Below are 53,646 nucleotides of genomic sequence, written 5' to 3' on the forward strand. Positions count from 1 at the left end.
AGGATGCCGAGGCGCTCGTCCGCCGCTTTCCGTGGCTGTCGGTCGAGGGCATTTCCGCCGGCGCCTATGGCCGCAGCGGCGAAGGCTGGTTCGACGCGCATGCTATGCTGATGCTGTTCCGCAAGGCACTGCGAAGCAAGAACATCGATTTCATCACTGCGTCGGTGACCGGTATCGAGCGGCAGGGGAAGCGCGTCGCCGGTGTGACCCTCGACAATGGCGAGCGGCTCGAGGCCGGCACCGTCGTTAACGCCGCCGGGCCGAATGCCGGCAAGGTGGCAGCAATGGCCGGGCTGGCGCTGCCGGTGGAGCCGCGCAAGCGCAATGTCTTCGTCTTCGAGGCGCGCGAAAAATATGACGACATGCCGCTGCTGGTCGACCCGAGCGGCATCTATGTCCGGCCGGAGGGCTCGGTCTACATCACCGGCGGCGCCGAGCCGGAAGAGGGCGAAGGACCGGCCGACCCCGCCGACTTCGACCCCGACTGGCCGCTGTTCGAAGAGGTGATCTGGCCGGTGCTGGCGACCCGCATTCCGGCCTTCGAGGCGATCAAGCCGACGCGCGCCTGGGTCGGCCATTACGACTACAACACGCTCGACCAGAACGCGGTGATCGGCCCGCATCCCGAGGTCGGCAATTTCCTCTTCGCCAACGGTTTTTCCGGCCACGGCTTGCAGCAGGCTCCGGCGGTCGGCAAGGCGCTGGCCGAACTGATCGTGCATGGCGGCTATCGCACGGTGGATTGCTCGGCGTTCGGGTACAGCCGGATCGCCGACGGGCGGCCGTTCCGGGAATTGAATGTAATTTAACGCTTGCGCGAAGGGATGCTACCGTTGGGTTAGGCCGCCACCAAGCCGCCTGCACCAAGATACGCCTGAAGCCAGCCCAGCACCCTACCCCAGCCTTCCGCGTGCTCTGTTGCAGCGTCAGCGAGGCCGGCAAAGCCGCCATGGCAGATGGTGACGCGCGTGCCGCCGGCGATCGGCTCCAGCAGCCAGGCGACTTTGGTTTCGCGGCGGCCAAGCGTCGGATGATCCCAGTCGTATCTGCGCGTCTGCACGATCCGGCGCGGCTCTTCGATCTCCAGGAATTCGCCACTGGCGGGCAGGTGTCTGCCGGCCGCCGTCTCGACGGTGATGCTCCAGCGGCCGCCGACGCGGAGGTCGGCCGCCCATCCGGTCATCCGGTAGGTCTTGGCGGACCCACCAGCGCTCGACCTCGCGTGTAACGAGCGCGTCAAAGATCCGCTCGGGCGGCGCGCAAACATCGGCGCTCGCCATGACGGTCTCGCCATTGGTCATGCTGTGCACCGCGGAACCGTGCATCACCTGTCCTCCAGAAACGTTTCGCTATCGAAACGACCTCAAGCCTTCGACGCCGGGCGCGACAGGCCTTTGCCGGTTTCGAGCAAGCTCTTCAGGCTGGACAGGATGAGCGGCCAGCCGTTCGCCACATGGCCAAGCAGCTTGTGCGGTCCATCGGCTTCGTGTGTGATGGCGAGCTTCATCATCTCGCCCTCCTGCTCGATGGCGAAGGTGCAGCGTGTGTAGCCGTCCGCCTTGACCTCGGGCATGAACTCGTTGCGCCATTTGAGCACGATGCGCTTGGGTGGATCGATCTCGAGGACCTCGCCGCTGTCGGTGACGCGGCCGTCGGTGTAAACCATCTTCCACGCCGAACCTTGTTTCCAGTCGCTTAGCATCTGGGCGCCGAGGAAATATTGCCGCTGGAACTCCGGCTCGGTCAGTGCTTGCCAGAGTTTTTCGGGCGAGGTGCGGATGTAGGTGACATAAACGAAAATGTTGCTCATCAGTCTTCCCTTTCGAGGCGTTTCTTCAAATCGCTGAGGGCGCCCAGTCGCCCCCGCTCGAATTTGCCGATCCAGCGTTCGGCGATCTCGTTGATGGGAACGGAATTCAGATAATGTTGCTTCTCGCGTCCCTTGCGGATGGTGGTGACGAGGTTTGCTTCTTCCAGGATCGCCAGATGCTTGGTCACCGCCTGGCGCGTCATGTCCATCTCACCGCACAGCGCGTTCAGCGTCTGCCCGTTCCTGGCATGAAGGCTGTCCAGCAATTGCCGGCGTGTCGGGTCGGCCAAGGCGCGAAAGACGGCATCCATGCTCATGACTCTAATATGCAACCATTTGGTTGCATGTCAAGAGGCAGAACCCTAGCCAAGAATGCGCGGGTTGAGGTCGCTGGGAGTGGATTTCAGCGCTTGCGGCCGAACCAGAATGCGTTGGGCATGCGCTCCATGCCGATACGCTCATAGAAGCCGACGGCGTCGGGCATGGAGATCAGGCTGATGGCAACGGAAGGTCCGAGTTGCCGGCGTGCCTCATCCATCAGGCCCTTGCCGATACCCAGCCCTTGCGCCGATGCAGAAACAGCGAGCTCGGAGATATAGCAGACCCAGGAAAAGTCGGTGATGCCGCGAGCGACACCAACCAGCGGCTTGCCCGGTGCATCGATGCGCGCGGTGAGCACCAGGTCGGCACTCGTGAGCATCGCCTTCAAACGGGCATGATCATCGACGGGCCGTGTCTCGCCGAGGCCGGATTCCACCAGAACGCGGCGGAACTCGGCGATGCCGAGGCCCGGTTCGCTGGCGTAAAGGATCGTGGATCGCGTTGTCATGTCGACAAAAGTGCACCATGGGCTGGTGGTTTTGAAGCTGTTTTGTACCGATTTTGTGTTTCGATCGACGACGGAAGTCCAAAATCAGCCGTCTTTTATTTGCCCGCGGCATTGTGTAAACCGAGCGCCAGCAATTCCCCGCAACGAGAAGAAGACGGGCAAGAACCATGGAAAAATTCACCAAGCTCACCGGTGTCGCCGCGCCGATGCCGATCGTCAATGTCGACACCGACATGATCATCCCCAAGGATTATCTCAAGACGATCAAGCGCACGGGGCTCGGCACCGGCCTGTTCGCCGAAATGCGTTACAAGGACGACGGCTCGGAAAACCCGGACTTCGTGCTCAACAAGCCGGCCTACCGCAAGGCGCAGATCCTGGTCGCCGGCGACAATTTCGGCTGCGGCTCGAGCCGGGAACATGCGCCGTGGGCGCTGCTCGATTTCGGCATCCGCTGCGTCATCTCGACCTCGTTCGCCGACATTTTCTACAATAACTGCTTCAAGAACGGCATCTTGCCGATCACCGTCAGCCCGGAAAACCTGGAGAAGCTGATAGACGATGCCTCGCGCGGTTCCAACGCGACGCTGTCGGTTGATCTCGAAGCCAAGGAAATCCGCGGGCCGGACGGCGGCGTGGTCAAGTTCGACCTCGACGAATTCAAGCGCCACTGCCTCTTGAACGGCCTCGACGATATCGGCCTGACCATGGAGAAGGCCGGCGCCATCGCTTCGTTCGAGAAGAAGAACGCTGCTGAGCGCCCCTGGGCCTGAGCGGTACGATGACCTGGCCGCGACAGGCCGGGTTCGTGGCGGCTGAACGGAGGGGACAGTCATGACACGTTCGCTTCTTGCCGGGGCCTGCGCGCTGGCGTGGATTCTGATGCCGGTCGCAGGCGCGCATGCACAGACCGACATGGTGCTCGTGCCGGCTGACGATGCGTCCGGCGGGGCCGCCGACCAGGGCGCGTTGAGCAATGCGGCCCTAGCCGACAATGACAAACAGGCGCCGATCCCGTTCGAGGGCGGCCAACTGACTGTCACCCAGGAGGAAGAGTACGGGGAACGGGTGCTCGCCTTCGACGGCAAGGAACTGGCGCGCAATTACGACGTCTTCTTCGACAAGATCGTCGAGGTCGGCGGCGTTAAGGTGGCGCTGGTCGATGTCGGCGACGGCGGCAATCAATGCGGCCCGGCCAAGGTGATCGTGTGGAAGCCGGAAGGCGGCACGATCCAGACGACCACGGTCGAGCAGGATGAATGCGGCGCGCCGCCGGCCGCGATCTCCGACAGGGCCATCTATTTCGTGCCCTATCTGCTGCCGGGTGATTCCAAGCCGGCGCTGCAATGGTCGCCGACGGACGGACTGACGACGTCCGGTAATCTGACCTACATGCCGGAGCCGGGCACCGACTGGAAAGACGTCGATCCGTCGAAATACGACAATATCATTGATGCCTTTCACAACGAGGCCGTCTACAGGCTAGCCGAGACGCTGCTCGGCAAGGACATGCCCGACATGGCGACCAGCCTGCTGGTCGGCGGCGGTACTGAGGAGACCGCTTCGGGCGCCTTTTTTGCCAGCGGCTGCGTGCCGCATGATTGCGGCGGCAATGACGGCTTCATGGCCGTTGACCCGGTCAACCAGAAGCTCTATTTCGCCCGCCGCGGCGACAAGCCCGAGCCGGACGCGTGGCCAGCGGTGAGTACATGGCCGGCCGACGTCAAGGAAGCGCTGGACAAGGCGCTGGGGTCGGCGAATTAGATCGTTCTGCCGCGATCCTTCGCGCGCCCCGGACATCTCCCCACTTGGGGGGAGATCGGCCGCCACCGCCGCTTTCGCCAAACCGCCTACGCTGCAAAAAAGGAGGACCTATGCGAAAACTGATCTCCACCGGTTCGCCCTTCGAGAAGACCGCCGGCTATTCGCGCGCCGTGGTGCAGGGCGACTGGTGTTTCGTGTCCGGAACGACCGGCTACGATTATGCGACCATGTCGATGCCGGAGACCGTAGAGGCACAAACGCGCAATTGCCTGGCGACGATCGCCAAGGCGCTCGGGGACGGCGGCTTCGAGATGGCCGATGTGGTGCGGGCACATTACTATATCACCGATGCGGCTTTCGTGGATGTGGTGTTCCCGATCCTCGGCGAGGCCTTTGGCGAGATCAGGCCGGCGGCAACGATGATCGTGTGCCAGCTCAACAAGCCGGAGATGAAGATCGAGATCGAGGTGACGGCGCTGCGGCGCACAGCCTGATGCCTGTCACGGTTGCGACAACGACACGGTTAGCACGAGGATCGGCCCATGGTGAAGGTCAGGCGCATCGTTGCAAACATAGACACGCAGGATATCGCGGCGGCAAAACCCTTCTATCAGGATGTGCTCGGCCTCGATCTCAAGATGAATATGGGCTGGATCGCTACCTACGGCTCGCAAGAGACGATGTCCGTGCAGGTCAGTTTCATGGCCGAAGGGGGATCAGGAACGCCGGTGCCGGACATCTCTATCGAAGTCGACGACGTCGATGCCGCGCTTGAAAGCATGAGGACGGCCGGCTTTGCCATCGAATACGGTCCGGCGGACGAACCCTGGGGCGTGCGGCGCTTCTTCGTACGCGACCCGTTCGGCAGGCTGGTCAATATCCTTTCGCATCTGTAGGCGTTTTGTCTTGAGCATCGGATTCTCCCAAAACCGGTTTCCACTTTTTGGGTCCGATGCTCTGAACCGCGGGCTTGCGCGCCGGCTGCTTGGCGTTTAGCAAGGCCGCGGCTCACGACACAATCGGGACGGTTCTCATGGCTTCGAAAAATCTTCTCCTGCTTGCCGGCGACGGCATCGGCCCCGAGGCGATGGCCGAGGTGAAGAAATTGATCGCCGCCATGAACGACAGGCTCGGCAGCGATTTCGTCACCGATGAGGGCCTTGTCGGCGGTTGCGCTTACGACGCACATGGCGCGGCGATCTCCGATGCCGACATGGCCAAGGCAATGGCGGCGGACGCGGTGCTGTTCGGCGCCGTCGGCGGGCCGAAATGGGATGCCGTGCCTTACGAGGTGCGCCCGGAGGCGGGTCTGCTGCGGCTGCGCAAGGACATGGAGCTGTTTGCCAATCTCAGGCCGGCAATCTGCTATCCGGCGCTGGCGGCGTCCTCCTCGCTGAAGCAGGAGGTGGTCGAGGGGCTCGATATCCTGATCGTGCGCGAGCTCACCGGCGGCGTCTATTTCGGCGAGCCTAAGCAGATCATCGACCTCGGCAACGGCCAGAAGCGCGGCATCGACACCCAAATATACGATACGTTCGAGATCGAGCGCATTTCGGGCGTTGCCTTCGAATTGGCGCGCACGCGCAAGAACCAAGTCACCTCGATGGAAAAGCGCAATGTGATGAAGTCGGGCGTGCTGTGGAACGAGGTCGTCACCCAGACGCACAAGGCCAGGTATGCCGACGTCAAGCTCGATCACATGTTGGCCGATGCTGGCGGCATGCAGCTGGTGCGCTGGCCGAAGCAGTTCGACATCATCGTCACCGACAATCTGTTCGGCGACATGCTGTCCGACATCGCCGCCATGCTGACCGGCTCGATCGGCATGCTGCCGTCGGCCTCGCTCGGCGCGCCGGATGCGAAGACAAAAAAGCGCAAGGCGCTCTACGAGCCGGTGCACGGCTCGGCGCCCGACATCGCCGGCAAGGGCATCGCCAATCCGATCGCCATGATCGCCTCCTTCGCCATGTGCATGCGCTATTCCTTCGGCATGGTTGAAGAGGCCGACCGGCTGGAAGGCGCGATCGCCGCCGTGCTCGATCAGGGCTTGCGCACCAGGGATATTCATTCGCCGGGGATGACCGAGGTCGGCACCGCTGAGATGGGCGACGCGATCATCGCCAAGTTCCTGGGCTGATCCTATGGCGGTCGGCGTCCGCTGGGCGACGACTGGGGATGCGGCGGCACTCGCCACCGTGCTTTGCGAAATGGCGGTGCATTACCGGTAACCGCCACTCGACGCCAGCCAGGTTTTGTCGGCGGCGCAGAAATGGCTTGGCGACGAAAGCCCATCCTATCCGCATTTTGCGCTCGCCTTCGTCGATGGCGAAGTTTGCGGGCTGGCCTCGGTTGCGATCGCGCATCCCGGCATCGATCTCGAGCGGCTGCTGTTCCTCAAGGACCTGTTCGTGCGCGATACCGCCCGCGATGACGGTGTCGGTCGAGCGCTGATGGCATTCCTCGCCGGCAATTGCATGCGCGAAGGCATCGGCCGTATCGATCTGACCACGGAGGACTGGAACGAAGGCGCGCTGCGCTTCTACGTCGGACTCGGCGCGGAGCGCCAGGGCCAGAAGGTCTTCCTCAGGCTTTCGAGCGAGGCGCTGAAGGCGATCGCTAAACCCCGACGCCCGCCGGCACCGGACCCCACTTGTTCTCGCGCGGCTGGGTCGGGATCAGCGCAAAGATCAGGATGATCACGGTGCCGAAGGTCGGGATCAGGAAGAGCAGGAAGAGCCAGCCGGTCAGGCCGGTATCGTGCAGGCGACGCACGTTCAGCCCGAACCACGGCAGGGCTGTCGCCAGCAGGAAGAGACCGGAAAGGCCGACCGTCACTGCCGGCAATTCACTGTTGTCGAGATTGCCCATGGCGTGGTCGATAAAGACGCCGAGTCCTATGACCACGATCAGCGCGATCGTCCAGAACAGACAATAGCCCCAATACTCTTTGCGGCGGGCACGGCCGGCGAAGTTGAAGTAATTCTCGGTCAGACCCCGCCAGAAGTAGCTCCACAGGCCGGCCGATTCGGCCGGACTTTGTTCAGCGGAACGGCCGAAATGTTGCGGCTGACGTGCCGCTGGCGCATTGCCGGCCTGAGACGGCGCGGCGGTTACAGTGGAGGCGTCGGTGGGCGCGCTGGCAGGTTGGGCGCGGATCGCAAAAACATCGCGTGCCCGTCCGCCAGCCGGCTGGAATTCGACGGTCGTACCTCCGGCAACCGATGCTTCGCGGCGCAAATCTTCGCGCGCCAAAGTGTAGCGGTTGCCGTCGGCTCCGGTGATGAAGCCGAAACCCTGGTCTTCGTCGTAATGAAGAACTTCGCCGCGCATGTCCTGCCCACCCCCATTTCCCCGCCCCAGACTGTGCAAAGTTCCGGCAGACCGCAAGGGGCGTGCGGAAATGGAGAGTGCTGGCTATTTACCCCGGCCGTTCTTCGATTTCTTGTGTTTCGCAGGTCCGCCTTCGAACTTCGCCTTGGCCGGTTTCCCGGCCCAGGGCTTCGCCTCGAATGCCGGGCGCTGGTCGGCCGGTGCGCGCTTCTCGAATTTGGGCGTGTTCTGATCGAAGGTGCGCTTGCCGCGGTGCGGCTTCTTGTCGGGCCGTGGTTCCTGATAGCCGGCCCGCGACAAATCCGGCGTGCCGTCCAGCCGCTTGACCGCAATGTTGCCCTGCAGCTTCCGGTCGGGGCCGATCGCAGCGAGGAAACGCTCGGCCCAGTCCGCCGCGATCTGCACGAAGGTTTCCTCCGGCTGCATCTTGATGGCGCCGATCTCGCGCTTGGAAATGCCGCCTGTCCGGCACAGCATCGGGATCAGCCAGCGCGGCTCGGCATTCTGCCGGCGTCCGACCGACAGCGAGAACCAGACGCTGTCGCCGAAATCGTCGCGGCGGCTCGGTGTCTCGTCCCGCCGCGCAAATTTTTCGCCCGACGGCGTGAACGCTGCCACGTCGAGAAGATCCTCCGGCGCCGAGTGGCTGGAGCGGCACATCCGCACGAAGGCGGCAGCAACCTGTTCGGGCCCGTGCTGATCGAGAAGCGCCTCGACGAAGCCGCGCTCCTCATCCTTCATAGGCTCGCTGAAGACCGGATCAGCGAGAATGCGCTCGTCGTCGCGCCGTATCACGTCGTCGGCCGACGGCGGGCTCGCCCAGGTTGCCGCAAGGCCGGCACTTTGCAGCAGCCGCTCGGTGCGCCTGCGGGCACTATTGGGCACGATCAGCGCGCTGACGCCCTTGCGTCCCGCACGACCCGTGCGTCCGCTTCGGTGCAGGAGCGTTTCCGGGTTGGTCGGCAGGTCGGCATGGATCACCAGCTCGAGATTGGGCAGGTCGATGCCGCGTGCCGCGACGTCGGTGGCGATGCAGACCTTGGCGCGGCCGTCGCGCATCGCCTGTAGCGCGTGGCTGCGCTCGTTCTGGCTAAGCTCGCCGGACAGCGCCACGACGGAAAAGTTGCGATTGTTGAAGCGCGCCGTCAAATGGTTGACGGCGGCGCGCGTGTTGCAGAACACCAGCGCGTTCTTGGCCTCGTAAAAGCGCAGCACGTTGATGATGGCGTTTTCGCGATCCGCCTGGGCGACGCTCAGCGCCCGGTATTCGATGTCGAGATGCTGCTTTTCCTCACCGGAGGCCGAGATGCGTACCGCATCGCGCTGGTAGCCTTTGGCCAGCGTGGCGATGGAGCGCGGCACGGTCGCGGAAAACATCAGCGTGCGGCGATCGGCGGGTGCGGCATCGAGGATGAATTCCAGATCCTCGCGAAAGCCGAGATCGAGCATCTCGTCGGCCTCGTCGAGCACCACTGCCTTGAGCGCCGACATGTCGAGCGAATTGCGGGTGATGTGATCGCGCAGGCGGCCGGGCGTGCCCACGACGATATGGGCGCCGCGCTCCAGCGCGCGCCGTTCGGTGCGCATGTCCATGCCGCCGACACAGGACGCCACCGTGGCGCCGGTCAGTTCGTAGAGCCATTCCAGCTCGCGCGTTACCTGCAGGGCCAACTCCCGCGTCGGCGCCACGGCCAGCGCCAGGGGTGCCGCCGCGTGGGAAAAGCGCTCCGCGCCATCGAGAAGGGTCGGCGCCAAAGCCAGACCGAAGGCGACGGTCTTGCCGGAGCCGGTCTGGGCCGAAACCAGCGCATCGGCCTGGCCAAGCTCGAGAACGGCCTTCTGCACCGGCGTCAGCTCGACATAGCCGCGTTTTTCCAGCGCCTTTGCCAGCGCGGGAACAATAGCTTCGAAATTGGACATCTTGCTCTTTCGAAATTCGGATTCTGAATACCCGGCGACGGGTCAAATGTCGGCAAGCGCCACAGACGGGCGCCACGAGCCAGACGATGCTCGTTCGTACTTGGTGCCGCCGTCATTGTACAGGGCGGGCGGGTCGGCCTGGTTGCGATTGACTCTAGACGTAAACCGCGTAAAAGCCGGCACCGAACGGGATAGTTTTCGATGCGCGGCCTTTTGATGGCGCTTTCTGCCTTCGACATCCCCGGCCCCAATGCGAACCATTGGGCCGGGCGCGTCGCTGCGTCTCCTCGTTCCAGCAAAATCACGTTCTTGCTCAAAAAAACCGGCAAAACGACCACCAAAACGGTCTGATTCCCTTGGCCTAACCACCCTCTCCCGGGTCCGGCCCGGGGGTTGAAACCCGCATCGGCCGGCGGGTTTTCTCCAGAACCGAGCGGAGAGGGACAGGAGATTTCGATGAGTTTCAAGGTTGCGATCGTCGGCGCCACGGGCAATGTGGGCCGGGAAATGCTCAACATACTGGAGGAACGCGGCTTTCCGGTGAGCGAGGTGGTGGCGCTGGCCTCGCGGCGCAGCCAGGGCACGGAAGTGTCGTTCGGCGACCGCACGCTGAAGGTCAGGGCGCTCGACCAATATGATTTTTCAGACACCGACATCTGCATCATGTCGGCCGGCGGCAACGTCTCCAAGGAATGGTCGCCGAAGATCGGCAAGCAGGGCTGCGTCGTCATCGACAATTCGTCGGCCTTCCGTTACGACCAGGACGTGCCGCTGATCGTTCCGGAAGTGAACCCGGATGCGATCTCGCTGTTCACGCGCAAGAACATCATCGCCAACCCGAACTGCTCGACGGCGCAGCTGGTCGTGGCGCTGAAGCCGCTGCATGACGCGGCCACCATCAAGCGCGTCGTCGTCGCCACCTACCAGTCGGTCTCCGGCGCCGGCAAGGAAGGCATGGACGAATTGTTCACGCAGACGCGCGCGGTGTTTGTCGCCGACCAGGTCGACGTCAAGAAGTTCACCAAGCGTATCGCCTTCAACGTCATCCCGCATATCGACGTCTTCCTCGACGACGGCTTCACCAAGGAAGAGTGGAAGATGGTGGCCGAGACCAAGAAGATGCTCGACCCGAAGATCAAGCTGACGGCGACCTGCGTGCGCGTACCGGTGTTCATCGGCCATTCGGAAGCGGTCAACATCGAGTTCGAGAAGCCGATCACCGCAGATGAGGCGCGCGAGATCCTGCGCGAGGCGCCGGGCTGCCAGGTCATCGACAAGCGCGAGGACGGCGGCTACATCACGCCGCTGGAATCGGCCGGCGAGGACGCCACCTTCATCTCGCGTATCCGCGAGGACTCGACCATCGACAACGGCCTGTCGATGTGGATCGTCTCCGACAATCTGCGCAAGGGCGCGGCACTCAATGCGGTGCAGATCGCCGAGCTGCTGGTCGAGCGCGGGCTGATCCAGCCGAAGAAGAAGGCGGCATAGTTCGCTCACGGCCGTATCGCCGCTAGCGCGGCTGGCCTCCGCGGGGACGCCGGACGACCGGCGGCCTGCGGTCGCAGGCTCGGCCTTCGGCCGCGATTTTTGCTCAGCTTGCTTTTCCGCTCACGGCCGTATCGCTGCTGTCGCGGCTGGCCCTCCGCGGGGGCACCGGACGACCGGCGGCCCGCAGTCGCGGGCTCGGCCTTTGGCGGTTGTTTCGCTCACGGCCGTATAGCCGCTACGCGGCTGGCCTCCGCGGGGGCGCCGGAAGGCCGGCGGCCCGCAGTCGCGGGCTCGGCCTTCGGCCGTTAGCGCCCTTCTCCCCGTTCACGGGGACAAGGTGCCGGAAGGCGGATGAGGGGCACAGGCGTCCAAATAGGCAGCAAGGCGACGGCGTCACAGCCGGTTCTCCTCCGCTAGGTCCAACAGCAACTTCAGCGCCTCCTCCGCCCGGTCGGCGGGCACGAACAAATGGTCGTGGTAGAAGGCCGAGACCGGATTGACGCCGATGCCGGCGGTGGCCAGCCGCGCGGTGATGGCGGCGAGGAAGCCGACCGCTTCCAGCGACGAATGGATGTTCAGCGTCAGCATCCGGCAGCGGAACACGGTTTTCAGTCCAGCGGCCTTGGCATGGTCTTCAAGCACGATCAGCGTCGTGCCCTCGCGCTCGCGAAATAGCATCACCGGGTGGAGCCTGTCGGGAACGGGCGCATCGGGTGGCAACGTGGTGAAGACATGAACGCCGGCAAGCAATTCCGGCGTCATTGCCGCCAGCAACTGTTTCAGGTCGGTCTCTCCGGCCATCGGTTGCTTTCGTTGTGCGATCAGGCGGCGGCTTCCGTCGAGCGTCGGAAGACACCCCTACGGATTTTCAATAACGCCCTCCATCTCACCTCGCAAGGTGGACTTGCCAGGTTCGTTGCCGGCTGAACTTGTACATCCGAGGTCGCCGTCCCCCGGAGTGAAAAAGAACTGGAGGCATGTCGGATCGCCGTCATGGGCCGCGTCCTTGGTTCGAGCTGGCGAAGGAGCCAGTGCTCACAACGACCGGAGGGAACATCAATGACCATGTCTCAGGCAGCACCCGTCTCACCGCGTGCCCTGTGGACCAGCCGCGTGCTCAGCGCCGTCATCGTGCTGTTCATGATCTTCGACGGCGTCATCAAGCTACCGCCGCTCGAAATCGTCACCCAGACCATGGTGCAGCTCGGCTGGCCGGCCGATGCCAATGTCTCGCGCATGCTCGGCACCATTGGATTGGTCTCGACAGCGCTTTACGCGCTGCCACGCACCTCGGTGCTCGGCGCCATCCTGCTCACCGCCTATCTCGGCGGCGCCGTCGCCACGCATGTGCGTATCGGCAGCCCTTTGTTCTCGCACATACTGTTCGGCGTCTATCTCGGCGCCGTCCTCTGGGGTGGCCTGTATCTGCGCGATCCAAGGGTGCGCGCGTTGTTCCCGTTCAGCCAATAGCGGCGACATCGAAAGCCGTTCGATGGTGGCCACGCCGCCAGAGCGGGCGCGGTCTGCCGCCGCCTTTCTACTCTTTGGATCAAATTGAGCGCCGCCGGGCGGCAGCCGATCTTCTTCTTTGGATCAAATCGCCTGGTTGCGAGTTAGGGGGTGCAGCGGCGAGGACGGCACCCTGTTGGAGAGGAACGACAATGAAAAAGGTGATGATCTTGATGGCCTTGCTGGTCCCGCTCGGTGCCTGCTCCCGTACTGAGCAAGGCGCGGCAGTTGGTGGCCTGGGCGGTGCGGCGGTCGGCGCTGCGGTGGCCGGCAACCCGACCAAGGGCGCGGTGATCGGCGGTGCGGCCGGCGCTTTGGCCGGTGCACTGATCGGCCGTGCCAGCGAAAGCGGCCAATGCCGTTATCGCGATCGCAACGGTCGTGTCTACGTTGCGAGTTGCCCGGAAGGCTATTGATCGGGCCGCATCATATGGATGCAATAGCAAAACGGCGGGCAGGGCCCGCCGTTTCGTGGTTGTGGAGATGATTTATTCGGCGCTGGCGGCTTCCGCCTCGGCCGGCGCGGCTGCGGCGGCGGCAACGGCCGCGGCGGCATCTTCCTGCGCCTTCTTCAGCAAGGCTGCGCGCTCCTGCGCCTTCTTGCCGGGCTCGGCCTTGTTCGGGTTGGAGCGGGCTTCGCGCTTGGCGATGCCGGCTTCATCGAGGAAGCGCAGCACGCGGTCGGTCGGCTGGGCGCCATGCGACAGCCAATGCTTGACGCGCTCGGCGTCGACCTTGACGCGTTCGCCGTCCTTGGGCAGCAGCGGATTCCACGAGCCGAGCGACTCGATGAAACGGCCGTCGCGCGGCGAACGCGCGTCGGCGACGACGACATGGTAATAGGGACGCTTCTTCGAGCCCGCACGGGCCAATCGGATTTTCAGTGGCATTTCTTTTCTCCTAAAAGCTCTGATTCGGTTGATCGGTTGGTGGCTGGTCCTCAGCCGGTTTTCGCTACGCCGTTGGATGCGGCGATCTGCTCGTGATGGCGGATCACTTCGCGGACGACGAAGTTCAGGAATTTCTCCGCGAAATCCGGGTCGAGATGGGCGTCCTTCGCCAGTTGGCGAAGACGGGCGATCTGCTCCTGCTCGCGCGCCGGATCGGCAGGCGGCAGGCCATGTTCCGCCTTCAGCACGCCGACTGCCTTGGTGCAGCGGAAGCGCTCGGCCAGCATGTGGATCAGCGCCGCGTCGATATTGTCGATCGAGGCGCGATAATTGGCCAGCGCCGCACGCGCGTCCGCCATGTCCTTCTCTTCGTTCATGGCGCCCTCACTTCTTCTTGCCGAGGCCAGGCAGCCCGCCACCGCCCGGCAGGCCGGGAAGTTTCATGCCACCGGGCAGCCCAGGCAGGCCACCGCCACCGGGAAAACCACCGGGCAGGCCCTTCATGCCGCCGAGCCCGGCCGCCTGGGCCTGCTTCTGCAAGGCTTCGAGCTGCTTGGGGTCCACCTTGGAGAGGTCCGGCATGCCGCCGCCCATCATGCCGCCTGCGCCGCCAGGCATCATGCCGCCGAGCCCCATCTTGGAAGCGAGGCCGCCCATCATGCCGCGCATCAGGCCGCCGCCTTTGCCCTTGCCGCCCATCGCCTTCATCATGTCGGCCATGCCGCGATGCATCTTCAACAGTTTGTTGATTTCGGCCGCGTCGGTACCCGAGCCGGCGGCGATGCGCTTCTTGCGCGAGTGCTTCAGAATATCGGGGTTGGCGCGCTCGGCCTTGGTCATCGACGAGATGATGGCGAGCTGGCGACCGAACATCTTGTCGTCGAGCCCGGCGGCGGCCATCTGGTCCTTCATCTTGCCCATGCCGGGCATCATGCCCATGATGCCACCCATGCCACCCATTTTCGACATTTGCTGAAGCTGGCCGGCGAGGTCGTTCAGGTCGAACTTGCCCGACTGCATCTTCCTGGCCATCGCCGCGGCCTGTTCGGCGTCGATGTTCTCGGCCGCCTTTTCGACGAGGCTGACGATGTCGCCCATGCCGAGGATGCGGTCGGCGATGCGCTTGGGGTGGAATTCCTCCAGCGCGTCCATTTTTTCGCCGGTGCCGATCAGCTTGATCGGCTTACCGGTGACGGCGCGCATCGAGAGCGCCGCACCACCGCGGCCGTCGCCGTCCATGCGGGTCAGCACGAGGCCGGTGATGCCGACGCGCTCGTCGAAGCTTTTTGCCAGATTGACGGCGTCCTGGCCGGTCAGCGAATCGGCGACCAGCAGGATCTCGTGCGGCGACGACATCTTCTTGATGTCGGCCATCTCGACCATCAACGGCTCGTCGATATGGGTGCGGCCGGCGGTGTCGAGGATGACGACGTCATGGCCGCCGAGCTTGGCCGCCTGCACGGCGCGGCGGGCGATATCGACCGGCGTCTGGCCGGCGACGATCGGCAATGTGGCGACCTTGACCTGCTCGCCGAGCTGGCGGAGCTGCTCTTGCGCGGCGGGACGCCGCGTGTCGAGCGAGGCCATCAAGACTTTCTTGTTTTGACGGTCGGCGAGGCGCCTGGCGATCTTGGCCGAGGTCGTCGTCTTGCCGGAACCCTGCAAGCCGACCATCATGATGACGACCGGAGCCGGTGCATTGAGGTCGATGGCGACGCCCTCGGCGCCGAGCATCTCGACCAGCTCGTCATGGACGATCTTGACGACCATCTGGCCGGGCTTGATCGACTTGACCACGGCGGCGCCGACGGCCTTCTCGCGCACCTTGTCGGTGAAGGAACGCACCACTTCCAGCGCCACGTCGGCCTCAAGCAACGCACGGCGCACCTCGCGCAGCGCCGCCGAGACATCAGCCTCCGACAAGGCGCCGCGGCCGGTGAGGCCGTTCAGGATCGAACCAAGACGTTCCTGTAGCGATTCAAACATTCTTTTTCCTTTTCCCTGGCACCCGGATGATGCCCGAGAGGTAATGCGTTCGCGCCAACTGTCCAAGCAAAAGCCGGTCTGGGCAAAGCCCAAAGCCAAAAAGCACCCGGGGGCGCACAGCGCTGCCGGGTGTTGGCCTCCGGGATCGATTTACAGCACTTCACCTCAAAGAGGTTTCGGCGTCCCGGTCGGTTTGCTCGGAGGAATACTCGTCGCGGAATTCGCGGCGTGTAGACAGGAAATCGGCCGCAGAGTCAAGCTTTGGTCAAGCTTTGCGTCAAATAGCTCAGGACGACCAGGCAATGCACATCAGCGCACGCTGCCGGCGCGCGCCATATCCGGCTCGACCTTCAGCGGTGAGCGCGGATGTAAAAGCAGCAGAACGGTCAACAGGCTACTGACGATGCCGATCGAAGCGATGAGGACGGCGTCTGAAGTCGTCCAGCCGGCGGCTTCGAGCGGCTTGGCGTTGAACAGGGCGAAGGAATTATAGCTTTGCTGGTGCGAAATCAGCAGGAAGCCGGTCAGATTGTTGCCGAGATGGGCGCCAAAGCCGGCACCGAGATTGCCGGTTGCATAGACCAGAAGCGTCAGCAGCAGCGCAAAGGCGGCGATCGAGGCCAGCACGCAGGCATTGATGGCAGCGCTCGAACCTGGGCTCCAGTGCAGGGAGGTGAACAGCAATCCCGGCAGCAGCGCCCAGATGAAAGGGTTCTGAAACCGGCTGGCCAGGCCCCTGAGCAGATAACCGCGAAACAGCATCTCCTCCGACGATGTCTGCAGAAAGGTCAGGGCGGCGATCGGGATCAGGAACGAAAGCCACGCGGACAGGCCGATCGCGCCGCGGGCGATGTCGGGCTGCAAACCATAAAGCAGGATCTCGGAAAGCAGCGAGGTGATCAGCACCGCAGTCAGTCCTTTCAGGAACCCCGACCAAGAAATGCGCCGGCTGACGCCAATCAGGGCTGTCAGCTTCTCGCGATGGATCCAGCGCATGGCAGCCCAAAGGCCGAGCCAGATTCCGGCAAATGAAGCCAGCGCCGCGAGGATGCCCGCAGGAGAGGCCATGAAATCCTGCACCGCTCCTCCACCTGGCGGGGCGGTGCCAGACGATGCCTGCCAAACGGCAAAGGCATAGGTGCCGCCGAACAGCACGGCGGCAGTGGTTCCGAGCCAGAACAGGATGACGACCACCGCTCCAAGCAGAAGCCGCGGCAAAGTGGTCTTGTTGTTGGCGGTGTGCCGGTACTGTTGGAAGGCGGTTGGGTCGATCGTCACGCGGGCTCGCTGGCTGGTGCTTCGGCTCGCAAGGTCTAGAACATCGGCCCCAATGTGGAAACCGGTATTGCAGCGGCAATACCGGCTTGTGGCAATATCGGGGTTTGTGAGCGGCCGCCGCTACTGCAGGGCGACCGCCCTGTTGGTAACGTCAGCGCACGACGTACATGATGCGCCTTGTGTCCGGATCGATCAGCGCCGGCTGACCGTTCACGTAGACGTAGCGGTAGTCATAGTCCGGAATCTCGCGTAGCTCGACGGTGTCGGGCAACGTCGCGCCCGTGACCACCTCGCCCTCGAGATAGACCGGATCGAGCCGATGCGTACGGACATAGGTACGGATCTCGGCCGGCGGTCTCCGGATAGGCTCGATCGCCTCGCCGGCGACGATTGCTCCGGTATAGCTGTCGGAATATTCGGCGCTATCGGCGGGCGGCGTCACGACGGCAATGTCGGCGCTGGCCGGACGCTGTGTCAGGACCACACGGCTGCCGCCGAAATCGGCCGTCACATAGTCGGAATAGACCCAGCCCTGGCCGTTAGCCGCGGCGATAGTGCACCATTTGCTGTTGGCGATGCAGCCGTCGAGCGTCGCCGACTGGCCGGCCGCGAGCACGCCGATCACCGGATATTGCGGGCCGGGGCCGGCGCGTACATTGAGATCAGTGATGGCCGAGACGGCGGTGTCGGCCAATGCAGAGCCCGACATCGCTATGAGCGCTCCGGCCACCGCCGGAAACAATATGCGTTTCATGGTCTTCTCTCCGTTTCACAGTCCCTTGGCACGGAAAACGAAGCAAAGCCGCATGCGTTCCGGCTAAAAGGCTTCGGCCGGCTCACGATTTGTTCCAGTCGTTTTCGGCAGGTCGGTCAAAAGCTCGTGAACAAAAGCAAGTTTTTGCGCCGCCACGTTCGAGATGACGAAGGGATAGAGATCGGGCAGGCCCATGCAGCGGTTGATCGAGTTGGACGCCTCCGACAGCACCAGCCAGCGGTCGAGAATCCTTTCGAAAGGCTCTGGCCTGGAGGCGGGTTCCGATGGTGCCGGCTGCAGCTTGCCGCCGGTATCGGCGCGCGGCAGCTCGTTGGCTTCAACGGTTTCCAGCCGGCCGAGCGGGAAATTCAGGGCATGCACCATCTCCAGCGTGTCGGTGATGTGCATGTGATGCGCCCATGTCTCGGCCCAGTCCTCCCATGGGTGCGACGTCGCATAGGCCGAGATATGGCGCTGCTGCCAGTCGGGCGGCGCGCCATCGGCATAATAGGTCTTCAGCGCCTGTTCGTAGCCGGCGCGCTCGTCGCCGAACAAAGCGCGAAAACCGGCAAGCTTTTGCGAATCGTCGCGGATCAGGCGGTCCCAGTAATAATGGCCGAGCTCATGGCGGAAATGGCCGAGCAGCGTGCGGTAGTTCTCGCCCATCTCGACGCGCCGCCGTTCGCGCTCTGCCGAATCCGCCTCGGCGACGTTGAGCGTGATCCGGCCGTTGTCATGACCGGTCAGGATACGTTCGCCGCCCGGACCGCCGCCGATCGGATCGGCAAGAAAATCGAAAGCGAGACCGATCTCGTCGCCAACGTCCTGCTTGGGTGCGACCGGCAGGCCGAAGGCGAGCAGCGAATAGACGGCACGCTTCTTTGCCGCCTCGACACGGATCCAGCGGCGGCGGTTGCCGTCGACCGACAGATCCGGGATCAGCTGGTTCAGCGCACAGGCGCGGCAGAAGGCGTGGCCGGGCTCCGCCATCCAGTTGCAGGCGCATTCGTCGGCATTGGTGCAATGGAAGACGTCGGCGCCGGACAGCGCGAAGCGCGCATGCTCGGGATCGTAGAGCACGAGGCTGGCGCAGTTCAGGCATTGCGCGTTCTCGAAATAGAGACGGTGGCCGCAATGCGGGCAGTCGAAAAGCTTCATTGGCGTCTCAAATCATTCGAAATGCGGAGGACGATACGAGCAGGAGAACGCCAAACGCCTGTCAGCTGCCCACGTTCCTGCCGGCCGATGCTATTTTGCCGCAAGCTGGGCGACGACCTCCTTGGCCACTGCCTCGCCCGACAATCTGGCGCCGCCGCAGGTCTGCATCAGCGGACCGGCCAAATGCTCGCCGGCGAAGAAGATCTTTTCCGCCACGGGCTGCATCAGCGTGGCGCGCGCTTGCGAGCGGCCGGGCCGCGCCGCCGCATAGCACACAAACCGCTCAGCGCCCCGCCGATGATCACGACATCAACGTCTTCCATGCTTATTCTGTCCCCGCCACAATAATTACTTGATCGTAGGCAAATTCCCGGGCGTCCGCCAGTGTGGTGGATTTGAGGTTCCTGCTGTATTGAGTGCATCGGCGTCCGGGGCAGTGACAAGCAGGTGTTTCGCAGGCAAGTTCGCAATTGGGAACGTGATTCAGGCAACCAGGAGAGCAGCATGGCATTTCTTGCCAAGGGGAAGATGTTTGTAGTGGCCACGGTGGTGGCGGTGCTTGCGCTGGCGACGGGCGCGCAGGCGGCGGCCAGCTGTGGCAAGAGCGGCGCCGGCTTCGAGGCATGGAAACCGGAGTTCGCCGCGGAGGCGAAGGCCGACGGTGTCGGCTCGAAGGGTCTGGCCGCTCTGGCTCGCGCAACCTACGCGACAAAGACGATCTCCGTCGACCGCGCCATCCATAAGGCTTTCAGCGGCTCGGTGGAAGCTTTCATGAAGCGCCGTGGCGCGTCCGCGATCATTGCCAGGGGCCGTGCGCTGAAGAAGGCCAATGCTGCGCTGTTCGACAAGATCGAACGGAATTACGGCGTGTCGCCGGGCGTGTTGCTCGCCATCTGGGGTATGGAGACCGGCTTCGGTTCCGCCATGGGCAACCAGAATACGGTCTCCGCCATTTTAACGCTGGCCTATGACTGTCGCCGTCCGGAGTTCTTCTATCCGCATGCCATTGCAGCCCTGAAGCTGGTTGATCGCGGAGCGTTGAGCGCCTCGTCGGTCGGTGCCGCGCATGGCGAGATCGGCCACACGCAGTTCCTGCCCGGAAATGTTTTGACGTATGGTGTCGGAAACAAAAATCTGCGCGACAAGAGCACTGCGTTGGCTTCCACCGCCAACTTCCTCAAGAGTCATGGTTGGCGGGCCGGCGCGAGCGCGCAGGCGAATATGGGCGCAATCGCTGGCTGGAATTCCGCGAGCGTCTATCAACAGGCCATCGCCCGCATGGCCACAGCGATCGATGCCGACTGATAGAAATCCTAGAGCGGTTTACCGTTTCAGGGAAACGGCGAACCGTTCCATCTCTTTGACGCAAAAACCGTTTCACACTTTTTCTGGAATTGCCCTATTCGACCGAAAGCCGGCCATGCGCCGGGCTTTCTATTTCACGTCGAGCGCGTAGGAACAGCCGGCGAGCACCTTGCCGGGATGTGAATCGACGGTTGAGACATTGACGGCGATGCGGGTGGAAAATGTTATGCCGTCCGCTTCCTCGCTGCTCTCGAGAATGATCTTCTCGCCGAGGAATTTTTCCGGCGTTGAGATTTGCGCTGCGACGCCGAGCGCTCGAGCGAGATCGGGCGCGGAAACATCGTCAACACCGCCATCGGCCCGGTCGCAGTAAGGACGACGGACGCCGTTTCGCGCCCGAACACGCGAAGCGGGGCCGGCAATTCATATTGCTTGAGGAAAGGATTGCCGGAAGAAACGTCGAGCTTTGCGGGCGCATCGGGGCGGTCGCTCAGCCAAAGGGCAAAACCACTATAGGTCGGAACGTCAGCCCTGCACTCGACCAGCGCGGGAAGGTCGAGGGAGGGAGGTCATCGTTGGCTTTGGCGACGGCCAAGTTCGCCAGGACAGCCAACGCGGGCAGGAAACCAGCTCCAAGCGTGGCCAAGCGCCTGGGCACATCACGCTCAATAATGCACGTAGCCGCTCAACGGGCATTTCTGGGAAATGGGAATCTGGAAGGGGCCGTCAAAACTTTTGCAGGTACGGAATTTGGAATTCCGCGGCGCCGGGGTAGCCGCCTTTGGCTTGTCCGCGATGACCGTCGGGACTCTGGGACCCTGCGCGTAGCCGCTCAACGGGCATTTCTGGGAAGCGGGAATCTGGAAGGGGCCGTCAAAACTTTTGCAGGTATGGAACTTGGATGTTTGCCCCGCCGGGACTTGGGTGGATTGACCCGCGGTAAAGACGGCCACCGCCGCAAGCAGAAGAAAAATTCTGTTTTTCACTGTCAAAGCCCTCCGACCCGCAAGAGAAGTAAGATTAAACCACGGAAAGGTCAAACAGGAAACGATCTGAGAGCGCGGCTTCTATTATATTAGAGACGCCAAATAAAACCCGGCGTCTTCACCGGGTTCCTAACTCATCTAAGCATTGGGCCTATCAACCCTTGCGATTGCGCGCGGCAAGCGTCCGCAGCCTCAGCGCATTGAGGCGGATGAAGCCTTCGGCATCCTTCTGATCGTAGGCGCCGCGGTCGTCCTCGAAGGTGACCAGCGCGTCGGAATAGAGCGTCTTCCTCGACTTGCGGCCGGTGACAATCACGTTGCCCTTGTAGAGCTTCAGCCGCACGGTGCCTTCGACGTCTTCCTGGCTCTTGTCGATCATCGCCTGCAGCATCAGCCGCTCGGGCGCAAACCAGAAGCCGTTGTAGATGAGCTCGGCGTAGCGCGGCATGAACTCGTCCTTGAGGTGGGCGGCTCCGCGGTCGAGCGTGATCGATTCGATCGCCCGGTGGGCCGATATCAGAATGGTGCCGCCGGGGGTCTCGTAGACGCCGCGCGATTTCATGCCGACGAAACGGTTCTCGACCAGGTCGAGCCGGCCGATGCCGTTGTCGCGGCCGAGATCGTTCAGCGCCGCCAGCATCGTTGCCGGCGACAGTTTCTTGCGGTTGAGCGCAACCGGGTCGCCCTTGAGGAATTCGATCTCGATCTCGGTGACCTCATCCGGCGCATCCATCGGCGAGATGGTGCGCTGGTGGACGAATTCCGGCGGCTCGCTCCACGGATCCTCCAGCACCTTGCCCTCGGAGGAGGAGTGCAAAAGGTTGGCGTCGACGGAAAACGGCGCGTCGCCCTTCTTGTCCTTCGGCACCGGGATCTGGTGCTGCTCGGCGAAATTGATGAGATCGGTGCGCGACTTGAACGACCAGTCGCGCCAGGGCGCGATGACCTTGATGTCGGGGTTGAGCGCATAGGCTGAGAGCTCGAAACGCACCTGATCGTTACCCTTGCCGGTGGCGCCATGGGCGATCGCATCGGCGCCGGTCTCTTTTGCGATCTCGACGAGATGTTTCGAGATCAGCGGCCGGGCGATCGAGGTGCCGAGCAGATAGGTGCCTTCATAGACGGCGTTGGCGCGGAACATCGGGAAGACGAAATCGGATACGAACTCCTCGCGGACATCGACGATGCGGATGTCCTTGATGCCCATCATCTCGGCCTTGCGCCTGGCCGGCTCCAGTTCGCCACCCTGGCCGAGATCGGCGGTGAAGGTCACGACCTCGGCGCCGAGCTCGGTCTGCAGCCATTTCAGGATGATCGAGGTATCAAGGCCGCCGGAATAGGCGAGCACGACTTTCTTGACGGCTTTTGCTTTCGACATGGTGGGCAGTTCCGCGACAGGGGTTCTTCGCGGGCGAGGTATCACGGCGTTTTAGGCCAGCGCAAGGGACGAACGATGCCTGGACCAGATGCTTCATCTCCAAGAGGCTGGCGAGGACACGGCTCTTGCGGTATGGCTGCGCCGTCTTTTGCCGCTACGAGACGAGCCATGTCCTTCATCCCCGACAGTACGACGCTTATCCAGTTCTCCATCGCCACCTTCATCCTGGCGATCACGCCCGGGCCTGACATGACGCTGTTCGTGTCGCGCACGCTGAGCCAGGGCCGTGCCACCGGCTTTGCCTCGATGGCCGGCGCCTTGTGCGGCACGCTGATTCACACCACGCTGGTGGTGGTCGGCGTCTCGGCGCTGATCGTCGCCTCGCCGATGGCGTTCTTCGTGCTGAAGATTTTCGGCGCCGGCTATCTGGTCTTCCTGGCATGGCAGGCGATCACAAAAGGGTCGGCGTTTTCACCGGAGAAGAAGAGCGGGCCGCAGATCTCGCTGTTCCGCAGCTGGGCGGCGGGGCTCGGGGTCAATCTGCTCAACCCGAAGATCATCCTGTTCTTCATGACCTTCCTGCCGCAATTCGTCTCCGCGCATGATCCCAACGCGCCGGGAAAGCTGTTCTTCCTCGGCGCGATGTTCGTCGTGCTGGCGATCCCGGTGACGGCGCCGATGGTGCTGGCGGCGGAAAAATTCTCGGCCGCGATGAAATCCAGCCCGCGTGTGACCCGCGTCGTCGACTATCTGTTTGCCGGAGTTTTTTCGGCCTTCGCGCTCAAGATCCTGACGGCCCAGGCGAAATAGGGCGTCCGATCTGACGCCAGCTTCCGGCCGAGCGCCCGGCGCTCAGCCAGTAGAAAATACCGCCGACCATGCCGCAGCCGATCACCGCCAGCATGACGCTGGTATTGGTAACCTCGAAATTGGCATCGGCCGTCTGGTGGACGAAGCCAAGGAAGACCGCCGAGACCACAGCACCCGCCAGCGCATAGAACAGCCAGTCACGCCGGCCAAGGATCTCGGAGACGAGGATGGCGATGGCGGCCGGCATGAAGGCGAAATAGGCGACGAACAGCGCGACGAAGGGGATTGAAAACCACAGCGACGCCTGCGCCGCCGGTTGCGTCTCGTCCGTTATCAGCCCAAGAGACGCCAGGAACATGATGTTAAGGAAGGCGCTGGCCGCCAGCGAAGCAACGCCGTAGCCGACAAGGATGACGGCGAAGCGGATCAGATAGGCGCCGACGTGATTCACGCCTCGCCATGCCCCGCGATCATCATCGCTTCCAGCGCCAGCCGGTCGACCTTGCGCATGCGCTCGGAGTCCGACTTGAGCTGGCCGCAGGCGGCGAGGATATCGCGGCCGCGCGGCGTGCGGATCGGCGAGGCATAGCCGGCATTGTTGATGTAATCGGCGAATTTCTCGATCGTTTCCCAGTCCGAGCACTGGTAGTTGGTGCCCGGCCACGGGTTGAACGGGATCAGATTGATCTTGGCCGGAATGCCCTTGAGCAGCTTGATCAGCGCCTTGGCGTCGTCGATGGAATCGTTGACGTCCTTCAGCATCACATATTCGAAGGTGATCCGCTTGGCGTTCGACAGGCCTGGATAGGCGCGGCAGGCAGCGATCAGTTCGTTCAGCGGATACTTCTTGTTGATCGGCACCAAAAGGTCGCGCAGATCGTCATTGGTGGCGTGCAGCGAGATCGCCAGCATGACGCCGATCTCTTCGCCGGCGCGGAAGATCTCGGGCACGACGCCCGAGGTCGACAGCGTGATGCGCCTCTTCGACAGGGACAGCCCGTCGCCGTCGGATGCAATCAGCAGCGCCTTCTTCACCGCCTCGAAATTGTAGAGCGGCTCGCCCATGCCCATCATGACGACGTTGGACACTTTCCGGCCTTCGGCCGGCACGATGGCGCCGTCGGGCGTATCGCGGTCGGGGAAATCGCCGAGCCGGTCCCGGGCGGTCAAAAGCTGGGCGAGGATTTCCTCCGCCGTCAGGTTGCGCACCAGCTTCTGCGTGCCGGTGTGGCAGAAGGAGCAGGTCAGCGTGCAGCCGACCTGCGAAGAGATGCAGAGCGTGCCGCGGCCTTCTTCGGGAATGTAGACCGTCTCGATCTCGACCGGCCGGCCGGCGCCGCGCGGCGGAAAGCGGAACAGCCATTTGCGGGTTCCGTCGGAGGAAATCTGCTCCTCGACGATCTCGGGCCTGGCGACGGTGAAATGCCTGTCGAGGGCGGCGCGCAGATCCTTGGAGATGTTGAACATGCCGGCAAAGTCGGAAACGCCGCGCACATAGATCCAATGCCAGAGCTGTTGGGCGCGCATTTTCGCCTGGCGCTCCGGCACAATGCCGGCGGCGACGAGGGCGCCCCCGAGTTCGGCGCGCGTCAAGCCGATCAGCGACGGCTTTTCGGGCAGCGTGCGGGTGCGCAACGCGTCACGCGCGCCTTCGGCGGTAAGATCGAATGAAAGGGTCATTGTTGCGCCAATATAAGCGATTTGCGGCCGAATACAGCATCGTGCCCGAAATGAAGCGCGGCGCATAGCACAGGTTAGCGGCGGAGTCATGCCGGGGTTCTTCCTTCTCCCCTTGTGGGAGAAGGTGGCCGAGCGAAGCTCGGTCGGATGAGGGGTGTTCCAGCTTGGCATCACCTGCACTCCGTCCAGCACCCCTCAACCGTCTTGGCGCTGCGCGCCAATCCACCTTCTCCCACAAGGGGAGAAGGAAAGACCGCACGAACGCTGGTTCTTTACGTCGCTGTGTTAGGTGGTGAACGTCACGGACGAGGACTTACTTGCACTTGGCGATCGAGGCCAGCGCCGCTGAGATGCCCTTCAGCGAGAAGACGTAGGTGGTGGTGTTGCCGCGGCCGGACTTGGCCGACACCTTCATGTCGGTGCCGGTCTTCATCGCGGCGATCAGCACCGGCTCCTCGGCGGCGTTCTCGACCCAGGCCGACTTGCCGCGCGTGAACATCGAAAAAGACTTCTTGTCGATGGTGACGGTGGCCTTGGAACCTTCCTGGAAGGTATAGCCGGCGATGAATTGCGGCTCGTAGGACACTTGCTGCCCCGGCCGCTGGCTAACGAAGAAGAACATGTCGCCGTGATCGAGCGTCGGCGGCTGCTTGTCGGTTGGCACCGTCAGGACATAGCAGACCTTGCCGCCGCCCGACGCCTGATAACTGTAGGTGCCCCAGGCATTATGCTGGCCGATCTTGGTTGCCGACTGCGCCAGCGCGGGCGCCGTCAAGGCCACCAGGGCCAGGCTGGAAACTATAGCAATCAATCCGCGCATCGCTTTTCCCGTATTCCACTGGTGCGGCGGCAGGCCGGCTCGGCGTCCTGCCCGTCGCTTCATTTTGATTTAATCTGGGTTACCAAACGGTGAATGTCCCTGAGAAAAGGATGTTCACGCCAGGAAACCGCCGCCGTCTTCGCGCTGCCGCTCGAAAAAGCGGCTGGCGCACTTCCCTGCCGCGACTTGGAGGCCACGAAAACGGCAAGAGTTTGACTTTTCAAGCAGCTAGGTCTTGCGGCGATTCTCGCTTTTTGAGGTGCGTGACGAATTTCCCTGCAGGCGGTACCATGTCTGCGTTCGCCGCCACGGCGCTCGGCCAGGGTGCCCTCCCTGGCGGCTTACGGGAGATTTGGCCATGGCCATTTCCGAGACAGTTCTGATCCTCGCGGGCGGCACAGCCGTCCTGGCGATTGTGTTCGGCATTCGTGTCGCCATGCGGCGGGCGGCCGGTGGCGCGGTGCGCCGGTCGGATGCCGGGGAGACGGCGGGCGGATCGGGCGCGCCCGACGTGCCCGGGGTCATTGCGCTGCCGCCTTTGATCTTTCTCGGTTTCCTGGTGGCGGCAACCGTGCTCGAGGTGCTCGTTCCGCTCCCGGTCATGGCCGGGCAGGCGCTCGCCCGCTATCTGGCTGGCGCTGTGCTCGCGGTGTGCGGCTTCGTGTTCATCTTTATGGCGGCGGGCCGCTTTCAGGCCGCTGGCACCAACATACCACCGACCTTGCCGACGACGGCACTGGTCGTCGACGGCATCTATCGGCGGACCAGGAATCCGTTCTATCTGGGAACGACCCTCGTCTATCTGGGCCTCGGCGTCGCGGCCGGAAGTCTTTGGGCTATTGCGCTCGTGGTCCCGCTGCTGTGGGTGATCAATACCGGCGTCATCGCGCCGGAAGAGCGCTATCTCGAGCGGAAGTTCGGAGATGCCTATCGCGCCTACAAGGCGCGGGTGCGGCGGTGGGCTTGACGGCCGGAAAGTCGGTTCTCACGCGATTTTTTGCGCCGCACCGGCTCAGCTCTTGTCGGCGATGGCCTGCCTGGCGGCGAGCCGGTGCGCCGGCGTGATGTGGGCGCTGACGGCGGTAATCGCGGCGGTCAGCACGGCGATGTCGTCGGTGAAGCCTAGCCCAAGGATGAAATCGGGGATGACGTCTGTCGGCAGCACGAAATAGCCGAGCGCAGCAAGCAAGGTGCCCTTGGCGCGAAGCGGCGTCTTCTTGTCCATGGCACAGTAATAGGCGGCGACCACCTCTTCCATGAACGGGATCTGCCGGGCGGCCTTCTTCGCCGTACGCCAGAACTTTTCGCGCACTTCGCTCTCGTTGCCCGGCTTGCTGCCGAGGCCGAAGAAATCAAAACCGGATTTTTGCGCCATCAACCTCTCCTTGCGGCCGTCGCGTGACTTCACGCGTGACCGCGAGGCAAAATGTGGTGAAAGCCGAACCTCGCTGCAAGGTGCAGATAGGCTCAGCCGCCGAAATAGCGGTTCATTTTCCTGGCCAGATCGAAATCCAGCGCGGTCAGGCCGCCGGCGTCGTGCGTGTTGAGGGTCACGTTTACAGTCTTATAGACGTTCGACCAGTCGGGATGGTGGTCCATCTTCTCCGCGGCCAGGGCAACGCGGGTCATGAAGGCAAAGGCTTCGGAGAAATTCTTGAAGGTGAAGCTGCGGGTGATCGAGCCACCATCCTTGGCCAGCGACCAGCCGTCGAGGCCGGCAAGTTCGGCGCGGATCGCCTCTTTTGCTAGTTTCTCCCTGGCCATGTCCGTCTACCGCATGATCCGCGAAGCGTCGGCGGCGCCGACCAAACGGCTGGCGACGCGGTTGTCAGCACCTGAAAGCGGCCAGGCCTCCTCGACGACGTAAGGCCCGCCGCCGACCGAATCGCGCGACGACATCAGCACGAAGCGGCCGATCCGGAACGGCAGCGTCGAAAAATTGCCGCGCGCCGACAGATACTGGGCGACATCGAGCGGGCTCGAATTGCGCAGGCGGGCCAGCGTAACATGCGGCATGAACTTGCGCGGGTCGGCCGGGATGCCGAGCCGCTGGCAGATGCGCTCGATCTCGGCCTGCAATGCGGAAAGATCGGGCGAAGCGGCGACCCCGGCCCACACCGCATGCGGCTTCTTCTGGCCGAAGGCGCCGACGCCGGACAGCGTCAGCGGGAAGGACGGGCGGTGAACACGGTCAAGCGCATTGGCGATTTCGTCGGCGACATGGCCCTCGACATCGCCGATGAAGCGCAGCGTCAGATGATAGTTTTCGACGTCGATCCAGCGGGCTCCGGGCAGGCCGCCCCTGAGCAGGGACAGCGAAAGAGCGGCATCACGCGGTATCTCGAGGGCGGTAAAAAGACGCGGCATGGCAAGCCTCCTGTCCTCGAATCGAACTCTTGCCCCTAGCGAATCATCGATATTCAAACAGGGCAAGGGGTTTGTTGGTCGCAGGCCTGCCTAAAAGCTTCCCCTGCGGAAGGTGTTGCGACGGCGAACCCTCGCCTTCAGGAATTGCCCCGGACCGCTTCAATGGTCTTCTCCACACTGGGCAGGATACCCTCGACGATGCGGTCGACGCCTCGGGCGTTTGGATGAAGGCCGTCCTCGAGTTGCAGGACGGATTGACCGGCGATGCCCTCGAGAAAGAAAGGATAGAGCGGCACGCCATATTTTTCAGCCAGTCTCGGAAAGGTCGCGTCGAAGGCGTTCTGGTAGTCGGCGCCGAGATTGGGCGCCGCGCGCATTCCGGCAAGCAAAACGGCGATCTTGCGCTGCTGCAGCTTTGCCAGCATGGCGTCCAGGTTCTTTTCCGCTATGGCGGGCGAAACGCCGCGCAGCATGTCGTTGGCGCCGAGCTCCAGGATGACCAGCTGCGTGCCGTCCGGCACCGACCAGTCGAGCCGCGACAGGCCGCCGCTCGTCGTATCGCCGGAGACGCCGGCGTTGGCGACCGTGACATCGTAGCCCTTGGCGCGCAGCGCCGCCTGCAGCTTCTCGGTGAAGCCCTGACCTGGCCCGAGGCCATAACCCGCCATCAAGCTGTCGCCGAAACCGACAATGGTGAACGGTTCGGCGCGCGCCGACGAAATGGCGCCGCAAATGGCGAGGAAAAGGGCGAAGGCTGCGGCAAAGGTGTGTTTGAAAGCCATGCGGCAGGCCCCATATGACCAGGAACATCTGTTGGCGAAGGCAGGTTTTCGTCTTTGTCGAGCATCGGATGCACTAGCCTTCATCCCCCATATAGGACGATTTGATTTTGGAAGAAGCCGTCATTTCGCTGAAAGACGTATCGCTGACGCTCGGCGAAGGTGCATCCTCGGTCCATGTGCTGAAGGGCGTCAGCCTCGATGTGGCGGGCGGCGAAGCGACAGGCATCGTTGGACCTTCAGGTTCGGGAAAGTCGACATTGCTGATGGTTTTGGCCGGACTTGAAAGGGTCGATTCGGGCACGGTCCGAATTGCCGGCGAGCTGCTCAACGGCAAAAGCGAAGATCAGATCGCATCGTTTCGGGGACGAAACATCGGCATCGTGTTCCAGTCTTTCCATCTCATCCCAAATATGACGGCGCTGGAAAACGTTGCGGTCCCGCTGGAGCTTGCCGGCCATGTCGATCCATTCGGCGTGGCGGCGCGCGAGCTGGCGGCGGTCGGTCTCAGCGATCGCGTCACCCATTACCCCGGCGAATTGTCTGGCGGCGAGCAACAGCGCGTGGCCATCGCCCGGGCACTGGCGCCGTCGCCGCGCATCCTGATCGCCGACGAGCCGACCGGCAATCTCGACCAGGCAACGGGGCGGCACGTCGCCGACCTGCTGTTTGCCAAGGCGGCCGAACGCGGCATGACGCTGGTGCTGGTCACGCATGACCCGCTACTCGCGGCGCGCTGCTCGCGCCAGGTGTCGATGCGGTCGGGGCTGATCGAAGACGCGCCTAAGCCGGCCACCAGGGCTGGCAAGGTGACCGCGTGATGCCGCTGGCGCAAACGCTGAGGCTCGCCTTTCGGTTTTCGCTGCGCGAAATGCGTGGCGGGCTGTCCGGCTTCCTGATCTTCCTTGCCTGCATCGCGCTCGGCGTCGCTGCGATCGGCGGCGTCAATTCGGTGGCGCAGGCTATTTCCGCCGGTGTTGCCGACCAGGGCCAGACGCTGCTCGGCGGTGATCTCCGCTTCCAGCTCAACCAGCGCGATCCGACCAGAGCCGAACGCAGCTTCCTCGACCGGCTTGGCACGGTTTCGCACAGCGCCAATATGCGCTCGATGGCGAGGCTCGAGGACGGCTCCGACCAGGCGCTGGTCGAGGCCAAGGCGGTCGACGGCGCCTATCCGCTCTATGGTGCGCTGGAGACCGAGCCGGTGCTGTCGCGAGAGGATCTGTTCGGCGAAAAATCCGGCGTCTTCGGCGCCGCCGCCCCGGACCTCTTGTTCGAGCGGCTGAACCTTGGCATCGGTGACCGGCTAAAGCTCGGCAGCGCGACATTCGAGCTGCGCGCCAGGCTGGTCAACGAGCCGGATGCAGTGTCGGATGGCTTCGGTTTTGCGCCGCGGCTGATGGTGTCGACCGACGGGCTTGCCGCTTCCGGCCTGATCCAGCCGGGCAGCCTGGTCGAGAACGCCTATAAGGTCCGCCTGCCCGGCGGCACCACTGAGGCACAGATCAAGGCGATCCAGGAGCAGGCGGCAAACCAGTTCCCGCAGGCCGGCTGGTCGATCCGCACCCGCAGCAACGCAGCGCCGGCGCTGTCCTCGAATATCGAGCGGTTTTCGCAATTCCTGACGCTGGTTGGGTTGACGGCGCTGGTGGTCGGCGGCGTCGGCGTGGCCAATGCCGTGCGTGCCTATCTCGACGGCAAGCGCGGCGTCATCGCCACCTTCAAGAGCCTGGGGGCTTCGGGCGGGTTCGTCTTTGCCGTCTATCTGGTGCAGATCCTGATGATCGCAGCACTCGGCATCACGCTAGGCCTTGTGCTTGGCGCGCTGATGCCGTTCGCGGCCAGCGCGGCACTCCAATCGGTCATTCCAGTGCCGGCGGAAGGTGGGTTCTATCCCGGCGCCCTCGGCATGGCAGCGCTGTTCGGGCTGCTGGTGACGCTGGCTTTCGCCTTGCTGCCGCTCGGCCGCGCCCGCGACGTGCCGGCAACGGCGCTGTTTCGCGAAATGGGTTTCGAGGGCCGCGGTTTTCCCCGCCCGCTCTATATCGCCGCGGCATTGGGCATCGCGCTGCTGCTCGCGGTACTGGCGATCCTGTTTTCCGGCGACCGCCGTATTGCCTCGATCTTCGTCGGCGCCACGATCTTTTCGTTCCTGGTGCTGCGTGTGGTCGGCTCGCTGGTGCAGTGGGCGGCGAAGAAAAGCCCGCGCGTGCGCTCGACCGCGCTCAGGCTCGCCATCGGCAACATCCATCGGCCTGGCGCCTTGACGCCGTCCGTGGTGCTGTCGTTGGGACTCGGGCTGACGCTGCTGGTGACGCTGGCGCTGATCGACGGCAATCTCAGGCGGCAGATTTCGGGCAGCCTGCCGGAAAGGGCACCGAACTTCTTCTACGTCGATATCCAGAGCGGTGACGTCGATGCCTTCTCCGCGCTGGTCGGCAAAGAGGCACCGCAAGGCAGGCTGATCAAGGTGCCGATGCTGCGCGGCCGGGTGATGGCGCTCAACGGCGTCGATGTCGACAAGGTCAAGGTTCCGGCCGAAGGCGCCTGGGTACTGCGCGGCGATCGCGGCCTGACCTATGACGCAAAGCTGCCGGAGAATGCGACGCTGACCGAGGGCAGCTGGTGGCCGGAGAACTATGCCGGCGAGCCGCTGGTCTCGTTTTCCGCCGAGGAAGGCAAAGAGATCGGGCTGAAGCTCGGCGATACCATCACCGTCAACGTGCTCGGCCGCAACATCACGGCCAAGATCGCCAATTTCCGCCAGGTCGAATGGGAAACCATGGGCATCAATTTCGTCATGGTGTTCTCGCCCAACACATTCGCCGGTGCGCCGCATGGCTGGTTGGCGACGCTGACCGAGACGAATGCGTCGGCAGCCGACGATGCGCATCTTCTCAACGTCGTCACGCGTGCCTTTCCCGCGGTGACGACGGTCAGGGTCAAGGACGCGCTCGAAATCGTCAACCGGCTGGTGGCGCAGCTCGGCACAGCAATCAGGGCAGCAGCGGGCGTGGCGTTGATCGCCTCGGTGCTGGTGCTGGCCGGGGCGCTCGCCGCCGGCAACCGGGCTCGCATTCACGACGCGGTGGTGCTGAAGACCCTGGGTGCGACCAGAAAAACGCTGATCGCCGCGTTTTCGCTGGAATACGTGCTGATCGGCCTTGCTACCGCGATCTTCGCGCTGGCGGCGGGCGGTGTGGCGGCATGGTTCGTCGTCGCGCGCATCATGACGCTGCCATCGCACTTCATGCCCGAGGTGGCGGTGGCGACCATCGGCTTTTCGCTGGTGGTCACGGTCGGCATAGGCCTTGCCGGCACGTGGCGAGTGCTGGGCCACAAGGCGGCGCCGGTGCTGCGGAATCTTTGAGCCAGAGCCGGTTTCGATTAAATCTCGGTAATGTTCCGGGCGGAAAGGCCAATAAAACCGTATCTCCGGCACTTCACGGAGCATTACGCCTGGTTACGGTCTTGTCCTTTACGCCAAGAACCATCATATTTCGGCGCAGGCATGCTGGAGCCCCGCCAGCGGCGCCTGGGTTCAAAAGGACCTGACACCGGACGGGGCAGAAGCAATATGAGGATTTCCATGGCTGATCCCGTTCGCAATTATCAGACGCGCGCCGTGCCCGGCGCCGGCGTCGATGCTGCCATCGACCAGGGCCTGCGGGCCTACATGATCAAGGTCTACAATCTGATGGGGCTTGGCCTCCTCATCACCGGCCTTGCCGCGGTCGGCACAATCATGCTGGCCACCACCAGCGATCCCGCCTCGGCCGTCGCGACGTTGCCAAGCGGCGAGATGCTGACCTCGTTCGGCTACGCGATCTTTGGTTCGCCGCTGAAATGGCTGGTGATCTTTGCCCCTCTGGCAGCGGTGATGTTCCTGTCGTTCCGAGTCCAGTCGATGAGCGTTTCGGCCGCGCAGACGACGTTCTGGGTCTACGCCGGCCTCGTCGGCCTGTCGCTGTCGTCGATCTTCCTGGTCTACACCACCGCCAGTATCTCGCAGACCTTCTTCGCCACCGCCGCCGCCTTTGGCGGGCTGTCGCTCTACGGCTACACGACCAAGCGCGATCTCTCGGCGTTCGGGTCGTTCCTGGTCATGGGCCTGGTCGGCCTGATCATCGCGATGGTGATCAACATCTTCCTGCAGTCGTCGGCGCTTTCCTTCGCCGTTTCGGCGATCGGCGTGCTGATCTTCGCGGGCCTCACCGCCTACGACACGCAGAACATCAAGGAGATGTACTTCGAGGGCGACGAGACTGATGTCGCCGGCCGCAAGGCGATTATGGGCGCATTGAGGCTCTATCTCGACTTCATCAACCTGTTTATGTTTCTGCTGCAGTTCATGGGCGACCGTCGCTAAATACGGTTTTCCTGGACCAGCGAGTTTGGAAAGGGCGGCCCAATGGCCGCTCTTTTCTTTTGTGCCGGCCTTTGCTGTGATATAGGGCAGATGAACGACGTGCCTAAATTATGAGCAGCATCACCTTGCGGGCCGCGACGGCGGCCGATCTCGACCGGATCACCGAAATCTATGCCGACGCGGTGACGAATGGCACGGCGAGCTATGAACTCGAACCGCCAAGCCGCACCGAGATGGGCGCGCGCTTCGACAACCTGATGGCGGGCGGCTTTCCCTATCTCGTTGCGGAAAAGGCCGGCGGCGTGCTCGGCTATGCCTATGCCGGGGCGTTCCGGCCGCGCCCGGCGTACCGCTTCGTCGTTGAGGATTCCGTCTATGTCGCGCCCGAGGCCAAAGGGCAAGGCGTCGGGCTGCTCCTGATGCAAGGGCTGATCGAGGCGGCCAAGGCGGCGGGTTTTCGCCAGATCATCGCGGTGATCGGCGACGGCCGGCCCGACAGCGCCTCGGTACGGCTGCACGAAAAGCTCGGCTTTCGTCATTCCGGCCGCCTGGAAGGCTCAGGCTACAAGCACGGACGCTGGCTGGACACGGTGTTCATGCAGCTGCCGATCAACGGCGGGGCGTCCATCCCGCCTGATCCGCAATCGCTGCCCGAGCGGAAGTTCCGCCAGCAAAAATAAAGGGTTACGCCTCGACCAGCTTCAGTGTTCGGTCGAACACGCCAAGCACCCGGCCGAGTTCCTGGCCGCGCTTGAGGATGCGCCCGCCAGCGGCGATGACGGCGAACGCGCCTTGCCGGCGCGCCAGCTTCGGATCCTTGACGATCTGGAAAAGCGGCACTTCGCTGGTGCGGCGGAAGACGGAAAAAACGGCGCGGTCGGCGAGATGGTCGATGGCATAGTCGCGCCACTCATTGGCGGCAACCATACGGCCGTAGAGCCTGAGGATCTGGTCCAGTTCGCGCCGGTCGAACCTCACCTGCTGGTCGAGGCGTTCGCGTCTTGCCTCATGCAGCGGGATCAATATTGCGGATGCGTCCCCATCCTCCGTCCCGCTGCTGCGATCAGTCATGCCTGGATCCTCGCAATGAATCGTACGCCGACCAAAATTGGCGCTTTCGTTGCCGAATTGCAAGGCCCGGCCGGGCAAGGCCAGCACCGCGCGGTTTCTCCAGCGTCCAGTCACGTTTGCGAAACGCCTGTTGGAATTGGTGATGCTTCGCCACAATCCTGCCTTTTTTTATCCGTGCTCATGCCCCAATGTCCGACGAATTTACCGGTGTTGCCTGAGACGGTTCGGTCCGGCACCGGCTCGTAAACCCCAAGCCCCCCGCCCACGGGTCTGCGTCGGATCGAACCAACCTCGGTTTTTCCTTGGAAAGATCGGGTGCGACGATCCCAAAACCTAAATGACCGGCGTCAGAAGCAAGCTGACGCCGGTTTTTTATTGGCCGGAGCCGTGGCGGTGCGATCCGTCCGGATTGGCTGCCATCAGAAGGTTGAGCGCGGTTCTCCCTTCTCCCCTTGTGGGAGAAGGTGTCGCCGAAGGCGACGGATGAGGGGTGTTCCCGCTTGGCAATTTCCTTGAAATCGCCGCCGCCTCAATTCTTCCAGCACTCCTCAACCGTCTCGGCGCTGCGCGCCGATCCACCTTCTCCCACAAGGGGAGAAGGAGAGGTCCCCGCTTAAGGCTTGCGGATAAAGGCTGCACCCAGGATCGGCCCGGGCATGCCGTCCTTGCCGACCGACTGCAGCAGCACGGCGCAGCCGCCCTTCTTGGCGATCTCGCTCATCGGCAGTTCGTAGCGCTGCGCCTTGCCGTGCCACATGCCGGCGGTCTGGATGGTGGAGACGGCGTTCCAGTAGGTCATGCTGCGGCCGCTGTTTTCGCCCTTGCCGATCTTTATCGTCTGTGGCGGGTTGAAATAGACGATGACGACATGCGCGTCGGTGGGGCCGGTCACGGCGTCGCCGGCATCGATCATGACGCGATCGCTGGTCCGGCTGACCTTGATGCCGACGCGCATGCCTTCGCCGACCCTCTCCATGCGGGCCAGCGCGCCGTCGACTTCCTCGCGGCTGGCGCCGTTGACATGGCTGCGGCCGTTTATGACGGCTTGCGGGGTGTAGACGGAACGACTGCCGAAGGCGCGCATATACTCGTATTGCCGCTCGGTATTTTCCTTGCGGCTCAGCGTGTCCTGCCAGCCGAGGTAATCCCAATAATCGACATGATAGGCGAGCGCGACGATGTCCTCCTTGGCGGCAAGCTCGGCGAAGAGTTCGTCGGCCGGCGGACAGGAGTTGCATCCCTGGCTGGTGAAGAGCTCGACGACGCCTAATGGCTTGTCAGCTGGCTCGGCAAGGGCCGTGCCGGCAAACGCCGAGAGGGCCAGCGCAAGGGCCGCAAGCCGCAATGGTCTTCGAGATGGCATGGCCGTTCCGATCCCGCCGGTGACGCCGGCTTTGTTCTGGTTGTCGAAATATGTGGCAGAAGCGGCAGTCAACGGGAAGTCACGTTGCGGTGAAATTTTGCCGTTGCAACCGCTGGCAAGGGCGCAATAGGTGGACTTGCACTTCACGATGGAAGCGATTCGGGCGGCAATCAGCATGTGGCAATCTCTCCTGGCGCCGGTCGACCTCTATTGCGAACGGACGGGGCCGGAATTCTGGGCCGAACCGCTCAATGCGCTGAGCAATCTGGCTTTTTTTGCCGCCGGGCTATGGGGTGTCTGGCAGGTGCGCAAGCGCGGCACCGGCACCTTCGCCGAAGTGCTGGCCTGGTGGGTGGTGGCGATCGGCGTCGGCTCGTCGCTGTTCCACACCTTTGCCACAAGGGCAATGATCCTGGCCGACGTGCTGCCCATTGCAGGGTTCACGCTGGCCTACACGCTGTTCAACCTGCGACGTTTTCTCGGCATGAAATGGGGCAAGGCGATCGCCATTTTCGTTGCCTTTTACGCCGTTGCCGGGCTGGTGACCTTTGCCGTGCCGGACTGGCTGCGCCAGGCGTCGAACGGGACGACCGGCTATCTGCCGCCGTTTCTGGCGCTCGCCTTCTTCGGCGCCTGGGTGGCGGCCAGCGGCAATCGCGCCGGCTGGTACAATCTGGCGGGTTCGGCGATCTTCGTCGTGTCGGTCATCTGCAGGATGATCGATCCGCTGGTCTGCGGCGGCTTTCCGCTCGGCACGCATTTCCTGTGGCACATATTCAACGGGCTGATGCTCGGCGTGCTGCTGGCGGCGACAGCGCGGTTTGGAAAGCCGGGAATTGGGGGAATAGGGCAGTAGGGGAATAAGTCGCTTCTCCTTGCTTCACCCTACTGCCCTACTCCCTTATTGCCCTACTCCCTTAAGCGGCCAGATCGCGCAGCACGTATTGCAGGATGCCGCCATTCTTGAAGTAGTCGAGCTCGTCCAGCGTATCGATGCGGCAGATGATCGGAACCTCTTTGACGCTGCCGTCGCCGTAGGTGATCCTGGCGATCATCTTCTGCCGCGGCTTGATGTTGCTCAGTCCGTCGATTTCGACCAGTTCGTCGCCCTTGAGGTTGAGCGAGGCCCATGAGGTGCCTTCCTCGAAGACGAAGGGGATCACGCCCATGCCGACCAAATTGGAGCGGTGGATGCGCTCGAAGGACTGGGCGATGACCGCGCGGACGCCCAGCAAATTGGTGCCCTTGGCCGCCCAGTCACGCGACGAGCCGTTGCCATATTCGACGCCGGCGAAAATGACCAGCGGCACGCCTTCCTTCTTGTAGCGCATCGCGGCGTCGTAGATCGATTCCTCTTCTTTCGAGGGGTAATGGATGGTGTAGCCGCCCTCGCGGCCGTTCTCGCCCAGCATATGGTTGCGGATGCGGATATTGGCGAAGGTGCCGCGCATCATTACCTCATGATTGCCGCGGCGTGTGCCGTACTGGTTGAAATCGGCGACGCCGACGCCGTGGTCGGTGAGATACTTGCCGGCCGGCGAGGCCGCCTTGATCGAACCGGCCGGCGAAATGTGGTCGGTGGTGATCTTGTCGCCGAACAGGCCGAGCACACGCGCGCCCTTGATATCGCCGATCTTGCCGAAGCCTGACTTCATGCCGGCGAAATAGGGTGGGTTCTGCACATAGGTCGAATTGTCGTCCCAGGCATAGGTCTGGCCTTCCGGCGCCTTGACATTCTGCCAGTACTCGTCGCCCTTGAAGACGTCGGCATACTTGCGGGCGAACAATTCGCGCGTGACGTTCTTCTCGATGAATTCCTGGATCTCGACCGAACTTGGCCAGATGTCTTTGAGATAGACCGGACTGCCGTTGCGATCGTCGCCGAGCGGCTCGGTGGTCAGATCTTTGGTCACGGTCCCGGCCAGCGCGTGGGCGACGACCAGCGGCGGCGAGGCGAGATAGTTCGCCTGCACGTCGGGCGAGACGCGGCCTTCGAAATTGCGGTTGCCGGACAAGACTGCCGCAGCAATCAAGCCCTTATCGTTGATGGTCTTGGAGATCGGCGCCGGCAACGGGCCGGAATTGCCGATGCAGGTGGTGCAGCCGAAGCCGACCAGGTTGAAGCCGATCTGGTCGAGCTCCTTCTGCAGGCCGGATTTCTCGAGATATTCGGCGACGACCTGGCTGCCCGGCGCCAATGAGGTCTTGACCCACGGCTTCTGCTTGAGGCCGAGCCGGTTGGCGTTGCGCGCCAACAGCCCGGCGCCGATCAGCACGCTCGGGTTCGAGGTGTTGGTGCAGGAGGTGATGGCGGCGATGACCACATCGCCATGGCCAAGATCGTAGTCCGTGCTCTCGACGGCATAGCGCTTGTCGATTTCGGCGGCCTTCCTGTATTCGGTCTCCATGGCCTTGGCGAAGCCGGCCGGAATGTCTTCAAGTGCGACCCGGCCTTCAGGCCGCTTCGGGCCGGCCATCGACGGGACGACACTGCCGAGATCGAGCTCCAGCAGGTCGGTGAAGACCGGATCGGCAGAGCCGGCATCGCGCCACAAGCCTTGCGCCTTCGAATAAGCCTCGACCAGGGCGATGCGGCTTTCGTCGCGACCGGACATTGTGAGATAGCGGATGGTTTCGCTGTCGACCGGGAAGAAGCCGCAGGTGGCGCCATATTCTGGCGCCATGTTGCCGATGGTGGCGCGATCGGCCAGCGTCATGTTGGACAGGCCCGGCCCGAAGAATTCGACGAACTTGCCGACGACGCCCTTCTTGCGCAGCATCTGCGTGACGGTGAGCACCAGGTCGGTGGCGGTCACGCCTTCCCTCAACCTGCCGGTGAGGTGAAAGCCGATGACTTCCGGCAGCAGCATGGAGACCGGCTGGCCGAGCATCGCGGCCTCCGCCTCGATACCGCCGACGCCCCAGCCGAGCACGCCAAGGCCGTTGATCATCGTGGTGTGCGAATCGGTGCCGACGCAGGTGTCGGGATAAGCGGTGGTCTCGCCATCTTCGCTGTTGGTCCACACGACCTGGCCGAGATACTCAAGATTGACCTGATGGCAGATGCCGGTGCCGGGCGGCACGACGCGGAAATTGCGGAACGCCTGCTGGCCCCATTTCAGGAATTTGTAGCGTTCCTCGTTGCGCTCATATTCAAGCTCGACATTGCGGGCGAAAGCCAGTGGCGTGCCGAATTCGTCGACGATGACCGAGTGGTCGATGACTAGATCGACCGGCACCAGCGGATTGATCTTTTGCGGGTCGCCGCCGAGCGAGGCCATGGCGTCGCGCATGGCGGCAAGGTCGACCACGGCTGGAACGCCGGTGAAATCCTGCATCAGCACGCGAGCCGGGCGATAGGCGATCTCGACGCCGGCGGTGCCCCGGTCAGTCAGCCAGCCGGCGACCGCCTGGATGCTCTCCTTGGTGACGGAACGGCCGTCCTCGTTGCGCAGCAGATTCTCCAGCAGCACCTTCATCGAATAGGGCAATTGGGCGATGCCGGTGAGGCCGTTCTTTTCGGCCTCGACAAGGTCATAGTAGATGTACTCGGCGCCGCCGGCGGTCAGCGTGCGGCGGCAATTGAAGCTGTCGAGTGATTTGGACACGTGCGATCCCTAACTGTCGGTTGCCGGAAGGGAACGGACGCCAGTGGGCATGCAAATCACGCGCAAAGGTGCGGGTACGGCCATTTCCGCTATCCGTTCCCAAGCGTCCGGGCCGTTCAAGGCGGCACGCGCGCTGGTTCGGCGCAAATTCGGTTCCCGTGCCGACCGCTGGCACGGATGATGCGGATATAGAGAATTTTCTGGAATAGTTCTAGACACGGATTCGCCATTTTTGCTGCGGCGCACCGAAGCCGCACCTGAACTTTCGGCGAAGGGGGACGGATGCGGCTGATCGCCGAAAATCTGGGCGGCGAACGCGGCGGCGAGACGGTATTTTCCGGCATCGAATTCGCGCTGGGGGATGGCCAGGCGCTGGTCGTCACCGGGCCGAACGGCGCCGGCAAATCGACGCTGCTCAGGATCGTCGCCGGACTGTTGCCAGTGGCGGCAGGCCGTGTGCGGTTCGAAGGTGGTGGCGAAGACTTTCCGTCGGCCGCCTCGGCGTGTCACTATCTCGGCCACCTCAACGCGATGAAGACGGCGCTGAGCGTTACGGAAAACCTGCGCTTCTGGCGCGATTTTTCGGGCGCCGGTTCCGCGGGTGTTGAAGAGGCGCTGGAGACTGTCGGGCTGGGCGGTATCGGCCATCTGCCGTTCGGCTACCTCTCGACCGGGCAACGCCGGCGAGCGGCGATTGCAAAACTGCTGGTCAGCCACCGGCCGTTGTGGCTGCTCGATGAGCCGACGGCAGGGCTGGACAAGGCTTCGGAGGAGAGATTCGGCGAATTGATGGGGAAACACCTCGAGAGTGGGGGGATCGTGGTTGCGGCGACGCATTTGCCGCTTGGGATCGAGGGAAAGGAATTGAGGATGACCGGCTGATGTTGGCATTCCTTCACGCCCCCCTCTGTCCTGACAGCCAATCTCCCCCCTTGAGGGGGAGATGTCCGGCAGGACAGAGGGGGGTGCCCAGGCGAAAGCATCTCACATCATGCTAGCCCTCTTCCTGCGCGACATCCGCCTGAGTATCCGCGCCGGCGGCGGGGCGCTTACCGGCGTGATTTTCTTTCTCGCCGTTATCGCGACCATCCCCTTCGGCGTCGGTCCCGAGCTGAAGCTGCTGGCCCGCATCGGCCCGGCGATCCTGTGGATCGCCGCCTTGCTGGCCTGCCTGCTCGGCCTCGACCGGCTGTTCCAGGCCGACCGCGAGGACGGCTCGCTCGATCTTCTGGTGCTTGGCAACGACCGGCACATGCTGGCCTTGACCGTTCTGACGAAATGCCTGGCGCATTGGGCGGGAAGCGTGCTGCCGCTGGTCATCGCCGCTCCCTTGCTCGGCCTATTCATGAACATGGAGCCGACCGGCATCGGCGCCACGGCGTTGACGCTTCTGGTCGGCACGCCGGCGATCACCTTCATCGGTGCTGCCGGTGCAGCGGTGGCAGTGGCGTTGCCGCGTGGCGGGCTGCTGATCTCAGTGCTCGTGCTGCCGCTGACCATTCCCGTGCTGATCTTCGGCGTATCGGCAAGCTATGGCGCGGTGGCGGACCCCGATCCATTCCTGCAGCCCTTCCTCATTCTTGCCGCGCTGACCTTGTTTCTTGCCGTGCTCGGCCCTGTGGCGGCGGCGCTGGCGCTACGGCACGGAACGGATTGATGTGGCCGCTGCGCATAGAGAACCCGATCTTTCTCCAGACAATCTACGGCAACTATCCGGACCTGTCTTCCGTCGAGGTCACCAAGGCCGAAATCAATCGTGACGGGCCTAGCATGTACCTTTCCTTCATCTCGACCGTCCTCCCCTACCGGCCCCCCGCCAAATGGGCGGCGTTCAATGCCGTGTCTTTCGGGCTTGAGTTCATCGCGGTCGAATCGATTAGCCTTCGCAAGTTCCGGAGCCATGGCTGGAGTGCAATCAGGATGTGGGATGACGCCGGTAGAATCCTGCTTACCTGCGAAGGGGCTGTCAGGCTGTCTCTGACGTGCCAATACATGCGTATCAAAAACATATCAGGTGTTTTGCGTTCGCAGTGACCTTCGGCTTGCGATAACCGCAAATCTGCCGCAGACCCGTTCATTGCGACAAACAGCCGGTGAGGCTATGAATTCCGCCGTGAGAAGCCTTGGATCGGGAAAATGAGCGTTCACGCCCTTTATGTCACGGCGGCGTATGCGATCACGGCCCTGGTGCTGGCCGGGCTGATCGGCTGGATTCTGCTCGACCAGCGCGGCCGCAAGCGAGAGCTTGCCGAGCTGGAGGCATCCGGCGTGCGCCGGCGCTCCGATAAGGCAGTAAAATCATGAGCACGGAAACCCAAACACCGGCGCGCCGCCGCCTGATCGTGCTGCTGCCGCTGCTGGTCTTTCTCGGGCTGGCGGGATTGTTCCTGGCGCAGCTTTTGTCCGGGCGCGACGTGTCGGAAGTGCCATCAGCGCTGATCGGCCTGCCGGCGCCGCAGACCAACCTGCCGGCGCTCGAAGGCACCAATTTGCCGGGCCTCGATTCAAAACAGTTCGCCGGCAAGGTGACGCTGGTCAACGTCTTCGCGTCCTGGTGCGCGCCGTGCCGCGAAGAGCATCCGGTGCTGCTGGCGCTGTCGCAGGACAGACGCTTCGTCATGGCGGCGCTGAACTACAAGGACCAGCCGGAAAACGCCCGTCGGTTCCTTGGCGATCTCGGCAACCCATTCCAGGCGATCGGCGTCGACCAGGCCGGACGCACGGCGATCGACTGGGGTGTCTACGGCGTGCCGGAGACCTTCGTCATCGGCAAGGATGGCAAGATCGCCTATAAGCATGTAGGGCCGCTGACGCCGGACTCGGCGCGGACGCTGCTGTTACCCGAAATCGAGAAGGCGCTGGCCATGCCGGGCTGATGGCCCGCCGTTTCGTCATGCTAGGGTCTTTGCTCCGCTTTGCGTTGCTACGCCCAAGGATGACGAACGTGATAGGTCGACCACGTGATAGGTCGACCGAAGACTCAGCCGTAGATCTGCTTGTGGACCTGGTAGAGCATTTCGCTGCGGTCGGCGCGCATGTCGGCGAGGTCACGGCTGCTGAAGCTGTCGATTTCGGCGACGAGGCGGTTGTAATGCCGGCGCTTGGCGATGCTGGCGCGAGCGCGGCTCATGAGGCTGTCGATGATCATAGCGAGTTTCCTTTTTGCGCCGCGTTTCGCGGCCAGTTGTTCCTCCCTTGATCGATACGGAGCATGACATAGTTATGGTGCATTGCAAAAATAAGATGTTGCAATGCACCATTGCGCTGGGCGCATAGCCGGTTAACGGGATGTGACCTGCCGTCCGGGCCAGCATTCGCTTCCATAATGCTTCTGACGCATCATCGATCTTGCCATATCGATCGTGGGCTGGCTTGATCGCGCCTTGCCAAGCGACTGCTACCGGGAGGAACCATGGCCAGCGAATTCTACGAAGTTCTCGATCCGCGCTTTTCGCGGCTGTTCAACGGCAATGCACAGGTCGACAGGCTGTTTACCGGCTGCCGATGGGCGGAAGGACCGGCCTGGTTCGCAGCCGGGCGCTATGTGGTTTGGTCCGACATCCCGAACAATCGCATGCTGCGTTACGACGAGACCGACGGCAGCGTCAGCGTGTTCCGTCAGCCGTCCGGCAATTCCAACGGCAACACGGTCGACCGGCAAGGCCGGCTGGTTACTTGCGAGCATTCCGGCCGCCGCGTCAGCCGCACCGAGCATGACGGGTCGGTAGTCACCATCGCCGACAAATGGCGCGGCAAGCGGCTGAACTCGCCCAATGACGCGGTGGTCAAGTCCGACGGCTCGATCTGGTTCACCGACCCGAGCTACGGCATCGATACCGATTACGAGGGCGACAAGGCCGAAAGCGAGATCGGCGCCTGCCATGTCTACCGGGTCGATCCCGGCACCAGCGAGACCGAGGCGGTGATCACCGACATGGTCAGGCCCAACGGGCTCGCCTTCTCGCTCGACGAAAGCAAGCTCTATGTCGCCGACACCGGCCGCACCCATGGCGCGCAAAACCCGGCGCACATCCGGGTGTTCAATGTCGACCAGGGCGGCAAGACGGTCTCAGGCGAAAAGGTCTTTGCCGACTGCACCGCCGGCCTGTTCGACGGTTTCAGGCTGGATGCGGACGGCCGCATCTGGACCAGTGCCGCCGACGGGGTCCATTGCTACGATCCGGACGGGACGCTGATCGGCAAGGTCAAGGTACCGGAAGTCGTCGCCAATTGCGTGTTCGGCGGCAACAAGCTGAACTGCCTCTACATCGCCGGCACCACATCCCTCTACATGGTCCGGCTCATGGTCAACGGCGCCAAAACCTACTGAGCGGCCGCCAAGCATATGCAAGGGAGGGAACCATGCCATTCGTGAATATCCGCCTGGTCAAGGAGGTGATTGCCGATGACCCGGCCGGCAAAAAGGCCGCGATCGCCGCCCAAGTGACAGCGGCCATCACCAGCGTCACCGGCCTGACCAACAATGATGTCTGGGTGGTTTTCGAGGAGGTCGCTGCACGCGACTGGTTCGTCGGCGAGACCGACGTCGAGACGCGGAGGGGCAAGGGATAGTTCCCGGCACAGATTGGCCGCAGCTCCTAGCGTCGTCATCCCAGGGCGGAGCAGGAGCGAAGCTCCGTCGCGGAGACCCTGGGATGACGAAAGCACGGTCCGGCGTTCACCGCGAGCGGATGAACTCCGCGAAGGCGGATAGGGCATCGCGCATCGTCAGCCGGTTTTCAGGCTGCGATAAGATATCCTCCACCTCCAGCAGCTTCTTGCCGAGCAGCGCTATTTCGAGCGCTGCTTCCTCATGGAGCGCAAAAGACATTGTCCGCATGATCTCGACCAGTGCGGCGCGGGCAAACAGCGAGCGCGGCGAGGCATGCACCAGCATGGCTGGCTTGCCAACGGCGGCATCGCGCGACACCAGCCAGTCAAGCGCGTTCTTCAGGCCGCCTGGCACACCGTGGGCATATTCCGGGCAGGAGACGATGACGCCGTCGGCGGCGGTGACCGCATCGATCAGCGCCGCTGCTTGCGGCGGCGTTCGCTCGCCTTCGTCGTCGGGGTTGAAGATCGGCAGCCGACCAAGCCCGTCATAGACGGAGACGTGACAGTCCGGCGGCGCGTTTTGCGCGAGTGCCGCGACCAGGGCCGAATTGGTCGAGGCGGCGCGCAGGCTGCCGGAGATGGCGAGGATGTTGAGCAAAGGAATGGAGACCGGCTTGGGCGATTCGTTGCCGATCACGCTACCACATGGTCTCCCTGTATTCCTCGTCCAGCCAGCGGTCGGTCGCCTCGGCCGAATCGGCGAGCGCCAACTGGTCGCGCAGGATCTGGCCGAGCGTCGGCAGCGTCGCGCGGTCGTACCAGCTCTCCGGCTTCCACAATTCGGAGCGCATGAAGGCCTTGGCGCAATGCATGTAGGCGGCCTTGACCGTCACCACGACGACGCTTTGCGGTGCCTTGCCGTCGACCGCCAGCCGCTCACGCAATGCCGCATCGACGGTGATGCGGGCATCGCCATTGACACGCAGCGTTTCGTTCATGCCGGGAATGAGGAAGAGCAGCCCGATCGAGGGATTGAGAAGGATGTTCTCCAGCGTGTCGAGCCGGTTGTTGCCGGGACGGTCGGGGATGGCGATGGTCTTCTCGTCGAGCACTGTTACGAAGCCCGGCCTGTCGCCCTTGGGCGTCACATCGGCATTGCCGGCGCCGTCGGACGAGCCGATCAGCACGAAAGGGCTCTTGCCGATGAAGGAACGGCAGTGGCCGTCCAATGCCTTCAGTTCCTTGCGGATCGAGCCGTCAGTCGGCCGAGGCGTCTTGTAGATCGTCCTCAACTCGTCGCGTGTGGTGATGAATTCCATGCCCCTCTCCTCTTATTCTGACGCAATTCCCTAGGGAAAGCGCTACGCGCTTTTCCCGGGAAAACCGTACACACTTTCCTGGAATTGCTCTATTTGCCGGCCTTCTCTTCCTTGCCGGTCTTGTCCTCGAGCGAATGGCGCAGGATCAACGGCATTTGGCTTAACGTGAAGACAAGGGTAATGGGAATCGTGCCCCAGACCTTGAAATAAAGCCAGGCTTCCTCAGAAAAGTTGCGCCACACGACCTCGTTCAGCGCAGCCAGAAAAAGGAAGAAGAGCCCCCATCGGAAAGTGAGCTTGCGCCAGCCTTCGGCGTCGAGATTGAAGGCGGAATCAAAGACATAGCCCAACAGCGATCTGCCAAACGCCAACCCGCCAAGCAACGTGATGCCGAACAGGCTGTTGATGATTGTCGGCTTCATGAAAGCGAAGGTCTTGTCCTGCAGCCACAGCGCCAGCGCGCCAAACACAAACACCACGATGGCCGAGACCAATGGCATGATCGGCCAGCTGCGCGTCAAAATCCACGAAACGCTGAGCGATAGCGCCGTCGCCACCATAAAGAACGCTGTGGCAATCAGGATAGGCTCGCCGATATGGCCGAGGATCGGAAACTTCCCGACAAGCCACGCGCCGCGGATGGTGGTGAAAAAGAACACCAGGCCAGGCCCGAGTTCGAGCAGGAATTTCAGGCCGGGGTTCAATGCCTTGCGGCGCGGATCGGACAGGTCGCGTTCGAGGATGGGTGGGCTCATAGGGTCCTTCTTACGCATGATTCAATCCAAAAAGCCTGCAACTTTTTGGGATCATGCTCGTCAAGCCACGCCAGCGATCGCCCTGGCGAATTCGCTTGCGGAAAAGGGTTCGAGGTCGTCGACCTGTTCGCCGACGCCGATGAAATAGACCGGCAATTTGTGCTTTGCCGCGATCGCCACCAGAATACCGCCGCGCGCCGTGCCGTCCAGCTTGGTCATCACCAGGCCGTTGACGCCGGCGACATTGCGGAAGATCTCGACCTGGTTGAGCGCATTCTGGCCGGTGGTGGCATCGACCGTCTGCAGCACGGTGTGCGGCGCTTCCGGATCGAGCTTGCCCAGCACCCGGACGATCTTTTCCAGTTCCGCCATTAGTTCGGTCTTGTTCTGCAGCCGCCCGGCGGTGTCGATGATCAGCACGTCGGAGCCGGCCTCCTTCGCGCGCTCGAATGCATCGTAGGCGAGGCCGGCGGCATCGGCGCCGAGCTTCGAGGCAATGACCGGCGAGTTGGTACGCTCGCCCCAGATCTTCAGCTGCTCGATCGCGGCTGCGCGAAAGGTGTCGCCGGCGGCGAGCATCACCGAGAGGCCGCCATCGGTGAGCTTTGCGGCGAGCTTGCCGATGGTCGTGGTCTTCCCGGTGCCGTTGACGCCGACCACCAGGATGACATGCGGCTTGTGGCTGAGGTCGAGCTCCAACGGCATGGCGACGTGGGTCAGCACTTTCTCAACCTCGGCCGCCATGATGGCCCGGACTTCGGTGTCGGAGACGTCCTTGCCGTAGCGGCTGGCGGAGAGCGCGTCGGTAACGCGCAAAGCCGTCTCCATGCCGAGATCGGCGCGGATCAGCACATCCTCCAGGTCCTGCAGCGTGTCCTCGTCAAGTTTCCGCTTGGTGAAGACGCCGGCGATGTTGCCCGACAACTCCTTGGAAGAGCGGGCAAGCCCGTCTCGCATGCGCTGGAACCAGGAACGCCTCGGCGCCGGTTCGGGCGCCTTCTGCGGCTCGGCTTTCTGCTCGACCTTCTTGGTTACGGTGACTTTGCCGGGGGCGGGCTTTGGCTCCGGCGATGGTTGCGGAACGGCTTCTGGCTCGGGCTTTACCTCCCCCTCGATGGGAGGGTGGGGCGCCGGCACGACCTCCGGTTCGGGCGCGATCTCGGTCAAGATCGGTTTCGTCTCGGCCGGCGCTGGCTGGCGGATCGGGGGCGGTATTTCGGCGAGAGGGACTTCGCGCGCTGGCGCTGCTGAGGGAGCCTCGGTGGGCACTACCGGCACTTCGACGGGTGCAGGTTCTGGCTGGGAGGGGACGATTTCTGGCTGCTGCGGCTCGGCCCGGATCTCCTCCGGTTCCTCAGCAGGCGTTTCCGGCTCGGGTGGAATGGTCGGCGGCGGCTCAGGCTTCTGCGATTCCGGCGCCGGTTGGGGTGCCGGAGGCAACTCTGGTTCGACTGGCGGTGGAGGTACGGCTTCGACTTCGGGTCGCGACTCGTCGCGTTTCAAAAACTCCGGGACGGCCTGCTCGGCGGCCGGTTTCAGCGCCTCCAGTTCGTCCCATTTGATCGGCGGCAGCGGTGCGGTCTCGTCGGGCCGCTCCTCGACGACTTCCTTCTTGCCGAACGAAAATATCTTCTTGAAAAAACCAGCCATGTCTTGCGTTCTCAGGCGGCGCGGGCGGCAAGCGGCGCGGCGATCAGTCGGATACCGTCATGGCCGGCGATATCAGCCTCGACGATGTCGCCCGGAGCGCCGGCAGAGACCGCGGCCAGCGTAAACCCTTCGGTGCGGCCAAGGCCGTCACGCTCGACCAGGATCGACTGATGCGTTCCAGCGAGCGAGGCAAGATGGCGGCGATAGGCGGCCTCGCCGGCGGCGCGCAGGCGTGCCGCGCGTTGCTTGACGACGTCGCGGCGGAGCTGCGGCATGCGCGCGGCGGGCGTGCCCTGGCGCGGCGAAAACGGGAAGACGTGGAGATGCGTCAGGCCGCATTCCTCGACGATCTCCAGCGAGTTTTCGAACATGGCGTCCGTCTCGGTCGGGAAGCCGGCGATGATGTCGGCGCCGAAAACAATGCCGGGGCGCAGTTTGCGCACATCCTCGCAAAAGCGGATCGACTGGTCGCGGCTGTGCCGGCGCTTCATCCGCTTCAGGATCATGTCGTCACCCGATTGCAGCGACAGATGCAGATGCGGCATCAGCCTCGGCTCGGTGGCGATGGCGTCCAGCAGATCGTCGTCGGCTTCGATCGAGTCGATGGAGGAAAGCCGCAGGCGTTTCACGTCTGGCACCTGCTTCAGGATGGTTTTGACCAATTTGCCGAGCTTCGGTGCGCCCGGCAGATCGGCGCCAAAACTGGTCATATCGACACCGGTCAGCACGATCTCGGCATAACCATTGCCGACGAGTCGCTTGATCTGCTCGACCACGGCGCCCATCGGCACCGAGCGCGAATTGCCGCGACCGTAGGGAATGATGCAGAAGGTGCAGCGGTGGTCGCAGCCGTTCTGCACCTGGACAAAAGCGCGCGCCCGGCCCTCGATGGCGTCGACCATGTGGGCGGCCGTCTCGCGCACCGAAAAGATATCGTTGACGCGCGCCTTCTCAGTGTCGTTGACGCCGAAATCCGGCAGCGCGCGATAGGAATGCGCCTTCAGCTTTTCCTCATTGCCGAGGACGAGATCGACCTCGTCCATGGCGACGAAATCCTGCGGGCCGGTCTGCGCGGCGCAGCCGGTAACGATGATGCGGGCAGCCGGGTTCTCACGGCGGGCTTTTCTGATCGACTGCTTGGCCTGGCGTACAGCCTCGCCGGTGACGGCGCAGGTGTTGAAGATGATGGCACCGCCTTCGAGCCCGCCGAGGCCCGCACTTTCGGCTTCACGCCGCATCACCTCGGATTCATAGGTGTTCAGCCGGCAGCCGAAGGTGACGACCTCGATACCCTTGTTGCCAAGAGGAGCCATCAGGCGGCGCTTTCGGTGTCGCGCGCCCACGCCCCGGTCGACGGATCGAAGCTGCCGGAAAATTCCCATTCGGCGGCACCGGTCAGGATGACGTGGTCGTCGTCGCGCCACAAAACATGCAGCGAGCCGCCGCCGGGCGTCATCAGCGTGACGCCGCGGCCGGTACGCCGGGTGCGGGACGCGGCGACCACAGCGGCGCAAGCAGCCGTGCCGCAGGCCTTGGTCAGGCCGGCGCCGCGCTCCCAGGTGCGGATGACCATGGTCTCCGGCGAGGTCACCTGCGCGATGGTGATGTTGGCGCGCTCGGGGAAGATCGGGTGGTTTTCGAGCAACGGGCCGAAGCGCTCGAGCTCGTACGACCAGACGTCGCGGTCGACCCAGAAGATGGCGTGCGGATTGCCCATCGAGACGACCGACGGCGAATGCAGCACCGGGGAATCGATCGGACCGATCTGCAGCTCGATCATGCGGGTGTCGCGGAATTCCTCGGCCAGCGGGATGTCCTGCCAGCCAAAGCGCGGCCTGCCCATGTCGACCGAGATCATTCCGTCGGCATGTTCCTCGGCATTGAGGATGCCGGCGACTGTTTCAAAGGCAAATGTCTTCTGGCCGGTCTCGGCGGCGAGCGCCTGGACGACACAACGCATGCCGTTGCCGCAGGCTTGCGCCCTGGTGCCGTCGGAATTCAAGATGTCGATGAAAAAGGCGGTGCCCGGCGTCCTGGGGTCGTGGATCGCCATGATCTGGTCGAACCTGGTCGCCGCATCGGCATTAAGCGCGACGGCTGCCGCAGGCGTCACGCGATCGGCACGGCCACGCATATCGGCAACGATGATTTCGTTGCCGATGCCGTTCATCTTGGCGAAAGGGGCCGCGCTTGCCATCGATCGAAAGGTCTCTTGCCGGTTTGGCGCCTATATGGCGGATAGCGGCAGAAATTACCAGCGCGGCGTGATTTTCAAGTCACCGCGAAGACGCCAAGCACGATCAGCAGGAAGATGATCAGCACGATGCCGATGAGGATGCGGGCGCCGGTGGCGGCGGCTCCGGCCAGTGCCGGCATGCCGAGCAGGCTCGCCGCGGCCGCGATAATCAAAAGAATGATGATCCACCTGATCATGAGAGACACCTCGAAGCCGACAGGTTTGAACACCTACAAACGTCTATGTGATGCCTCAGGTTCCGCCGCGCTAGACCGCCGGCACGTCCCAGACTTCGCCCGGCCGCAAGGCGCGAAAACGTTGCCGCGGCAGGCCGGCAGCATCGAGCGCTTCGCCGAGCTTTCTGGGCGGCTCGTCGATCGGCTCGTTGGTGAGCCGGAACGTGCCCCAGTGACAGCCGGCGGCATAGGCGGCGTTGCACAAAAGCATGCCTTGCACCGCCTCCTCCGGATCCTGGTGATGTGGCGCCATGAACCAGCGCGGCTCGTAGGCGCCGATCGGCAGGATGGCGAGGCGGAACCCGCCGTGCTTTTGCGCCATCAGCCGGTAATTGATGCCACCGTGGAAGCCGGTATCGCCGGCGAAATAGATCTTTGCGTCGGGTGTCTCGACGACGAAACCCGCCCACAGCGCCATCCGCCGGTCGCGAGTACCGCGGGCCGACCAGTGGTGCACCGGCTCGACATAGACGGCGACGCCATCGCCGATATCGACCCGGTCGCCCCAGTCATGCGCGGAAAGCCGCATACGGGGCACGGCAGCGCCGATGATCGTGTCGTTGCCGAGCGGCGTCAGCAGCAGCGGGTCGTGTCTTGTCTTCAGGCGCTTCAGCGTGGCGAGGTCGAGATGGTCGTAATGGTTGTGGCTGACCAGCACGAGGTCGATCGGCGGCAAATGCGAAAAGGCGATGCCCGGCGGATTGACGCGTTTCGGACCGGCGAAGGAGAGCGGCGAGACACGCCGCGACCAGACCGGGTCGGTCAGGATGTTCAGGCCGGCTGTCTGGACGAGCAGCGAGGAATGACCGACCATGGTGAGGCGGAGCGCCGCACCATCGATGCGCTCGACCGGTCTTGCCGGTGGAAACGGGCTCGGATCCGCCGCCGGCCATTTCGAGCGCTCGCGGCTCAATTGCCATTTCAACAGATCGGCAAAGCGACCCGGCGGCCGTCCGTTGGGATTGAAGAACAAGGTGCCGTCGAAATGATCGCTGGGCGGCCCGCTGTAATAGCGGTTGGCGGCTCTCTTTCTCGCGGCCAAGAAATCGGCTCCCTGCAGTTTGCTGATCCCAAGAGATAATGCCGGAGCCGGCCCGCACAAGCATTTGAGGTGAACGCCAAGGATTTGGCGCCAGCGCGCCGTATCGAATCAACCGGAGGTGTCGGCCAAACGGCCAAGGCGTAACGCAATTCAGGCAATGTGCATTTTGCGACAAATTTGCAACATTACCGGCGCAAACCGTATTTTAACCATATCGGGTTGAAATTTCGCCACCTTCGCCATCTTGGTGAGGGGGACATTGCGCGGACGGCACCCCCAGCCCGATCCGACGGAGGTTGAAGAATGAAAATTTCGAAAACCGGCCTGCTGGCCGTATCGCTGGCCGCGCTCGTTGCGAGCGGCTGTTCAACCTCACGGTTCACATCAATGGACGAGCAGCAGCCGGCGCCGCTGGAAGCTGCGCCCGCCGGCAAGGTGACTGCAAACCAGCTGCCGCCACCGGCGACACCCGGCCCGGCCGACCCGTCGAAATTTCCTACCGCGCCGCAGAACACCCAGGTCGCCTCGCTGCCGCCGGACGGGACGGCGCCGGCCGGTGCGGCCGACCTTACCGCGTCCAGCGTCGCCGGCGTGTGGAAGGCAAGCGTGTCCGGCCAGAGCTGTCAGGTGGCGACGCCGCAGACCAAATTCGGTTCGGGCTACCGCGCCGGACCGCTGCATTGCCCGGCGCCGCTCGATGGCATCAAATCCTGGAACGTCGCCGGCAAACAGCTGACGCTCTTTGACGAGAATGGCGGCACGCTGGCACGGCTCTATTCTTCGGGCGGCGAGAAATTCGACGGCCAGACTTCCAACGGCCTGCCGATCTCGCTTACAAGGTAAGTGAACGGCCCCCCATTGTTACGCAATTCCGGACGGAAAACCGTTACACACTTTTCCTGGAATTGCCTCTTTTGTTTTTTACGCAATTCCGGACAGAAAACCGCTACACACTTTTCTTGGAATTGCTCCGGAACGACGTGACCAATGCATCTGCGTGACGGCCTCCAGACCCATGCGACCGTCAAGCAGCGCTATGACCATCTGGTCGAGACGGGCGCCATCGGGCGCGATCCGGCGCAGGAGCGGATCGCCGCTGCGCTCGACCGGCTGATCGAAGAGATATCGGCAAAGCGGCTGGCGCAGAAATCAAGCGCGCTGGGGTGGTTGTTCGCTCGCAAGCGCGAGGTGCACGAGGCGGTCAAGGGCCTTTATATCCATGGCGGCGTCGGCCGCGGCAAGACCATGCTGATGGACATGTTTTTCGAGCTGCTGCCGGTGCGGCGCAAGCGCCGGGTGCATTTCAACGACTTCATGGCCGACGTGCAGGACCGCATCCAGAAGCACCGGCAGGCTCGCAAGAACGGCACGGCCAAGGAGGACGACCCGATCCCGCCGGTGGCGCGCGCGCTGGCCGAGGAAGCCTGGGTGCTATGCTTCGACGAGTTCTCCGTCACCGACATCGCCGATGCGATGATCCTGTCAAGGTTGTTTTCGGCGTTGTTTGCCAATGGCGTGGTGCTGGTTGCCACTTCCAACGTCGCGCCGCAGGATCTCTACCGCGACGGCCTGAACCGTCAGTTGTTTTTGCCGTTTGTCGCTATCCTGGAGCGCCACGCGCAGGTGCTGGCGCTTGACGCCGACAAGGATTACCGCCTCGACAAGCTCAGCCGCATGCCGGTCTACGTCACCCCGGCCGATGCCGCCGCCGACCATGCGCTCGACGACGCGTGGGCGGTGATGACGCATGGCAGGCCGACGGCCGAGACGATGCTGACGGTGAAGGGCCGGCACGTCGTAGTGCCGCGTGCTGCCGGCGAGGCGGCGCGTTTTTCCTTCGCCGATCTCTGCGAGAGGCCGCTCGGCGCCCGCGACTATCTTGCCATTGCCAGCCGTTTCTCGACCATCTTCATCGACCATGTGCCGGTGCTCGGCGAAGGCAAGCGCAACGAAGCCAAGCGCTTCATCCTGCTGGTCGATACGCTCTACGATCATCATGTACGGCTGGTGATGAGCGCCGCGGCACCGCCGGCGCAGCTCTATACGGCCAAGCGCGGCAACGAAGTCTTCGAGTTCGAGCGCACCGCATCGCGGCTGATCGAGATGCAGAGCCACGACTGGCTGGAGGACTGGGCGGAGAGGCAGAGGGCGCAGGGATCATCGACCGAGGCACGGCAGGCTCAGGCGTGAGGGATAGTACAGAAGGGGCCGCTGCCGCCGGCGCCTATAACCGATAAACATACATGACGAACCCCTCCGCCGGCCCATGCGGCTCTTTTCGCGACTCGTAAAGTGCGCGAGCAGCAACATTGTCCGGCTCGGTGCCGACCCACGCCTCCTCACAGCCATGCTCGCGACCGAGTGCGAACATGGCGCCGAGCATCCTCGTCGCAATGCCCTGGCGTTGAAAGGCCGGCGCCACGCCGACCTCGTCTATGTAGAGTTCGCTCACCTTGTCCGGGTGGCGGTGGATGACGGCTGCGCATTGGCCAACGACGATGCCGTCGGCGAGGGCCACGACCATGAAATGACAGGGCTCCGCGAGATAAGGCGGAGAGCCGATCCGGCCTGACCGGCTCGTCGAAGACTTCATCGGCAA

At 63.3% G+C, this 53,646-nt stretch carries 64 protein-coding genes; 28 read left to right on the forward strand and 36 right to left on the reverse strand.

What is annotated here, in order from left to right; all coding sequences use genetic code 11:
* On the forward strand, positions 1–809 hold an 809-nt coding region (locus NKI47_RS22810), incomplete at its 5' end, for an NAD(P)/FAD-dependent oxidoreductase (protein WP_352593748.1).
* Between the two features lie 29 nt (positions 810–838).
* On the opposite strand, the gene NKI47_RS22815 is transcribed toward NKI47_RS22810, so the two are convergent.
* The 4 genes from NKI47_RS22815 to NKI47_RS22830 all read right to left on the reverse strand — a co-directional run bounded on the left by NKI47_RS22815 (position 839) and on the right by NKI47_RS22830 (position 2,639).
* On the reverse strand, positions 839–1,183 hold the full coding sequence (locus NKI47_RS22815) for an SRPBCC family protein (protein WP_352593749.1): 345 nt from the start codon (positions 1,181–1,183) through the stop codon (positions 839–841).
* Positions 1,184–1,363: 180 nt separating this feature from the next.
* Entirely contained in the window at positions 1,364–1,810 is a 447-nt protein-coding gene (locus NKI47_RS22820) for an SRPBCC family protein (RefSeq protein WP_352470856.1), read from the reverse strand.
* Entirely contained in the window at positions 1,810–2,121 is a 312-nt protein-coding gene (locus NKI47_RS22825; protein WP_352593797.1) for an ArsR/SmtB family transcription factor, read from the reverse strand. The genes NKI47_RS22820 and NKI47_RS22825 overlap by 1 nt, the downstream gene beginning before the upstream one ends.
* Before the next feature lie 92 nt (positions 2,122–2,213).
* A complete protein-coding gene (locus tag NKI47_RS22830; RefSeq protein WP_352593750.1) occupies positions 2,214–2,639 on the reverse strand; it encodes a GNAT family N-acetyltransferase in 426 nt (141 codons plus the stop codon).
* A 167-nt stretch (positions 2,640–2,806) separates the two neighbouring features.
* Here NKI47_RS22830 and leuD point away from each other — a divergent pair, with 167 nt between their 5' ends.
* The 6 genes from leuD to NKI47_RS22860 all read left to right on the forward strand — a co-directional run bounded on the left by leuD (position 2,807) and on the right by NKI47_RS22860 (position 7,099).
* Positions 2,807–3,412, forward strand: a complete 606-nt coding sequence (leuD, locus tag NKI47_RS22835) for a 3-isopropylmalate dehydratase small subunit (RefSeq protein ID WP_352593751.1) — start codon at positions 2,807–2,809, stop codon at positions 3,410–3,412.
* A 61-nt stretch (positions 3,413–3,473) separates the two neighbouring features.
* Positions 3,474–4,403 (forward strand): Ivy family c-type lysozyme inhibitor, encoded by a 930-nt coding sequence (locus NKI47_RS22840; RefSeq protein ID WP_352593752.1) that lies wholly within the window; start codon positions 3,474–3,476, stop codon positions 4,401–4,403.
* Between the two features lie 110 nt (positions 4,404–4,513).
* On the forward strand, positions 4,514–4,897 hold the full coding sequence (locus NKI47_RS22845; RefSeq protein WP_352470853.1) for a RidA family protein: 384 nt from the start codon (positions 4,514–4,516) through the stop codon (positions 4,895–4,897).
* A 51-nt stretch (positions 4,898–4,948) separates the two neighbouring features.
* Entirely contained in the window at positions 4,949–5,299 is a 351-nt protein-coding gene (locus tag NKI47_RS22850; protein ID WP_352593798.1) for a VOC family protein, read from the forward strand.
* A gap of 137 nt (positions 5,300–5,436) precedes the next feature.
* Entirely contained in the window at positions 5,437–6,540 is a 1,104-nt protein-coding gene (gene leuB, locus NKI47_RS22855) for a 3-isopropylmalate dehydrogenase (RefSeq protein ID WP_352593753.1), read from the forward strand.
* Between the two features lie 115 nt (positions 6,541–6,655).
* Positions 6,656–7,099, forward strand: coding sequence for a GNAT family N-acetyltransferase (locus NKI47_RS22860; protein WP_352593754.1), 444 nt, complete (start codon positions 6,656–6,658; stop codon positions 7,097–7,099).
* On the opposite strand, the gene NKI47_RS22865 is transcribed toward NKI47_RS22860, so the two are convergent.
* Positions 7,020–7,733 carry a DUF805 domain-containing protein gene (locus tag NKI47_RS22865; protein ID WP_352593755.1) on the reverse strand — a complete coding sequence of 238 codons (714 nt, stop codon included), beginning with the start codon at positions 7,731–7,733 and terminating at the stop codon, positions 7,020–7,022. The genes NKI47_RS22860 and NKI47_RS22865 overlap by 80 nt on opposite strands.
* An 84-nt stretch (positions 7,734–7,817) precedes the next feature.
* Positions 7,818–9,653, reverse strand: coding sequence for a DEAD/DEAH box helicase (locus NKI47_RS22870; RefSeq protein WP_352593756.1), 1,836 nt, complete (start codon positions 9,651–9,653; stop codon positions 7,818–7,820).
* A 201-nt stretch (positions 9,654–9,854) separates the two neighbouring features.
* Here NKI47_RS22870 and NKI47_RS22875 point away from each other — a divergent pair, with 201 nt between their 5' ends.
* Entirely contained in the window at positions 9,855–10,004 is a 150-nt protein-coding gene (locus tag NKI47_RS22875; protein ID WP_352450216.1) for a hypothetical protein, read from the forward strand.
* 105 nt (positions 10,005–10,109) lie between these two features.
* Positions 10,110–11,144 carry an aspartate-semialdehyde dehydrogenase gene (locus tag NKI47_RS22880; RefSeq protein WP_023680535.1) on the forward strand — a complete coding sequence of 345 codons (1,035 nt, stop codon included), beginning with the start codon at positions 10,110–10,112 and terminating at the stop codon, positions 11,142–11,144.
* A 393-nt stretch (positions 11,145–11,537) separates the two neighbouring features.
* Here the strand turns inward: NKI47_RS22880 and NKI47_RS22885 are convergent, their stop codons facing one another.
* A complete protein-coding gene (locus NKI47_RS22885) occupies positions 11,538–11,945 on the reverse strand; it encodes an ACT domain-containing protein (protein ID WP_352593757.1) in 408 nt (135 codons plus the stop codon).
* A 258-nt stretch (positions 11,946–12,203) separates the two neighbouring features.
* On the opposite strand from NKI47_RS22885, the gene NKI47_RS22890 reads away from it, so the two are divergent.
* Together NKI47_RS22890 and NKI47_RS22895 are read left to right on the forward strand one after the other, a co-directional pair.
* Positions 12,204–12,614 (forward strand): DoxX family protein, encoded by a 411-nt coding sequence (locus NKI47_RS22890; protein WP_352593758.1) that lies wholly within the window; start codon positions 12,204–12,206, stop codon positions 12,612–12,614.
* 191 nt (positions 12,615–12,805) lie between these two features.
* On the forward strand, positions 12,806–13,069 hold the full coding sequence (locus tag NKI47_RS22895; protein WP_023680734.1) for a YMGG-like glycine zipper-containing protein: 264 nt from the start codon (positions 12,806–12,808) through the stop codon (positions 13,067–13,069).
* A 72-nt stretch (positions 13,070–13,141) separates the two neighbouring features.
* On the opposite strand, the gene rpsP is transcribed toward NKI47_RS22895, so the two are convergent.
* The 7 genes from rpsP to NKI47_RS22930 form a co-directional block, all read right to left on the reverse strand.
* A complete protein-coding gene (gene rpsP, locus NKI47_RS22900) occupies positions 13,142–13,543 on the reverse strand; it encodes a 30S ribosomal protein S16 (RefSeq protein WP_352593759.1) in 402 nt (133 codons plus the stop codon).
* A 50-nt stretch (positions 13,544–13,593) separates the two neighbouring features.
* A complete protein-coding gene (locus NKI47_RS22905) occupies positions 13,594–13,920 on the reverse strand; it encodes a chorismate mutase (protein ID WP_352450211.1) in 327 nt (108 codons plus the stop codon).
* 7 nt (positions 13,921–13,927) lie between these two features.
* Positions 13,928–15,529, reverse strand: a complete 1,602-nt coding sequence (gene ffh, locus NKI47_RS22910) for a signal recognition particle protein (RefSeq protein WP_352593760.1) — start codon at positions 15,527–15,529, stop codon at positions 13,928–13,930.
* A 309-nt stretch (positions 15,530–15,838) separates the two neighbouring features.
* Entirely contained in the window at positions 15,839–16,807 is a 969-nt protein-coding gene (locus NKI47_RS22915) for a CPBP family intramembrane glutamic endopeptidase (protein ID WP_352577282.1), read from the reverse strand.
* 151 nt (positions 16,808–16,958) lie between these two features.
* Entirely contained in the window at positions 16,959–17,561 is a 603-nt protein-coding gene (locus NKI47_RS22920; RefSeq protein ID WP_352593761.1) for a DUF1236 domain-containing protein, read from the reverse strand.
* A gap of 63 nt (positions 17,562–17,624) precedes the next feature.
* On the reverse strand, positions 17,625–18,719 hold the full coding sequence (locus NKI47_RS22925) for a zinc-binding metallopeptidase family protein (RefSeq protein ID WP_352593762.1): 1,095 nt from the start codon (positions 18,717–18,719) through the stop codon (positions 17,625–17,627).
* A gap of 90 nt (positions 18,720–18,809) precedes the next feature.
* Positions 18,810–18,995 carry a hypothetical protein gene (locus NKI47_RS22930; RefSeq protein WP_352593763.1) on the reverse strand — a complete coding sequence of 62 codons (186 nt, stop codon included), beginning with the start codon at positions 18,993–18,995 and terminating at the stop codon, positions 18,810–18,812.
* Positions 18,996–19,223: 228 nt separating this feature from the next.
* On the opposite strand from NKI47_RS22930, the gene NKI47_RS22935 reads away from it, so the two are divergent.
* The gene (locus tag NKI47_RS22935) at positions 19,224–20,024 is read left to right on the forward strand and encodes a lytic murein transglycosylase (protein WP_352470839.1); all 801 of its coding nucleotides are present in this window, start codon (positions 19,224–19,226) and stop codon (positions 20,022–20,024) included.
* A gap of 665 nt (positions 20,025–20,689) precedes the next feature.
* On the opposite strand, the gene NKI47_RS22940 is transcribed toward NKI47_RS22935, so the two are convergent.
* Both NKI47_RS22940 and NKI47_RS22945 read right to left on the reverse strand, forming a co-directional pair.
* A complete protein-coding gene (locus NKI47_RS22940; RefSeq protein WP_352593764.1) occupies positions 20,690–21,010 on the reverse strand; it encodes a hypothetical protein in 321 nt (106 codons plus the stop codon).
* A 154-nt stretch (positions 21,011–21,164) separates the two neighbouring features.
* Positions 21,165–22,388 (reverse strand): argininosuccinate synthase, encoded by a 1,224-nt coding sequence (locus tag NKI47_RS22945; protein ID WP_352593765.1) that lies wholly within the window; start codon positions 22,386–22,388, stop codon positions 21,165–21,167.
* A 168-nt stretch (positions 22,389–22,556) separates the two neighbouring features.
* Here NKI47_RS22945 and NKI47_RS22950 point away from each other — a divergent pair, with 168 nt between their 5' ends.
* A complete protein-coding gene (locus tag NKI47_RS22950) occupies positions 22,557–23,198 on the forward strand; it encodes a LysE family translocator (RefSeq protein ID WP_352479689.1) in 642 nt (213 codons plus the stop codon).
* Here the strand turns inward: NKI47_RS22950 and NKI47_RS22955 are convergent.
* From NKI47_RS22955 to NKI47_RS22965, 3 genes are all read right to left on the reverse strand, one after another.
* Positions 23,170–23,649, reverse strand: coding sequence for a hypothetical protein (locus NKI47_RS22955; protein ID WP_352593766.1), 480 nt, complete (start codon positions 23,647–23,649; stop codon positions 23,170–23,172). The genes NKI47_RS22950 and NKI47_RS22955 overlap by 29 nt on opposite strands.
* Positions 23,646–24,878, reverse strand: coding sequence for a dual-specificity RNA methyltransferase RlmN (gene rlmN / locus NKI47_RS22960; protein WP_352593767.1), 1,233 nt, complete (start codon positions 24,876–24,878; stop codon positions 23,646–23,648). Before rlmN ends, NKI47_RS22955 begins: the two co-directional genes overlap by 4 nt.
* 313 nt (positions 24,879–25,191) lie before the next feature.
* Complete coding sequence (locus NKI47_RS22965; RefSeq protein ID WP_023721899.1) at positions 25,192–25,698, reverse strand: invasion associated locus B family protein; 507 nt, start codon at positions 25,696–25,698, stop codon at positions 25,192–25,194.
* A 358-nt stretch (positions 25,699–26,056) separates the two neighbouring features.
* Between NKI47_RS22965 and NKI47_RS22970 the strand changes: the two genes are divergently transcribed.
* Positions 26,057–26,665, forward strand: coding sequence for a methyltransferase family protein (locus tag NKI47_RS22970; protein ID WP_352593768.1), 609 nt, complete (start codon positions 26,057–26,059; stop codon positions 26,663–26,665).
* Positions 26,666–26,710: 45 nt separating this feature from the next.
* Here the strand turns inward: NKI47_RS22970 and NKI47_RS22975 are convergent, their stop codons facing one another.
* From NKI47_RS22975 to NKI47_RS22990, 4 genes are all read right to left on the reverse strand, one after another.
* Complete coding sequence (locus NKI47_RS22975; RefSeq protein ID WP_031212728.1) at positions 26,711–27,073, reverse strand: YkvA family protein; 363 nt, start codon at positions 27,071–27,073, stop codon at positions 26,711–26,713.
* A 92-nt stretch (positions 27,074–27,165) separates the two neighbouring features.
* Positions 27,166–27,462: a 4a-hydroxytetrahydrobiopterin dehydratase gene (locus NKI47_RS22980; RefSeq protein ID WP_023679826.1), complete on the reverse strand. Its 297-nt coding sequence runs from the start codon at positions 27,460–27,462 to the stop codon at positions 27,166–27,168.
* A gap of 6 nt (positions 27,463–27,468) precedes the next feature.
* Positions 27,469–28,065, reverse strand: a complete 597-nt coding sequence (gene thpR / locus NKI47_RS22985; RefSeq protein ID WP_352456356.1) for an RNA 2',3'-cyclic phosphodiesterase — start codon at positions 28,063–28,065, stop codon at positions 27,469–27,471.
* 137 nt (positions 28,066–28,202) lie between these two features.
* Complete coding sequence (locus tag NKI47_RS22990; RefSeq protein WP_352593769.1) at positions 28,203–28,847, reverse strand: arylesterase; 645 nt, start codon at positions 28,845–28,847, stop codon at positions 28,203–28,205.
* 107 nt (positions 28,848–28,954) lie between these two features.
* On the opposite strand from NKI47_RS22990, the gene NKI47_RS22995 reads away from it, so the two are divergent.
* From NKI47_RS22995 to NKI47_RS23010, 4 genes are all read left to right on the forward strand, one after another.
* The gene (locus NKI47_RS22995; protein ID WP_031212726.1) at positions 28,955–29,665 is read left to right on the forward strand and encodes an ABC transporter ATP-binding protein; all 711 of its coding nucleotides are present in this window, start codon (positions 28,955–28,957) and stop codon (positions 29,663–29,665) included.
* Positions 29,665–32,214 (forward strand): ABC transporter permease, encoded by a 2,550-nt coding sequence (locus tag NKI47_RS23000; protein WP_352593770.1) that lies wholly within the window; start codon positions 29,665–29,667, stop codon positions 32,212–32,214. Before NKI47_RS22995 ends, NKI47_RS23000 begins: the two co-directional genes overlap by 1 nt.
* A gap of 219 nt (positions 32,215–32,433) precedes the next feature.
* Positions 32,434–33,213 carry a Bax inhibitor-1/YccA family protein gene (locus NKI47_RS23005; protein ID WP_254817871.1) on the forward strand — a complete coding sequence of 260 codons (780 nt, stop codon included), beginning with the start codon at positions 32,434–32,436 and terminating at the stop codon, positions 33,211–33,213.
* 110 nt (positions 33,214–33,323) lie between these two features.
* Positions 33,324–33,893, forward strand: coding sequence for a GNAT family N-acetyltransferase (locus NKI47_RS23010; RefSeq protein ID WP_352593771.1), 570 nt, complete (start codon positions 33,324–33,326; stop codon positions 33,891–33,893).
* Positions 33,894–33,897: 4 nt separating this feature from the next.
* Here NKI47_RS23010 and NKI47_RS23015 read toward each other — a convergent pair whose 3' ends face one another.
* Both NKI47_RS23015 and NKI47_RS23020 read right to left on the reverse strand, forming a co-directional pair.
* Positions 33,898–34,284, reverse strand: coding sequence for a DUF2794 domain-containing protein (locus tag NKI47_RS23015; RefSeq protein WP_352456353.1), 387 nt, complete (start codon positions 34,282–34,284; stop codon positions 33,898–33,900).
* Between the two features lie 613 nt (positions 34,285–34,897).
* Positions 34,898–35,647: a DUF1223 domain-containing protein gene (locus NKI47_RS23020; RefSeq protein ID WP_031212721.1), complete on the reverse strand. Its 750-nt coding sequence runs from the start codon at positions 35,645–35,647 to the stop codon at positions 34,898–34,900.
* 175 nt (positions 35,648–35,822) lie between these two features.
* On the opposite strand from NKI47_RS23020, the gene NKI47_RS23025 reads away from it, so the two are divergent.
* Positions 35,823–36,503, forward strand: coding sequence for a ceramidase domain-containing protein (locus NKI47_RS23025; protein WP_023679817.1), 681 nt, complete (start codon positions 35,823–35,825; stop codon positions 36,501–36,503).
* A gap of 61 nt (positions 36,504–36,564) precedes the next feature.
* On the opposite strand, the gene acnA is transcribed toward NKI47_RS23025, so the two are convergent.
* Positions 36,565–39,255, reverse strand: coding sequence for an aconitate hydratase AcnA (gene acnA / locus NKI47_RS23030; RefSeq protein ID WP_023679816.1), 2,691 nt, complete (start codon positions 39,253–39,255; stop codon positions 36,565–36,567).
* Positions 39,256–39,537: 282 nt separating this feature from the next.
* Here acnA and ccmA point away from each other — a divergent pair, with 282 nt between their 5' ends.
* From ccmA to NKI47_RS23055, 5 genes are all read left to right on the forward strand, one after another.
* A complete protein-coding gene (gene ccmA / locus NKI47_RS23035; protein ID WP_352593772.1) occupies positions 39,538–40,137 on the forward strand; it encodes a heme ABC exporter ATP-binding protein CcmA in 600 nt (199 codons plus the stop codon).
* A gap of 109 nt (positions 40,138–40,246) precedes the next feature.
* Positions 40,247–40,912, forward strand: coding sequence for a heme exporter protein CcmB (ccmB, locus tag NKI47_RS23040; protein ID WP_352593799.1), 666 nt, complete (start codon positions 40,247–40,249; stop codon positions 40,910–40,912).
* Entirely contained in the window at positions 40,912–41,289 is a 378-nt protein-coding gene (locus NKI47_RS23045) for an Imm50 family immunity protein (protein WP_352593773.1), read from the forward strand. The genes ccmB and NKI47_RS23045 overlap by 1 nt, the downstream gene beginning before the upstream one ends.
* 102 nt (positions 41,290–41,391) lie before the next feature.
* Entirely contained in the window at positions 41,392–41,559 is a 168-nt protein-coding gene (gene ccmD, locus NKI47_RS23050) for a heme exporter protein CcmD (protein WP_352593774.1), read from the forward strand.
* Positions 41,556–42,131 carry a DsbE family thiol:disulfide interchange protein gene (locus tag NKI47_RS23055; protein ID WP_352450188.1) on the forward strand — a complete coding sequence of 192 codons (576 nt, stop codon included), beginning with the start codon at positions 41,556–41,558 and terminating at the stop codon, positions 42,129–42,131. Before ccmD ends, NKI47_RS23055 begins: the two co-directional genes overlap by 4 nt.
* 104 nt (positions 42,132–42,235) lie before the next feature.
* Here NKI47_RS23055 and NKI47_RS23060 read toward each other — a convergent pair whose 3' ends face one another.
* Positions 42,236–42,403, reverse strand: a complete 168-nt coding sequence (locus tag NKI47_RS23060) for a hypothetical protein (RefSeq protein WP_023721879.1) — start codon at positions 42,401–42,403, stop codon at positions 42,236–42,238.
* A 264-nt stretch (positions 42,404–42,667) separates the two neighbouring features.
* On the opposite strand from NKI47_RS23060, the gene NKI47_RS23065 reads away from it, so the two are divergent.
* Both NKI47_RS23065 and NKI47_RS23070 read left to right on the forward strand, forming a co-directional pair.
* Positions 42,668–43,585 carry an SMP-30/gluconolactonase/LRE family protein gene (locus tag NKI47_RS23065; protein WP_352570023.1) on the forward strand — a complete coding sequence of 306 codons (918 nt, stop codon included), beginning with the start codon at positions 42,668–42,670 and terminating at the stop codon, positions 43,583–43,585.
* Between the two features lie 32 nt (positions 43,586–43,617).
* Positions 43,618–43,827, forward strand: a complete 210-nt coding sequence (locus NKI47_RS23070; RefSeq protein WP_023679809.1) for a tautomerase family protein — start codon at positions 43,618–43,620, stop codon at positions 43,825–43,827.
* Positions 43,828–43,933: 106 nt separating this feature from the next.
* Here the strand turns inward: NKI47_RS23070 and NKI47_RS23075 are convergent, their stop codons facing one another.
* The 8 genes from NKI47_RS23075 to NKI47_RS23110 all read right to left on the reverse strand — a co-directional run bounded on the left by NKI47_RS23075 (position 43,934) and on the right by NKI47_RS23110 (position 51,047).
* On the reverse strand, positions 43,934–44,467 hold the full coding sequence (locus tag NKI47_RS23075; RefSeq protein ID WP_352570207.1) for an NADPH-dependent FMN reductase: 534 nt from the start codon (positions 44,465–44,467) through the stop codon (positions 43,934–43,936).
* Between the two features lie 40 nt (positions 44,468–44,507).
* Positions 44,508–45,128, reverse strand: coding sequence for a pyridoxamine 5'-phosphate oxidase family protein (locus NKI47_RS23080; protein WP_352456344.1), 621 nt, complete (start codon positions 45,126–45,128; stop codon positions 44,508–44,510).
* Between the two features lie 89 nt (positions 45,129–45,217).
* On the reverse strand, positions 45,218–45,883 hold the full coding sequence (locus NKI47_RS23085) for a septation protein A (RefSeq protein ID WP_023679806.1): 666 nt from the start codon (positions 45,881–45,883) through the stop codon (positions 45,218–45,220).
* Between the two features lie 60 nt (positions 45,884–45,943).
* Positions 45,944–47,533 carry a signal recognition particle-docking protein FtsY gene (ftsY, locus tag NKI47_RS23090; protein ID WP_352593775.1) on the reverse strand — a complete coding sequence of 530 codons (1,590 nt, stop codon included), beginning with the start codon at positions 47,531–47,533 and terminating at the stop codon, positions 45,944–45,946.
* A gap of 11 nt (positions 47,534–47,544) precedes the next feature.
* The gene (gene mtaB, locus NKI47_RS23095; RefSeq protein ID WP_031212717.1) at positions 47,545–48,846 is read right to left on the reverse strand and encodes a tRNA (N(6)-L-threonylcarbamoyladenosine(37)-C(2))-methylthiotransferase MtaB; all 1,302 of its coding nucleotides are present in this window, start codon (positions 48,844–48,846) and stop codon (positions 47,545–47,547) included.
* The gene (dapF, locus tag NKI47_RS23100; protein WP_352593776.1) at positions 48,846–49,730 is read right to left on the reverse strand and encodes a diaminopimelate epimerase; all 885 of its coding nucleotides are present in this window, start codon (positions 49,728–49,730) and stop codon (positions 48,846–48,848) included. Before dapF ends, mtaB begins: the two co-directional genes overlap by 1 nt.
* A 74-nt stretch (positions 49,731–49,804) precedes the next feature.
* A complete protein-coding gene (locus NKI47_RS23105) occupies positions 49,805–49,966 on the reverse strand; it encodes a DUF1328 family protein (protein WP_031195454.1) in 162 nt (53 codons plus the stop codon).
* 70 nt (positions 49,967–50,036) lie between these two features.
* Positions 50,037–51,047 carry an MBL fold metallo-hydrolase gene (locus NKI47_RS23110; RefSeq protein ID WP_352593777.1) on the reverse strand — a complete coding sequence of 337 codons (1,011 nt, stop codon included), beginning with the start codon at positions 51,045–51,047 and terminating at the stop codon, positions 50,037–50,039.
* A gap of 303 nt (positions 51,048–51,350) precedes the next feature.
* On the opposite strand from NKI47_RS23110, the gene NKI47_RS23115 reads away from it, so the two are divergent.
* Complete coding sequence (locus NKI47_RS23115) at positions 51,351–51,890, forward strand: protease inhibitor Inh/omp19 family protein (protein WP_352593778.1); 540 nt, start codon at positions 51,351–51,353, stop codon at positions 51,888–51,890.
* A gap of 144 nt (positions 51,891–52,034) precedes the next feature.
* The gene (zapE, locus tag NKI47_RS23120) at positions 52,035–53,237 is read left to right on the forward strand and encodes a cell division protein ZapE (protein ID WP_352593779.1); all 1,203 of its coding nucleotides are present in this window, start codon (positions 52,035–52,037) and stop codon (positions 53,235–53,237) included.
* Between the two features lie 34 nt (positions 53,238–53,271).
* Here the strand turns inward: zapE and NKI47_RS23125 are convergent, their stop codons facing one another.
* Positions 53,272–53,571 (reverse strand): GNAT family N-acetyltransferase, encoded by a 300-nt coding sequence (locus NKI47_RS23125; protein ID WP_352593780.1) that lies wholly within the window; start codon positions 53,569–53,571, stop codon positions 53,272–53,274.
* Between the last annotated feature and the right edge of the window lie 75 nt (positions 53,572–53,646).

Source organism: Mesorhizobium sp. M0633 (genome assembly GCF_040320645.1).
Classification (GTDB): Bacteria; Pseudomonadota; Alphaproteobacteria; order Rhizobiales; family Rhizobiaceae; genus Mesorhizobium.

Bases quoted from the DNA above. Each gene is read 5' to 3' on its own strand.
- dapF (WP_352593776.1), bottom strand. From the start codon at position 49,730: ATGGCAAGCGCGGCCCCTTTCGCCAAGATGAACGGCATCGGCAACGAA.
- NKI47_RS22870 (WP_352593756.1), bottom strand. From the start codon at position 9,653: ATGTCCAATTTCGAAGCTATTGTTCCCGCGCTGGCAAAGGCGCTGGAA.
- ffh (WP_352593760.1), bottom strand. From the start codon at position 15,529: ATGTTTGAATCGCTACAGGAACGTCTTGGTTCGATCCTGAACGGCCTC.
- mtaB (WP_031212717.1), bottom strand. From the start codon at position 48,846: ATGGCTCCTCTTGGCAACAAGGGTATCGAGGTCGTCACCTTCGGCTGC.
- NKI47_RS22950 (WP_352479689.1), top strand. From the start codon at position 22,557: ATGTCCTTCATCCCCGACAGTACGACGCTTATCCAGTTCTCCATCGCC.
- NKI47_RS22830 (WP_352593750.1), bottom strand. From the start codon at position 2,639: ATGACAACGCGATCCACGATCCTTTACGCCAGCGAACCGGGCCTCGGC.
- NKI47_RS23115 (WP_352593778.1), top strand. From the start codon at position 51,351: ATGAAAATTTCGAAAACCGGCCTGCTGGCCGTATCGCTGGCCGCGCTC.
- NKI47_RS22965 (WP_023721899.1), bottom strand. From the start codon at position 25,698: ATGCGCGGATTGATTGCTATAGTTTCCAGCCTGGCCCTGGTGGCCTTG.
- NKI47_RS23015 (WP_352456353.1), bottom strand. From the start codon at position 34,284: ATGACTGATCGCAGCAGCGGGACGGAGGATGGGGACGCATCCGCAATA.
- leuB (WP_352593753.1), top strand. From the start codon at position 5,437: ATGGCTTCGAAAAATCTTCTCCTGCTTGCCGGCGACGGCATCGGCCCC.
- NKI47_RS22815 (WP_352593749.1), bottom strand. From the start codon at position 1,183: ATGACCGGATGGGCGGCCGACCTCCGCGTCGGCGGCCGCTGGAGCATC.
- NKI47_RS22925 (WP_352593762.1), bottom strand. From the start codon at position 18,719: ATGAAGCTTTTCGACTGCCCGCATTGCGGCCACCGTCTCTATTTCGAG.
- NKI47_RS22825 (WP_352593797.1), bottom strand. From the start codon at position 2,121: ATGGATGCCGTCTTTCGCGCCTTGGCCGACCCGACACGCCGGCAATTG.
- NKI47_RS23020 (WP_031212721.1), bottom strand. From the start codon at position 35,647: ATGCCATCTCGAAGACCATTGCGGCTTGCGGCCCTTGCGCTGGCCCTC.
- NKI47_RS23045 (WP_352593773.1), top strand. From the start codon at position 40,912: ATGTGGCCGCTGCGCATAGAGAACCCGATCTTTCTCCAGACAATCTAC.
- NKI47_RS22845 (WP_352470853.1), top strand. From the start codon at position 4,514: ATGCGAAAACTGATCTCCACCGGTTCGCCCTTCGAGAAGACCGCCGGC.
- ccmA (WP_352593772.1), top strand. From the start codon at position 39,538: ATGCGGCTGATCGCCGAAAATCTGGGCGGCGAACGCGGCGGCGAGACG.
- NKI47_RS23010 (WP_352593771.1), top strand. From the start codon at position 33,324: ATGAGCAGCATCACCTTGCGGGCCGCGACGGCGGCCGATCTCGACCGG.
- NKI47_RS22970 (WP_352593768.1), top strand. From the start codon at position 26,057: ATGGCCATTTCCGAGACAGTTCTGATCCTCGCGGGCGGCACAGCCGTC.
- NKI47_RS23055 (WP_352450188.1), top strand. From the start codon at position 41,556: ATGAGCACGGAAACCCAAACACCGGCGCGCCGCCGCCTGATCGTGCTG.
- NKI47_RS22920 (WP_352593761.1), bottom strand. From the start codon at position 17,561: ATGAAACGCATATTGTTTCCGGCGGTGGCCGGAGCGCTCATAGCGATG.
- NKI47_RS22895 (WP_023680734.1), top strand. From the start codon at position 12,806: ATGAAAAAGGTGATGATCTTGATGGCCTTGCTGGTCCCGCTCGGTGCC.
- NKI47_RS22890 (WP_352593758.1), top strand. From the start codon at position 12,204: ATGACCATGTCTCAGGCAGCACCCGTCTCACCGCGTGCCCTGTGGACC.
- NKI47_RS23125 (WP_352593780.1), bottom strand. From the start codon at position 53,571: ATGGTCGTGGCCCTCGCCGACGGCATCGTCGTTGGCCAATGCGCAGCC.
- ccmD (WP_352593774.1), top strand. From the start codon at position 41,392: ATGAGCGTTCACGCCCTTTATGTCACGGCGGCGTATGCGATCACGGCC.
- NKI47_RS22905 (WP_352450211.1), bottom strand. From the start codon at position 13,920: ATGAACGAAGAGAAGGACATGGCGGACGCGCGTGCGGCGCTGGCCAAT.
- NKI47_RS22975 (WP_031212728.1), bottom strand. From the start codon at position 27,073: ATGGCGCAAAAATCCGGTTTTGATTTCTTCGGCCTCGGCAGCAAGCCG.
- NKI47_RS23060 (WP_023721879.1), bottom strand. From the start codon at position 42,403: ATGATCATCGACAGCCTCATGAGCCGCGCTCGCGCCAGCATCGCCAAG.
- NKI47_RS22875 (WP_352450216.1), top strand. From the start codon at position 9,855: ATGCGCGGCCTTTTGATGGCGCTTTCTGCCTTCGACATCCCCGGCCCC.
- NKI47_RS23105 (WP_031195454.1), bottom strand. From the start codon at position 49,966: ATGATCAGGTGGATCATCATTCTTTTGATTATCGCGGCCGCGGCGAGC.
- NKI47_RS22945 (WP_352593765.1), bottom strand. From the start codon at position 22,388: ATGTCGAAAGCAAAAGCCGTCAAGAAAGTCGTGCTCGCCTATTCCGGC.
- NKI47_RS23005 (WP_254817871.1), top strand. From the start codon at position 32,434: ATGGCTGATCCCGTTCGCAATTATCAGACGCGCGCCGTGCCCGGCGCC.
- NKI47_RS23000 (WP_352593770.1), top strand. From the start codon at position 29,665: ATGCCGCTGGCGCAAACGCTGAGGCTCGCCTTTCGGTTTTCGCTGCGC.
- NKI47_RS22980 (WP_023679826.1), bottom strand. From the start codon at position 27,462: ATGGCCAGGGAGAAACTAGCAAAAGAGGCGATCCGCGCCGAACTTGCC.
- NKI47_RS22935 (WP_352470839.1), top strand. From the start codon at position 19,224: ATGGCATTTCTTGCCAAGGGGAAGATGTTTGTAGTGGCCACGGTGGTG.
- rpsP (WP_352593759.1), bottom strand. From the start codon at position 13,543: ATGCCACTGAAAATCCGATTGGCCCGTGCGGGCTCGAAGAAGCGTCCC.
- thpR (WP_352456356.1), bottom strand. From the start codon at position 28,065: ATGCCGCGTCTTTTTACCGCCCTCGAGATACCGCGTGATGCCGCTCTT.
- NKI47_RS22990 (WP_352593769.1), bottom strand. From the start codon at position 28,847: ATGGCTTTCAAACACACCTTTGCCGCAGCCTTCGCCCTTTTCCTCGCC.
- NKI47_RS22865 (WP_352593755.1), bottom strand. From the start codon at position 7,733: ATGCGCGGCGAAGTTCTTCATTACGACGAAGACCAGGGTTTCGGCTTC.
- NKI47_RS23085 (WP_023679806.1), bottom strand. From the start codon at position 45,883: ATGAGCCCACCCATCCTCGAACGCGACCTGTCCGATCCGCGCCGCAAG.
- NKI47_RS23025 (WP_023679817.1), top strand. From the start codon at position 35,823: ATGTGGCAATCTCTCCTGGCGCCGGTCGACCTCTATTGCGAACGGACG.
- NKI47_RS22840 (WP_352593752.1), top strand. From the start codon at position 3,474: ATGACACGTTCGCTTCTTGCCGGGGCCTGCGCGCTGGCGTGGATTCTG.
- NKI47_RS22880 (WP_023680535.1), top strand. From the start codon at position 10,110: ATGAGTTTCAAGGTTGCGATCGTCGGCGCCACGGGCAATGTGGGCCGG.
- NKI47_RS23065 (WP_352570023.1), top strand. From the start codon at position 42,668: ATGGCCAGCGAATTCTACGAAGTTCTCGATCCGCGCTTTTCGCGGCTG.
- NKI47_RS22885 (WP_352593757.1), bottom strand. From the start codon at position 11,945: ATGGCCGGAGAGACCGACCTGAAACAGTTGCTGGCGGCAATGACGCCG.
- NKI47_RS23080 (WP_352456344.1), bottom strand. From the start codon at position 45,128: ATGGAATTCATCACCACACGCGACGAGTTGAGGACGATCTACAAGACG.
- NKI47_RS22820 (WP_352470856.1), bottom strand. From the start codon at position 1,810: ATGAGCAACATTTTCGTTTATGTCACCTACATCCGCACCTCGCCCGAA.
- leuD (WP_352593751.1), top strand. From the start codon at position 2,807: ATGGAAAAATTCACCAAGCTCACCGGTGTCGCCGCGCCGATGCCGATC.
- ccmB (WP_352593799.1), top strand. From the start codon at position 40,247: ATGCTAGCCCTCTTCCTGCGCGACATCCGCCTGAGTATCCGCGCCGGC.
- NKI47_RS23070 (WP_023679809.1), top strand. From the start codon at position 43,618: ATGCCATTCGTGAATATCCGCCTGGTCAAGGAGGTGATTGCCGATGAC.
- zapE (WP_352593779.1), top strand. From the start codon at position 52,035: ATGCATCTGCGTGACGGCCTCCAGACCCATGCGACCGTCAAGCAGCGC.
- ftsY (WP_352593775.1), bottom strand. From the start codon at position 47,533: ATGGCTGGTTTTTTCAAGAAGATATTTTCGTTCGGCAAGAAGGAAGTC.
- rlmN (WP_352593767.1), bottom strand. From the start codon at position 24,878: ATGACCCTTTCATTCGATCTTACCGCCGAAGGCGCGCGTGACGCGTTG.